This window comes from Pseudovibrio denitrificans JCM 12308, assembly GCF_001310815.1.
Classification (GTDB): Bacteria; Pseudomonadota; Alphaproteobacteria; order Rhizobiales; family Stappiaceae; genus Pseudovibrio; species Pseudovibrio denitrificans.
The window spans coordinates 226,884-283,288 of the sequence record NZ_BAZK01000006.1; the positions used below are offsets into that span (position 1 = coordinate 226,884).

The following is a 56,405-nucleotide window of genomic DNA, read 5'->3' on the forward strand; positions in this document are numbered from 1 at the left end:
ACAGTCGGTCATGTCTTTACGAGCTGCAACGCGGAGGCGGCGGTCGTTACAGAATGCGCCAGAGCCTTTTTCAGCGGTGTACAGCTCGTCCATGATCGGGTTGTAGATCACTGCTGCTACGATCTGACCTGCGCGTTCCAGAGCGATGGAAACGCCAAAGATCGGAATACCGTGCAGGAAGTTTGTTGTGCCGTCGAGTGGGTCAATGATCCAGCGGTGCTGGCCATCAGTGCCTTCCACTTCGCCGGATTCTTCCATCAGCAGGCCGTAGGTTGGGCGTGCTTTCTGAAGTTCCTCACGAACGATTTTTTCTGCTCTGTGATCTGCCTGGGAGACAAAGTCACCTGGGCCTTGCGGGATACTTGCAGGTTTTCAATTTCGCCGAAGTCCCGTGCCAGAGAGCGACCAGCTTTTGTCGCAGCCTGGACCATTACGTTGAGAAGGGCCGTACGTGCCATTTTATATTCACCGTTCCTGAATGGGTAATGAGGCAGCCGTATGCTGCCTCATCTTTATTGCTTTTAGATTATTTCTCTGCGCGACGAACGTATTCAACAGTGTCGGTGTCTACAACGATCTTCTCACCGGAGGTGATGAACGGAGGCACCATACAACGAACGCCGTTTTCCAGAACTGCTGGCTTGTAAGAGGAAGACTGGGTCTGGCCTTTTACAACTGCGTCAGCTTCAACGATTTCCAGAGTGACGTGGGTTGGGAGGGAAATGCCGATTGGCTTTTCTTCGTGCAGTTCAACAGTCACGGTCATGCCGTCCTGAAGGAATGCTGCGCGCTCACCAACGAACTCTTTCTGGAGTTCTAGCTGCTCGTAAGTTTCGTTATCCATGAATACCAGCATGTCGCCTTCTTCATAGAGGAACTGGTAGTCTTTCTGCTCAAGGCGAACACGCTCAACGGACTCAGTTGCGCGGAAGCGTTCGTTCAGCTTGCGACCGTCAAGCAGGTTTTTCATTTCTACCTGAGCAAATGCGCCGCCTTTACCTGGCTTCACGTGCTGAACTTTTACAACAGCCCAAAGTGTGTCCTGGTGCATAAGCACGTTGCCTGGCTTAATTTCGTTGCCATTGAGTTTCATAGAACTACCAATCAGTTTGATAATGTTACAGCCGGACGCGGATTGGCGCTGAGCTAGGGTCGCAGCCTGTCTGGAGGTCTGTGCAACATAATTTCACGTGATTTTCAAGGAAAAAGAGCGGATGCTCGCCGTGAACCTGCATTCCAGTGCATATCCACAAGGTGAGTGCGGAAAAGCTCAGGGCTTTCTGTCGCTTCTGCGTCTGGTGGTCTGTGCAACGAAAATGACAGCAAGAACGAAAGTTGCCACCTTGCCGAGTGCCGCAACCTGGGCGGGGACGCTATATCAAGCAGGCCAGTCGCGATCATTTCACCGAATGTCAGAAATGAAATGACACCAATGCCTAAGGCTAAAGCTAAGCGACTGATAAATACACTTATTTGCTTCATCTGATTTCTTTTCGATTAAAAGACCAGAGTAATTTAATCGACTGACGTTGCGCGAAGCTGAGTGTGTTTAAGTTGATGTTGTGTGGGTCAGAGTCTACTTGATTTTTATACTTTATATGATGATAATTTTACGCAAAAACTCATCGGTTTATCATCAAAAACACTATAGTCAGATGTTATTGAGCTGACTGAAGTACTGGTGAGGCCCCGATTTTAATCCCGATTTCGGCTGCGCGCTTGCTGGCTTGCTCCTGCTGCTCCAGAGAGAGTGAGTTGGAGAGAGCTTCCAGATCGCTGTCGAGGATACCCTGACGACCAGCGTGGAACTGCCATGCAGATGCTTCGATCAGATCCACTGGGCGTCCGCGGCCATTGGCGTAGATACGGGCGAGACGGTTCATAGCGATCGGATTGCCTTTGCTGGCAGCGCGTTCGAACCAATCTGCGGCTTCTGCCTCGTTTGGCACGACGCCATCGCCTTTAAACAGCAAGGTTGCGTAGTAGATCTGTGCTGGGACCAAGCCACGGCGGGCGGCGCGGCCCATCCAGAAGGCGGCGCGTAGTGGATCGCGGATCTCTTCCGGGCCGTCCTTCAGGTAGATGCCCAGCTCCAGCATTGCGTCTGCGTCACCGGTTTCAGAGGCGCGCTCCAGCAATGATTTGATTTGCTTGGGATCGTTTGGACGGACTTTGCCTTCCTGATGGAGGAGGGCGAGATTGTAGAGGGCTTCGGGGATGTTGGCAGCAGCAGCTTTTTCCAGCTGTTGGGCGGCCTTGTCCTTGTCAGCCTTGGTGCCAGCACCAGCCAGATAAAGCAGGCCGAGGCGCAGGGCAGCTTGTGGGTCACCATCGTTGGAGGCGAGCTCATACCAGCTGGCGGCCAATGGCAGGTCCTGCGGGATGCCTCTGCCGGATTCATAAAGAACGCCGAGCAGGGTTTTAGAGCTGGTGATTCCAGCTTCGGCCTGACGGGTCGCCAGAGCCAATGCTGTCAGATACCAACCGCGCTGGAAGGCACCGTAGGCCGGATCGCCCTGAATGGTTTCCGGCGTTGGGGTGACCTGCGGGATGTAAGGGGCTCTTGAAACTGGGGAAGGCAGCAGTGGTGATCCGTTTGGATTGTACGGATCAACCGTTCTTGCGCCTTGAGGTGTGGTTCCACCGCTCGGGGTTGTTTGCGCAACAGCCATGCCCTGCCAGCCAAGCAGGCCGGTCATAGCTGCGACAGTTACGAGTTTGATAGAACCAGACAACTTCAAAAGATCAGTCCTCAACTTCCGCCAGTGTGTGTGTTGAGAGGATAGCGTTTGCCTGCTCAACAGCTGCTTTTGGCCCTTCAGGGTGATTCCAGACAGCTTCACGTACTGCTACGAATTCAGCGCCAGTTTGGGCCACGGTGTCAACTGAGGAAACTGAGGTGCCAGCCAAGACAACGCATGGCGTTTCGAACACTTCAGACCACCAGCTGCCATAGTCCAGAGATTTACGGTGTGGCTCTTCTTCCTGTTTCAGAGAAAGCAGACCGAAGAACATGTAATCAACGCCCATGGATGCGATGACCATGGCGTCGTGACGCGTCTTAACACCTGCATGGCCGATGATGCGGTCTTCCGGGAAGGACTGCATAACGTCTTCCAGGTCTTTGTCAGTACCGGAGACGTGCAGGCCATCTGCGCCGGAGCGGCCCATGATCTGGGTGTTGTTTTCAATCAGAACAGCAACTTCGTTTGCCTGTGCCAGAGGAACAAGGCGCTTTGCAGCCGCCTGTAGTTCGCCTTCGTTTGCGTCCGGCATGGAGATCAGCAGGCTCGCAATGTCGCCACCTTCCAAAGCTTGCTTGAGTTGTCCTTCGAACTCGTCGAGGTCAAAGGTAGGTGGTGTGACAAGATACAGACGCGGATGCACTGAGTTTGCTCCTGATAAAATTCCGATAAATAGAGTTCTTGGTGGTAGTGTAGACTACGTCAAGCCTCTGGCCCATTCATTGGGATAAGTTCTAAACAGCGTCTTGCTCTCTTTTTCAAGAGGCTGTGTCAAATTCTAGGCAAAAGCGAGAATAAAACGAAAAGAGGGACCGAAAAGGCCCCTCAATCCAGAAAATTTCATCAATTTTCTTTGTTTTATGCTTCCAGCGCAACAACGCCTGGCAGTTCTTTGCCTTCCAGCCACTCAAGGAACGCGCCGCCAGCAGTGGAGATGTAAGAGAAATCTTCACTCGCTTTTGCGTGGTTCAGAGCTGCAACGGTGTCACCGCCACCAGCAACTGTTTTCAGCTTGCCTTCTTTGGTGCGTGCTGCTGCATGCTGAGCTGCTGCAACGGTTGCCTTGTCGAATGGCTCGATTTCGAACGCGCCGAGAGGGCCGTTCCAGACGAGGGTTTTGGCTTCGTCGATTTTTGCTCTCACAACTTCGATGGAAGCTGCGCCAACGTCGAGCATCATTGCGTCTGCTGGGATCGCGTCGAGAGCAACGGTCTCGTTCTTGGTGTTTGCTGCAAATTCCCATGCAACAACAGCGTCTGCTGGCAGAACGATTTCGCAGTTTGCTTTTTCAGCTGCTGCCATGATGCGGTTTGCTGTGTCAGCCAGATCGTGCTCGCACAGGGACTTACCAACGTTCACGCCTTTAGCCGCGAGGAAGGTGTTTGCCATGCCGCCGCCAATGACCAGGATGTCTACTTTAGACACGAGGTTTTCGAGCAGGTCGATCTTGGAGGAAACCTTTGCGCCGCCTACAACTGCCAGAACTGGACGCTCTGGAGTGGAAAGTGCGGAACCGAGGGCTTCCAGCTCAGCCTGCATGGTGCGGCCTGCGAATGCAGGAAGCAGCTTTGCGATGCCTTCGGTGGAGCCGTGTGCGCGGTGTGCTGCGGAGAATGCGTCGTTTACATAGAGGTCGCCGTTTGCAGCCAGTGCTTTTGCGAACTCTGGATCGTTCTTTTCTTCACCAGCGTAGAAGCGGGTGTTTTCCAGAAGCAGAACGTCGCCGTCAGCCATTGCGTCGACAGCAGCTTTAGCAACATCACCGGTGCAGTCAGCTGCGAAGGCAACTGGTTTGCCGAGCAGATCTGCAACAGGGCCAGCAACAGGAGCAAGGCTCATCTCTGCAACCACTTTGCCTTTTGGACGGCCGAAGTGTGCGAGAAGGATGACTTTGCCGCCAGCCTCGGAGATTTCGCGGATGGTTGGCAGTACACGCTCGATACGGGTGGTATCGGTTACTTTGCCATCCTTCATAGGGACGTTGAGGTCTACGCGGACCAGAACACGTTTGCCGGAAAGATCGGCATCATTGAGGGTTTTGAAAGACATGAAAATCTCCGGAATTTCTGTCTGTGACCTTATGCTGGTCGAAATTCTTACAGAAAGACTTTGCGGAGTTCGTGATCAAATCTATGGGAGACTTCGCACTGAATGGTGCGGCTCAGGGATTGGATCACTCCGCACTGGTATATGAGAAAAAGGGCCGCTTAAAAGCGGCCCCTTCCAAATTAGATGAGCTTTGCCATCGCAACAGCGGTGTCCGCCATGCGGTTGGAGAAGCCCCACTCGTTGTCGTACCAGGTGAGGATACGAACCATTGTGCCTTCCATGACCTTGGTCTGGTCCATGTGGAAGATGGAGGAGTGTGGGTCGTGGTTGAAGTCGATGGAAACGTTTGGCACGTCGGTGTAACCAAGAACGCCTTTCAGCTCGCCTTCAGCCGCTGCTTTGATTGCTGCGTTGATTTCTTCAACGGAAGTTTCTTTCTTCGCGATGAAGGTCAGGTCAACAACAGAAACGTTTGGAGTCGGTACGCGGATTGCAACGCCGTCCAGTTTACCAGCCAGCTCAGGCAGAACCAGGCCAACAGCCTTAGCAGCACCTGTGGAGGTTGGGATCATGGAAAGAGCTGCTGCGCGGCCGCGGTACAGATCCTTGTGCATTGTGTCGAGAGTTGGCTGATCACCGGTGTAAGAGTGAACGGTGGTCATGAAGCCTTTTTCGATGCCAACCAGTTTGTCCAGAACGTAAGCTACTGGAGACAGACAGTTGGTGGTGCAAGATGCGTTGGAAACAACCAGATCTTCAGAAGTCAGGGTGTCGTGGTTTACGCCGTAAACGATTGTTTTGTCAGCGCCTGCTGCAGGAGCAGAAACCAGAACGCGCTTTGCGCCTGCTTCCAGGTGCAGAGCTGCTTTTTCTTTTGCGGTGAAGATGCCGGTGCATTCCATCGCAATGTCCACACCCATTTCACCCCAAGGCAATTCTTTAGGATCACGGATAGCGGTTACTTTGATTGGACCACGGCCACAATCGATGGTGTCGCCATCAACTGTTACTTTAGCTGGGAACTTGCCGTGTACGGAGTCAAACTGCAGCAGGTGTGCGTTAGTTTCAACTGGGCCGAGGTCGTTGATTGCTACAACTTCAATGTCGGTACGACCGGATTCGATGATTGCACGGAGAACATTACGACCAATGCGACCAAAGCCATTGATGGCTACCTTGACTGCCATTTAAGAACCTCTTTCGGTAGGGCGCTCAATAACGCCCGCGTTTTATATATTCTGCCAGCTCTTGCCGGCCGTCTTCTGAGAGGCTTCTGGCTGAGAGGAGCCAGAAGCTTCACTTGTAGTTAGCTTTAGGCGTTATCGCTATCGCCAAGGCGCTTTTCTGCCTCTTGGACCACTGCTCCCGCGGTGATCCCGAAATGCTCATAGAGCTCCTGGTAAGGGGCGGAGGCACCGAAACCAGACATGCCTACAAATCCACCATCAGAACCGACAAAGCGATCCCAACCCATACGAACGCCCGCTTCCACAGCGATCTTCACCGGACTACCACCAATGATGGCATTCTTGTATGCGTCAGATTGTTGCTCAAAGAGTTCGAAGCTAGGAACGGAGACCACGCGGGTCGCAATACCCTTGCCGTCGAGCTCTTTTTTCGCTTCCACTGCGATCTCAACTTCGGAGCCGGTTGCGAACAGAGTAACGGTCGCTTCTTCTTCACAGTCAGCGATGATGTATGCGCCTTTGGCACACAGGTTTTCGCTTTCGTAGTGAGGACGAAGGGAAGGCAGGTTCTGACGGGTCAGAGCCAAAACGCTTGGGTTATCAGTGGCTTTCATTGCCAGCTGCCAGCATTCCAGAGTCTCTGTGATGTCCGCAGGGCGGAAGAACAGCAGATCTGGAATACAACGTAGAGCCGCAAAGTGTTCCACAGGCTGGTGGGTTGGACCATCTTCACCCAGGCCGATGGAATCGTGGGTCATTACGTGAATGACGCGCTGCTTCATCAGAGCTGCCAGACGCAGAGACGGACGGCAGTAATCGGAGAAGATCAGGAAGCCACCAGAGTAGGGGATAACTCCGCCGTGCAGTGCCATACCGTTCATAGCTGCGGCCATTCCGTGCTCACGGATACCCCAGTGGATGAAGCGACCGGAGAAATCGTCCGGCGTAATGGAAGGCGTATGCTCGGTGTTGGTGTTGTTGGAACCGGTCAGGTCAGCAGAGCCGCCGATGGTTTCCGGAACAGCACCAGTGATTACTTTCAGAACTGCCTGAGACGCCTTACGGGTCGCCATCTTTGGCTGGGTGTCTGCAAGTTCTTTCTTGTATGCGTCGATTGCTGCATCGAAGCCGGATGGCAGATCGCCACGGCAACGGCGCTCGAACTCGCCACGCTGCTCAGGATTTGCTTCGTTGAAGCGCTGTTCCCACTCTTTACGAGCGTTTGCGGAACGCAGACCTGCGATGCGCCATGCATCGAGAACGTCGCTTGGTACTTCAAACGGCTCAGCAGACCAGCCAAGTGCTTCGCGGGTTGCTGCGATTTCTTCAGCACCCAGAGGAGCACCGTGCACTTTGTTGGTGCCCGCGCGGTTTGGAGAACCGAAGCCGATTGTGGTCTTCGCAGCGATCATTGTTGGCTTGTCGCTGTTCTGAGCTTCTGTCAGAGCTGCTTCGATCGCCTCTGGATCGTGACCATCAATTGCGATGGTGTTCCAGCCGGATGCCTTGAAGCGTGCGATCTGGTCAGTGCTGTCAGCCAGGTCAACGGAACCATCAATGGTGATGCCGTTGTCGTCCCAGATGAGGATCAGCTTGTTCAGCTTGAGGTGACCCGCCAGAGAGATTGCTTCCTGGGAGATACCTTCCATCAGACAGCCATCACCTGCGAGAACATAGGTGAAGTGGTTGACGAGGTCTTTGCCGAAGCGCTCTTCCTGCAGGCGCTCAGCGATTGCCATGCCTACTGCGTTTGCAAGACCCTGGCCGAGAGGACCAGTTGTGGTCTCGATGCCTGCGCCATGACCGTATTCCGGGTGGCCGCATGTGCGTGCGCCAAGCTGGCGGAACTGCTGAAGCTGTTCAATAGAGAAGTCTTCGTATCCCAGCAGATAGAGAGTGGAATACAGGAGCATAGATCCGTGCCCTGCGGAGAGCACGAAACGATCTCGGTCTGCCCATTTTGGGGAGTTAGGGTCAAATTTCAGAAATTTGGAAAACAGGACCGTTGCGATGTCGGCTGCACCCATTGGAAGTCCAGGGTGGCCTGATTTTGCTTTTTCAACGGCGTCCATTGAAAGAAAGCGTATCGCATTCGCCATGCGAGAGTGCTTTTCGAGATCGGTCATCTTATTCCCGCTGTCGACCCGGCCGGGCAGCCGGTTCTTTACCATTAGCTAGTGTAAATTCGACGACAGTTGCCATAGTCTTTGCCCCAGACTAATGCGAATTGGCAGTTGTCTACGAACGAATAACGGAAGGAGACATAGCAGGTCAGAGAGTTGAGTCAATGAAACTGAGCTATTCGGGCGATGTTTATTGCGTAAGTTGAGCGCTTTTGAATTTTGAATAACATTTGTCAACATAAGTTATGTTGCCAAGGGCTCTTAAATGAGTGAATTTGCTTAGCGTAAAATACGCGTGCATTAGATTTTTATAGAGGCGAAGCTTGTATTTTGTTCACTAATGTTGCGCGGAGTAAATTTCCGAGTCGAAGGCGATTGCAAGTTCTGTAATCACTGATAAATGAGATGGTTCTCGCTTATTCCTCAGATATGATGTGAATAAAGCTCGACGATTCCCTCGAGCTAATGGATAATTGTCTTCCGCTTCCCTAGACGGGAAAGGGTCGAGGTGCCATTTCTCGGGTGATCGATGTTTGGTGAGTACGGATACAGGTAGATGTCAGAGGTGAAGATGGATAGTGGGCAAGATCTGGATCAGGCGCTGGATCGTATTTCTGCCTCCATCACGAAGCTAGAAGGCGCGCTTCATCGCAGGACGTCCCGTGACAAGACCCTTGATGCGTTAGAGAACGACCTGCAAAGAATTGGCGAGGATCGCACGCAGTTGGCTGCAAAGCTGGATCAGGCCGAAGCGCGTGGTTCGCGGCTTGAAGATGTCAACAAAGATGTTTCCCGTCGCCTTGTTGCTGCCATGGAATCCATACGTACTGTTCTCGAAGGACAGGAGAGCTAAGATCAATGGCGCAAATTACAGTAACAATCAATGATCGCAGCTTTCGCATGGCGTGTGATGACGGTGAGGAAGAGCGTCTGCTCGGTCTTGCTCAGCGTTTTGACGACAGCATCAGTGGCCTGAGAGAGAATTTCGGCGAGATTGGCGACCAGCGTCTGACCGTGATGGCAGGCATTATGGTGACTGACCATCTGGCTGAAGTGGAGCGCAAGCTGAAAGCTGCGGAAGCGCGGATTGAAGAGCTCGGCAAGGCAGAGGCGTCTGTCGAAGAGCGTCTGGCTGCGCAGGAGCAGCGTTATCTGAGCCGTATCGAGGCACTTGAAGCGGAACACCGCGAGAAAGAAGCCAAGGTTGTCGCACGCCTGCTGGAAAGCGCAGACAAGATTGAGGAGCTTGGTGCGGATCTGGACAATGAACTGCGCGAAGAAGAAAGCGCTGCGTAATCCGGGCTGTTGATCGGCTAAGGGTAGATTTCACTTACACAGGTTTGAGATGAGAAAGCAGTTCTTGGAAGCGCCCAGGTAAGGTTGGGTCGGGCTTCCATTGAATGTCTTGCCCATCTCCTTTGCTTCTCGGCACGATATGAAAGTGCAGGTGAAATGCGTCTTGCTGTGCCTCAGCACCGTTGCTGCTGATGATCTGGACATTGTTTATGCCAAGTTGCTCTTTGTAGACTAGGCATAACTTCCGAATGGCACGGGTCACCTCAACTAAATCATCTTCTTTGACATCAAAGATGTTGGTGGAGTGCCGTTTCGGCACCACTAAGGTGTGATAGGGCGCGATAGCCCCCCGATCAAAGAAAGCTATGACGCTTTCATTCTCAAAAACAGTTGCATCCGGCTTCAACCGGCCTTCTGCAATTTCGCAAAACGTACATTGTGTCATGATCTCAAGATAACCAATGCGTGCATGCTTATCTACTGGATCTAATTTAGAGCATGGTGTTAGGCTGAGTTTGTGGCCTTAAACCTCTGGTCATATCTGGAATAAATGTGAGAGCAGGGTTTGAAAGGCTGGTAATTCCGGTCGCTCTGGCCTATATGAGCCTTTGCGTTGCTGCGCGGTTCGTCAGGAGACACATATCCCCGGGGCCTTACGCATTCCTTAGGGAGCTGTTCCTTCCCTCGCTCGTGGGCTTGGGGACACGGCGCCCACCTACATTGTAGGTTCTCCGGGATTGCACATTCTCCAACGGCTGTTGTGGCACGCCCTTTCTCTTTTTTGCATTTTCCTCTCTACAGCGTGATAGGCTCTTGCTTTGCGATTTTGCGCGGGCTGCACCATAATGCACTCAAGTGGTTGTAAATGAGGTGCGTATTGACTTCCCAAGACATTGAGAATGATGAGCTCAAACTGGCCAAGCGTGCCGTGCGGAAAGCCGGACTTGCGGCGCGGGCCACCCTTTCTCCCGTTGAGCGGATTGAGCGGTCGCTGGCTCTTGTCGACTTTGTAGAAGAGCTTGGTGTAGAGCCGGGCTCGGTGATTTCTGGGTTCTGGCCTATTCGGGACGAGGTTGATCCGCGTCCATTGATGGATGCATTGGCCAAGGCTGGCAGTTCTCTTTGTCTTCCTGTCGTAACTGGTGATGATCTTGTCTTCCGCCGTCTTGAAAAGGGCGGGCCACTGGAGCCTGCCGGATTTGGTAGCATGGCGCCGGGACCAGAGGCGGAGGTTGTGCACCCGAATGTGGTGCTGGTTCCGCTGTCTGCCTTTGACCGGAACTGCAACCGGATCGGATATGGCAAAGGTTTTTACGACCGTGCATTGAGTGATTTGGAAAAACTTACCGATCTGACTGCGATTGGGGTTGCATTTGCTGTTCAAGAGGTAGAAGAGGTTCCGATGGAACCGCATGATCGTCAGCTGGATGGTATCTTGACAGATCGTGGGCTTCTTAAAGCAGGAGATTAAAGCAAGTTGCCTGTGGCTTCCGGCGTGTTCTTCTTAGGGCGCGCGTGGTGGCCATCAGATCTGCTTTGGTCCAAAAGATGTGCGCGTATTCTTTCATTACATTACCTTAGGTCGGGAATACGCTTGAAAGGGTGTATAGATGCAGCTGCTGTTTCTTGGGGATCTGGTTGGGCGTGCTGGCCGCAATGCCGTGATTGATGAACTGCCCCAACTCGTGGAAGACAACCAACTGGACTTCGTCGTCGTGAATGGCGAGAACTCCGCAGCAGGCTTTGGTATCACCGAAGAAATTCTCCAGAATGTGCTGGATGCGGGCGCTGATGTTGTAACAACCGGCAACCACATCTGGGATCAGCGCGACACGCTTGTTTATATTGAACGTCAAAACCAGTTGTTGCGCCCTGCGAACTATCCGGCAGGTACTCCAGGTAAAGGGGCCAACCTTTACCGCGCGAAGAATGGTGCTGATGTGCTGGTGGTGAACGTGATGGGCCGTGTTTACATGGACGCGCTGGACTGTCCGTTTGCTGCAATCGACAAAATTCTGGCTGACTGCCCGCTGGGCGCTGTGGCTGATGCGATCATCATTGATATGCACGCTGAAGCGACCTCCGAGAAGCAGGCGATGGGTCACTTCTGTGATGGTCGTGCTTCTCTGGTTGTTGGCACGCATACGCACGTTCCAACCGCTGACCATCAGGTTCTCGTTGGCGGTACAGCGTACATGTCTGATGCTGGTATGTGCGGTGATTATGATTCCGTGTTGGGCATGGATAAGGAAGAGCCGGTCAACCGCTTCCTGCGCAAGATGAACGGTGCTCGCTTTACGCCTGCGCTGGGTGAGGCAACTATTTGTGGTGTGGCGGTTGAGACGGATGACCGGACTGGCCTTGCTGTGAATGTTTCGCCGGTTCGTCTGGGTGGGCGTTTGTCGCAGATTATTCCGCCATTCTGGCCGAGTGCTGCAGACAGCTACGCTTAATCACAGGATGAGCTTACACGGTGAATGATGAGGAAGAGTAAGTACGCGGCAAATCTCGCTGTTTCTTGCTCTGGATTTTGTCGTGTAAGCGGCTTATAAGCTTTCATCAAATTTGCTCGACGTGACACGAATGCCGTGTCGGGGAGAGCGCTGTCCAAGCTATCAGCGGCTTGGTGAGCGCTCCTTTGAGCTAACAGTTTTATTCTAAACACAAGCCGGGAAGACCTATGGCCGGACATTCAAAATTCAAAAACATCATGCACCGCAAGGGACGTCAGGATGCTGTACGTTCCAAGCTTTTCTCTCGCCTTTCTAAAGAGATTACCGTTGCTGCGAAGATGGGTGATCCTGATCCGGACAAGAACCCGCGCCTGCGCCTTGCTGTGCAGAACGCGAAGGGTCAGTCCATGCCGAAGGACAACATTGCCCGCGCGATTGCAAAGTCTCAGGGTGGTGAAGGTGCTGATTACACCGAGATCCGTTATGAGGGTTATGGTCCAGGTGGCACCGCGATTATTGTTGAAGTGCTGACTGACAACAAAAACCGCTCTGCTGCAAACGTACGCTCTTATTTCACCAAATACGGTGGTTCCATGGGCGAGACAGGTTCTGTTTCCTTCATGTTCGACCGCGTTGGTGAGCTGGTTTACAAGCCAGAAGCTGGCGATGCGGACACTGTGATGGAAGCTGGTATCGAAGCTGGCGCTGATGACGTTGAGAGCGATGATGAAGCTCACACCATCATTTGCGCATTCGAAGACCTTTCCGAAGTTTCCAAAGCACTGGAAGCTGCGCTGGGCGAAGCTGAGTCTGTAAAGACCATCTGGAAGCCACAGAACCTGGTGGAAGTGAACGAAGAAAAAGCTGGTACCATCATGAAGCTGATGGACGCGCTGGAAGATGACGACGACGTACAGAACGTCTTCTCCAACTTCGACATTCCAGAGGATGTTCTGGCAAAGCTGGGCTAATCCCACTTTCCAATTGAGTTTTCTAAAGGCGGTGCGTTTTGCGTGCCGCCTTTTTTGTGTCTGCTACTGGCAGGCCCCCGATTTCAGTGGAGTTGGCTTCACTGTGCCACTGTGAAACCCTTTCAGGATCTGGGGTGGATTTGAGGCAGGGTGGTGAGTGAGGAAAGTGATAAGGTTCGTGTGATTGAGCATGCCATTGGGTCGGCGTGGCGGTTGCATTTGCTGGCGATTGGGTATGCAGCTCTGCTCGTGATTGGTGCGGTTCTGGAAACGCCCTCCGGTGTTTGGGAGGAGCGGGCGCCATTGGTGGCACGGGTCTATGAGTTCTGCGTTGTCAGCGCGCCTTATGTGCTGGCAGTTGCAGGGGTGCTCACAGCTCTTTATTTGCGGCAGGCGGTGAATATCGCGCGGGGAATGAAAGAGCGGTGCCTGATAGCGACGGCGGCTATCCTGACGATGCCGATCAATGGGTTTCACAAGGGGGAATGGTGGGTGTCGCTATGTTCGGTCACGGTGACCGTGTTCCCACCGTTGCTTTACATTTCCCTTGGTTTGCTCGGGCAGCCCCTTTCCATTCTTGGGCTGGGGCTTTGCATAGGTGCTTATGTGTTTTGTCTTGTCCAAAGGCAGATGCTGCTCATCGCTCAAAACAGCAACTTCCTTCAGGACAGAATTTCCGAGCTTGTCAGCATGGCGCAGATCGTGACCGGTTCCGGCAAAAACGAGGATGCGCCCTGACTGATCAATCGTTGTCGACGATGGATTCCAGATGCTGCAGTGGCAGTGCGCCGTTGGCCTTCAGCGTACGGATCGCGAAGTTGGAGCGCACATCCTCGACACCATCCAGTGACATCAGGAAGTCTGAGAGGAAGACATCGTAGGCTTCCAGTGTCGGGACAACGATTTCAGCAAGAATATCGGACTGACCGGAGACCAGATGGCAGGAGACGACTTCTGGCTGAGAGGTGACGCGCTCAATGATGGACATGATCTGCGCTTTGCTCTGCTTGCCGACACGCATCTCCACAAACACGGTCATGCCGAGGCCAACTGTTTTGCGGTTGACGGAGGCTGATAGCCGTTGATTACACCGCTGTCCTCAAGGTTTTTGACGCGGCGCAGGCACGGGGAGGGTGACAGAGCGACTTTGCCTGCCAGTTCTACGTTGGTCAGGCGTCCGTCTTCCTGAAGGTTTTTCAGGATTTCGAGGTCAATCTTGTCGAGCGATGATTTTGGCATAAATCTGTATTTTTCGTCTGTTTCTAGGGATATTATTGCGGAAACTACGGCCTTTTGCCAAGTTTCGCAAGCTGTGCTGTTTGTTTGACGCTTCTTGCGGCTCTTTTTCAGTGTATGTGAACTAGTGGGTCATCTGAGAATTCCATCCAAAATAGGCATGCTTGTGATGGCGGCTCCCAAGATGAGTGTGTAAGCGAGCAGGCGATAGGACTTGCCGCTGGATTTGGAGAAACCTTTGGCTCCCAGATAGATGCTCAGGCCATAGGCCGGGCAGATCAACAATGAGAGAAGCAGAAGTTCCTGTGTGATCAGGCCGTTCCACCAGAAGGCTGCAAAGGAGCCGAAGCTGGTGAAGAAGAAATAGGTGATCAGGTTGGCTCGTATGACACTGATGGGCAGGGGGCCTGACATCCAGTAGGTGATGACCGGAGGACCAGCCAGCTGTGTCATGCCGCCGAGAAGACCGGAGACAGCACCAACGCCGAATGAAGTGCGTTTGTTTGGTGCCTTGGTGTAGCGCCAGCCAGAGACTAGAACGGCGAGCAGAACAAGGACAACGCAGGACAGCACCCAGCGCAGAACGTAAGGGTCTGCATTGGTGAGCACCCATGCGCCGATGGAAACAGTGACGACGGCTCCGCCTGCTGCGGGTAGAACGGTTCTCCAATCGCAGATTTTGGTGGCGGAGACGACCATGGGCAAAGAGATGGTTGCATCGACCAGAAGGAGTGAAGCTGCGGCCAGTTTCGGGTCCATAATGGAGGAGGCGATGGGCATATAGATCATCGCTGCGCCGAAGCCTGCAAAGCCACGAGTCAACCCGGCGAGCGCTATGGTTGCGCACACCATCAAGAAGGCCGGGGATTCGAGTCCTGCGACGTCTGGGAGCATCTATGCCTCTGCTGAGAAGGTCGGTTTAAGGCTTCCTAGTTGTGCGGACTATAAATTACGAAGGCACCTTCCTCCAATCAGGACGAATGGCCGAATTGTCGAGAATTTCTCAATTACCTTTGTCTGGAGCCTCTTATTCTCGCTTAAGCCTTGGGAAACTGCGGAAAAATAGTTGAGGCGGTTACAGCTACAGATCGTGGAAGAATGGCAGTGAAACGACTGCTGCAAGGAAGATGATGCCCTTGGCTGCCCATTTGAAATAGGTTGGAGGGGCTTTGTTGAAGGCTTTCGCACCAAACATCAGGCAACCTAGATAGATGGGGCCAGTAATAAGCAGGACAGGTATGAGCTCTTTCGTGAACAAGCCGTTGTACGCGTAGGAGGCGTAGGCGGAGGCATCGGCAATCGCGATGAATACGATCATGTTGGCGCGGATGATGTTCTGCGGATGAGGGCCGGTTGCCCAGAGAGTGTAGATGGGAATGGAGGGCATCTGGCTGAAGCCGCCAAGCAGGCCCGACAGAGCCCCAACGCCGAGGTTTTGATTGCGGGTGGGTTCTTCAGAGTAAGTCCAGTTGGACATCAGTACAGCAAGAAGTGCGAAGACAACAATAGAGATGCCCCAATGCAAGACGATGGGCGGTGCGTTGGCGAGGATCCATGCACCGACGGAGACGGCGAGGATTGCACCGATTGCTGCAGGCAGGACGCTTTTCCATCGGCACAGCTTGGTTGCCGGGAAGATAAGAGGCAGGGCAATGAGGGTATCGAGAATGAGAAGTGTGGCTGCAGCGAGCTTTGGTCCGATGACCAGAGCGGCCAGAGGTATCCAGACCATGCCAGACCCAAAGCCTGCGAACCCGCGCATCAAACCTGCCAAAAGGATGGCCCCTGCGACCAGAGACAACTGTAAGGCTGAGTGTGCGTAGAGGGCTTCAATCATTGCGGGTCCTAAATAAGAACTCACGCAGGAACGCGTGGATTACTCCTGAAATTTTGCGGATTAAGCCTCTGGTTTTCGTTAGCGGCTAGCGTCTTCGGAGATTTTTCGTTACCGGTTTGTTCTATGGATCATTCAATTCGAATCATGGGTGTTGACCCTGGTCTCAGGAACACCGGTTGGGGCATTATTGATGCCAAAGGTAATCGCGTCAGCTTTATTGCCAGCGGCACGATACAATCCAACAACAAGTACTCTCTCGCAGAACGACTCAAGCAGTTGTACACTGGCTTGCAAGAAGTGATTGAACGTTATGATCCGGCAGAAGCTGCTGTTGAGAATACGTTCGTGAACAAAGATGCAGGGGCGACCCTAAAACTGGGACAGGCGAGGGGCATCGCTCTGCTCGTGCCATCTCTGCACAATCTCGTGGTTTCAGAATACGCTCCCAACCTGGTGAAAAAGACCGTGGTTGGAACAGGGCATGCAGAAAAAGAACAAATCCGTATGATGGTGAAGGTGTTGATGCCGAAGGCGACGTTTAATTCGGACGACGCGGCAGATGCACTGGCGATTGCGATCTGCCATAGTCATCACAGGGGTAGTGTAACGGGCCGTCTGGCCGCAGCGGAGGCGCTTTTGAAATGATCGGGAAACTCAAGGGTGTCGTCGACAGTTACGGCGATGATTTTGTGCTGCTGGATGTGCAGGGCGTTTGCTATCAGGTGCATTGCCCTTCTCGCGTGTTGCAGCAGTTGCCGCGTGTGGGCGAAGCTGCTGTGCTGGCCATTGAGACCATGGTGCGCGAAGACATGATCAAGCTGTTCGGCTTTGCCGAGGACAGCGAGCGTGAATGGTTCCGCATTCTCATGACCGTTCAGGGTGTTGGTGCCAAGGTTGCGCTGGGCATTTTGGGCATCATGAAAGCCTCTGAAGTGGCGAACGCGATTGCGCTGGGCGATAAGACTGCGATTACGCGCGCACCGGGTGTTGGCAAGCGTGTGGCTGAGCGTATTGTGACCGAGCTGAAGGATAAGGCACCGGCCTTTGCTTCTGTTGAGGATGATACGATTGCGGTCTCCCAAAGCGTTGCAGAGAATGTGGCTTCTCGCCCGGTGGCGGATGCGGTGTCTGCGCTCTCCAACCTTGGGTATCAGCCTGCTCAGGCATCTGCTGCTGTGGCAGCTGCTGTGAAAACAGCGGGTGAAGATGCGAGTGCTGAAAAACTTATTCGCCTTGGCCTTAAGGAACTTGCGTAATGATTGAGGGTGAGGATCGCCTTGTTACTCCGGAAATCCGGGGTGATGAAATTGATAGCGGAATGCGTCCCCAGACGCTGGATGACTTTACTGGTCAGGCGCAGGCACGTGAGAACCTGAAGGTTTTCATTGGTGCTGCCAAGGCTCGCAATGAAGCTTTGGATCACGTGCTGTTTGTTGGGCCTCCAGGGCTTGGTAAGACCACACTGGCGCAGATTATGGCACGTGAGCTTGGGGTGAACTTCCGCGCGACTTCCGGTCCTGTGATTGCGAAAGCCGGCGATCTTGCGGCTCTGTTGACCAATCTGGAAGATCGGGATGTTCTGTTCATCGATGAGATCCACCGCCTCAACCTGCGGTTGAAGAGGTGCTTTATCCAGCGATGGAAGACTATCAGCTCGATCTGATCATCGGTGAGGGGCCTGCAGCTCGCTCAGTGAAGATTGATCTGGCGAAGTTTACGCTTGTTGCTGCAACAACCCGTATCGGTTTGCTGACGACACCGCTGCGTGATCGCTTTGGCATTCCGGTTCGGTTGGAGTTTTATACGCCGCAAGAGCTGGAACTGATTGTGAAACGCGGTGCGCGCCTGCTCGGTATTGGCATGAGTGATGATGGTGCGACTGAGATCGCCAAGCGGTCTCGTGGAACACCACGTATTGCTGGCCGCTTGCTGCGCCGCGTGCGCGACTTTGCGATTGTGGCTGGTGATGCGGATATTGATGCGGGTCTTGCAGATCGTGCGTTGCGTCAGCTGGAAGTGGACAGCGCCGGCTTTGACAGTTTGGACCGTCGCTATCTGAAGCAGATCGCCATGAACTTCGGTGGTGGTCCGGTCGGTATCGAGACGATTGCAGCTGCGCTTTCTGAGCCGCGGGATGCGATTGAGGAGATTGTGGAACCCTATCTGATCCAGAATGGTTATCTTCAGCGTACGCCACGAGGTCGAATTTTGACGCCAATCGCGTTCAAGCACCTTGGTTTGGCGGTGCCGGATAACCCGAATGCACCTCAGATGGCCCTTTTTCAACATGATGAAGACTGACTTGCCGACATGAATGATAAAAAAACTGAGGCAAATTGGCCCGATCTGACAGGCCGTATTGAGGGCAATGAGCATATTTTGCCCGTGCGTGTGTATTACGAGGACACCGACTTTTCAGGGGTCGTCTATCATGCGGCTTATCTGAAATTCATGGAGCGTGGCCGTACTGAGCTGCTGCGCATGCGTGGTGTGCACCATCATGAGCTGGATTCAGGTATGCATGGTGAGCGTCTGGCCTTTGCTGTGCGTCATATGGACATTGATTTTCTCAAACCTGCACGAATCGATGATGTGCTTGAAGTTCATACGGATATCAGTGAGGTGAAGGGTGTCCGCATGTTTATCAGCCAACGGGTTATGCGTGGTGACGAAGTTTTGATCAAAGCCAGCGTGACTGCTGTGGCTATCTCTGCGGATGGCAAACCACGTAGATTGCCCAAGGATCTAGTTGCCCAGATGAACGGCGAATAAGCGCGACAATCATCGTAAAAAATCACCAATATTCATTCAAAGTAAACGGGACTGGAAACCTTTTAATCCTTCAGTAACCTTAAACAGGTCTTTTCAATAATGCCTTCAATGCTGGCTGTAGTCGAAGTTTCGCCAAATTCGACAGGCAGGAAGGCTGCTAAATGTTTAATAGACTGGTTGTGTTCATGGCAGGGGTTCTACCGTGGGCCGGTCGTTGGGTTATCAGGGCAAGAGGTCCTTACTACATGAACTCTAAGGTGATGAAACTCGTTGTGGCCATGAGCGCAGCGCTGGCAAGCACTATGCCATTGGCGGCAATGGCCCAGGACGTGCAATCTGTTGAGCTGGGTGCAGCTCCGGGTTCCGGCTTGTCCTACATTTCGCTCTTCATGGAAGCGGACATCGTCGTCAAGATTGTAATGATCGGTCTGATCGCTGCTTCTGTCTGGAGCTGGGCGATTATCTTTGACAAGGTTGTTCTGTATGGTCGTTCCCGCCGCCAGATGAACCGTTTTGAGAATGTGTTCTGGTCCGGCCAATCTCTCGAAGAGCTTTATAAGTCTCTGTCCTCCCGCGCGAATAACGGAATGTCTGCGTTGTTTGTGGCTGCTATGCGTGAATGGAAGCGCTCCCATGAAGGGGATAAGCCTGCCATTGCCAGCCTGCAACAGCGTATTGATCGCGTGATGGACCTGACGATTTCCCGCGAAGTTGAGCGCCTTGAAAAGCGCCTGTTGTTCCTTGCGACCATCGGCAGTGCGGCCCCGTTTGTGGGCCTGTTTGGCACGGTCTGGGGCATCATGAATGCGTTTACCTCCATCGCGGCTTCCAAGAACACCAACCTTGCTGTTGTGGCTCCGGGTATTGCGGAAGCGCTGTTTGCGACTGGCCTTGGCCTGATTGCAGCTATTCCGGCTGTTATTGCTTACAACAAGCTGCAGAGTGACAGCGGTAAGCTGGCTGCGCGCATGGAAGGTTTTGCAGACGAGTTTTCAGCCATTCTGTCCCGCCGTATTGATGAGCGAGCATAATCCATGGGTATGAGCACTGGAGCAGCTGGTGGTGGTGGACGCGCTGGCGGCAGACGTGGTCGCCGCAGGCATTCCCATGCACCAATGAGCGAGATCAACGTGACGCCGATGGTGGACGTGATGCTGGTGTTGCTGATCATCTTTATGGTGGCAGCTCCGCTGTTGACCGTTGGTGTGCCGATCGACCTGCCTGAAACGCGGGCGAAGGCGATGGAAGGTGATACTGAGCCGATAGCGATCTCCGTTAAGTCTGACGGATCCGTGTTCATTCAGGACACCGAGATCCCGGTTGATGAGCTGATCGCGAAACTCGGCGCGATTGCCGAGAATGGCTACAACGAGCGCATCTATGTGCGTGGAGATCAGGATGCCGATTACGGCGTCATCATGAAGGTTATGGGCCGTATCAATGCTGCTGGTTACAAGCGCATCGGGCTCGTTACTCTAGAGGAGCAGAGTTAACCGGGAATGCGTGCAGGGCTTATCGCATCGCTAGTTGTTCACGTGGTCGTGCTTGTTGCCGGAGCGGTTTCGCTTAACTTCGGCAAAGAGCTTTCGACTGCCCCGGTGGATTCACTGCCCGTGGATCTTGTGCCTGTGAGCGAGCTGACCAAGCTGCAGCTGGGTACAAAGGAAGCGAAGGAAATCAAAGAGGCTGCGTTGCAGCCGACCAAGAAGCCTGCTGAAAAGCCTGAGCCGGAGAAGAAGACCGGTGAGGCCAAGAAAGAGGTGAAGAAGGTTCAGGAAGCGAAGAGGGAAGTGCAGCAGGCTGAAACACCGCCGCCGCCACCGGAACCTGCTGAACCAGAGCCTGCTCCAAAGGAGGTGCCAAAAGAGAAGGCGCCTGCGGAGACTGCAGAACTTGGTCCTGAAATAGAAAAAACAGAAAAGCCGAAGCAGCTTGTAAAAGTCCGTCCACGTTCCAAGCCGAAGCCTCCTGTGCGTCCGAAAGCGCCGAAGAAGGAAAAGCCGAAGAAGAAGGAAGACTTCAACTCCAAGATGGCGGCTTTGCTGAACAAGACGAATGCGAAGTCGAGCGGGACTGCAAAGTCCGCAAAACCGGCTTCTCTTGGATCCGAACTGGGCCAGACCAATGTGAAGATGAGCCAGTCTGAGCTGGATGCGCTTCGCGGACAGGTTGCCCGGTGCTGGAACCCTCCTGTGGGTGCAGCTGGTGCTGAAGATCTGAACGTTCGCCTGCAATTCAACCTGAGCCGTACCGGTGAAGTTGAAGGGCAGATGCAGGTTCTGAATTCCAGCAATAACCCAACATTCAGAGCTGCTGCAAGCAGTGCAGAACGCGCGGTCTATCGCTGCGGTCCGTATTCTCTGCCAGCAGCTAAATATGATGCATGGAAAACCGTCATCTTGAATTTTGATCCTCGCGATATGCTTGGATACTAGGTATTGAGATTGAAAGGAGCTTAGGTCTATGTCCTTTGTGATGGGGCTTAACCCAATGCGTACAACAGGGATTAAGCAGCTGTGGCGTCGTGCATGCCGCTTTGTGGCTGCTGCTGTTGCTGTTGTTACCATCTCTCAACCTGCCTACGCCTTGATTGAACTGGATATTACTCAGGGCAACGTTGAACCTATGCCGATTGCAATTTCTCCCTTTGCAGGTTCCGGCTTGCAGGAAGACGTGGCAGGGCAGATTTCTCAAGTTGTTGCCGCTGACTTGCAGCGCTCGGGCTTGTTCCGCCCGATTGATCCGGCTGCCCATATTCAGCAGGAAATGAATGTAGGAACCATGCCGCGCTTTGGTGACTGGCGGACCATCGGGTCTCAGGCCTTGGTGACTGGTTCTATCGCGCAGCAGGCAAACGGTCAGATCCGTGCTGAGTTTCGTTTGTGGGATGTGTTTGCAGGTCAGCAGTTGATTGGCCAGCAGTTCTTCACCACACCTGAAAACTGGCGCCGTCTGGCGCACATCATCTCCGATGCGATCTACCAGCGTTTGACCGGTGAGAAAGGCTACTTCGATACCCGTGTTGTCTTCATTGACGAGAGCGGACCGAAAGATGCGCGCCGGAAGCGTCTGGCGATCATGGATCAGGATGGCGCGAATGTGCGCTATCTGACACGTGGTGATGATCTGGTTCTGACGCCGCGGTTCTCCCCTGTGTCTCAGGAAGTGACCTACATGTCTTATGTGGGTGGCAACCCACAGGTTTATCTGTTCAACATCGAGACCGGACAGCGTGAGGTTCTTGGTAACTTCCCAGGTATGACGTTTGCGCCGCGCTTTTCTCCTGATGGCCAGAAGGTCATCATGAGCTTGCAGCAGGGCAGCAATGCGAACCTTTATCTGATGGACTTGCGCACTCGTCGGACAACTCGTTTGACCAACACTGCAGCGATCGATACCAGCCCGTCCTTCTCTCCAGACGGACGCCAGGTGGTATTTGAGAGTGACCGTGGTGGTTCACAGCAGCTGTATGTGATGAACTCCAACGGCAGCGGTGCTGAGCGTATTTCCTTTGGTCCGGGTCAGTACTCTACGCCAGTGTGGTCTCCACGCGGTGATCTGATTGCCTTTACCAAGGTGCATCAAGGCCGCTTTATGATCGGTGTTATTCGTCCGGATGGTAAGGGTGAGCGGATCCTGACAGAGGGCTATCACAACGAAGGTCCGGCATGGTCACCAAACGGACGCGTGCTGACGTTCTTCCGAGATACTGTGGGCGAGCAGGGCGGTCCTCAGGTCTGGACTGTTGATCTGACTGGTTACAATGAACAGCTGGTTCAGACACCAAACTTTGCATCAGACCCGGCGTGGTCTCCGCTGCTCGACTAATCGTGAAGCTGAGACCCCAATTTCTTGCGGGAATTTGGGGTCATTAGCACTTCATTAACCAATAAATTCAAGTTACCCTTAACCAAGTTGGTCTAGGGCTTTTTTAACCCTCGGGGTTTGAGGGACAGGAGATTCTATAAATGTCAAAGACGCTGTTCGCGCGCGGAGCGCGTTTCGCCGCTGTGGTGGCTGTGTGTCTCGTCGCAGCAGCTTGTTCGCAGACACGCCCTGAATTGACCAGTGGCAATAGTTCTGTTGCAGCTGGTTCTGGTCAGGACTTTGTTGTGAATGTTGGGGATCGTGTATTCTTCCTCAACAACCAGAGCTCCCTTGATGGTGCAGCTCGCGGAGTTCTGGATAAGCAGGCTCAGTGGCTGCAGCACTACAAGAACTACTCTATTACCATTGAAGGTCACGCTGATGAGCGCGGCACCCGCCAGTACAACATTGCACTGGGTGCGCGTCGTGCGGCTGCGGTTCGAGAATACCTTGTTGCAAAAGGCATTAGCCCATCCCGCATCAAGACAATCTCTTACGGTAAAGAGCGTCCGGTTGCAGTGTGTAACGCGGCTTCTTGCTGGAGCCAGAACCGTCGTGCTGTGACTGTTCTGAATGGTCAGTAATTGAGTTTGACCTGCTGAAATCTAAAAAGGGCTTCCCTGATTTTGGGGAGCCTTTTTTGTTGAAACTCCTGCAAACTTGTAGGAGAACGGAAATTGGCCGGGGAGAAGCCGCAAATAGGGGTGAAACACTGAATGTGTGCCCTATTTTCGTCTTTTCCTCTTGCCAAGAGATGAGAAATTCCGACCCGACCCCTGAAGGGTGTCCCAGGAGATAATTGATGGCTCTTTACCGACGTATTGCAACAAGCTTTGTTGTTCTTGCGCTTGCAACCTCTGTTAGTTTACCTGCGAACGCGCAGCTTTTCGGTTCGTCCAAAAACGACGAAACCGCTCAGAACACTGCCCGCCTTGGTCAACTTGAGGAGCAGGTTCGTCTGCTGACGGGTAAGGTTGAAGAGCTCAATCATAAGCTACGTCTGACTGAAGATGCGCTCCGTCGTTCTCAAGAGGATGTTGAGTATCGTCTCCAACAGTTGGAAAATCCGGGCCAGACACCACGGGTTGTTCAGCCTCCTGTTGTACAGGCGCCAAGCACGACTGCACCGGCAAACCGTACTCAGCAGCTTTCTACACTGAACACTCCTGCTCAAGGCACAAACAGTGGTCCGCTGGATCTTTCTCAGATTGCGCGCGGTAACAATGCAGCACCGACTGGGTCTACGACTGCACCAAGCTCTGGTTCTCTGCAGTTTTCCGGTAGTGTGAATGAGTTGCTGACTGGTGAGCCTCAGTCCGATTACAACGCAATTTACGGCCTGATGGTTGGGGGCAACTACCCGGCTGCGACAGAAGGCTTTGATACGTTTCTTGGTATGTACCAGACCATGAGTTGACTGCGAATGCGCAGCACTGGTTGGGTGAAAGCCTGCTGGCACAGCGCCAGTATGAGAATGCGGCACAAGCCTTCCTGAAAAGCTATACTGATTTTCCAGAGAGTGAACTTGCTCCTGAGAGCTTGCTGAAGTTGGGTACTGCGCTTACAGGTATGGGTAACGCGCCCGCTGCTTGTGAGACCTACGAGCAGCTTCTCGCCAACTTCCAGTTTGCAGCACCAGCTGTTTTGGAGCAGGCCAAGGTTCAACAAAAACGTGACAACTGCCTCTAATCAAGTTGCTCTCTTTTCTACCGAAGAGCTGGATGAGCTTTTCGGAGAGTATAAGTCTTTCCGCCGGATCGCCATTGGTGTGTCCGGCGGTGCTGATTCTATGGCCCTGCTTTATCTTTTGAAGCAGTGGACACAGGAGCTGGGTTTTGCAGCTCCTGAGCTATATGCCTTCACAGTCAACCATGGTTTGCGAGCAGAAGCGGCAAGTGAAGCCGTTGGTGTTGCGCAGTACTGCACCCGTATTGAGGTGCCGCATGAAACACTGCTGTGGGAGGGAGATAAGCCATCTTCCAACATTCAGTCCGCAGCACGGGATGCGCGACACAGGTTGTTGCGGCAGGCTTCTGAGGATCATGGTTGTGATGCCCTGTTCCTTGCGCATCATCTGGAAGATCAGGCAGAAACGTTCCTGACGCGTCTTGCCCGGGGCAGTGGTGTTTATGGTCTTGCGTGCATTCGCAGGGATCGTGAGATGGATGGCTTTCATATCTGCCGTCCTTTGCTCAACATCAGTAAAGCCCGCCTGAAGGCTGTTTTACACTCAGCGCATGTGCCGTGGTTTGAAGATCCATCCAATGAAGATGAGCAGTTCACCCGGATAAAGTTCCGGCAGGCTCAAAGCGAGCTGGATGAGCTTGGGCTGACAGCGACAAAGCTGTTTGATACGGCACGACGTATGGCACGGGCTGCGGATGCGATTGATGTCTGGGTTGATGAAGTGGCCGAGAAGTCCTGCACGTTCCACAGTGCTGGTCCAGTGCGGTTTGACAGTTCCTGTCTTGAATACATTCCCGACGAGATTGGTCTGAGGTTGGTTGGGCGGCTTGTCCGCTATATCTCAGGAGCGCCATACATGCCGCGGCTTGCTAAGCTTGAAGGGCTTTATGAGACGCTGAAATCAGAGGAAGGTGCCAGAGCAGCTACGCTGGGAGGTGTTCGGTTTGCACTGGCTAAGCCTCATGAAGATGGTATTTGGTTTTGCTTCAGAGAAGCGGGTAGGGCGGGCTTGCCCGAGGTTGAGGTAAAACCGGGAGATGAAGGAATTTGGGATGAGCGATGGCGCTATAAGGCAGCGCATTCCTCAGAAGGCTTCAGAATCACTTATGTTCAAAAAGAGCTTTGTGGAGACTTTGAGCTGGAAATTCCCGCAAACTGGCTGAAAACAGCATTTCTGACAGCTCCGCTTATTGTTTTTGCTGACGGGGTATCCTACATGCCTTGGAAGAAGATTGGTCAAACTGCTGCTGATGCAGAGGTGAGATCAAGGACCTACGGGATTTCGATGGTCCCAGTGAGCAGAACATTTTGAATAAATCTTGGTTTTGCTGGCGTTCTGTTAAATCTATGCATTTATGCTTTAGAGGAATGCAACTAGGACGCCGAGGCTGGTAAAGTCGGAATTAACGGATCTTCAATCCTGAATTATCAGGGGTAACCGGTAAAATTCCGTTGGCCTTAAGAAAACTGAGAAAGAATCTGTGTCATTCTCAGGAAAACATAGAAAGCCTGTTAGGGCTCGCTATGATCTTGACAGAGACACGTGCGAGGATCGCCGCCACCTTGCGGTAAAGGGATCGAAATGAACACCAATTTCCGGAATTTTGCCCTCTGGGTGATTATCGGTCTGTTGCTGATAGCGCTGTTCCAGCTCTTTCAGAATCCGACCTCACGAAGCAACACAAATGAAATTGCCTACTCTCAGTTCATTAATCAGGCTGAGCAGGGTGATATCCGTGAGGTTACGATCCAAGAGCAACAGATCACCGGCAAATACAGCAATGGCGGTACATTCCAGACCTATGCGCCTAGCGATGCCAAATATGTTGAAGTGTTGCAGAACAAAGGCGTTCTGATCAACGCGAAGCCTCCTTCTGAAAATTTCTCTTTGCTGGGCGCCCTCATTTCCTGGCTGCCAATGCTGCTGATCCTCGGTATCTGGATCTTCGTGATGCGTCAGATGCAGGGTTCCGGCGGTAAAGCGATGGGCTTTGGTAAGTCTAAAGCCAAGCTGCTGAACGAAGCTTCTGGCCGTGTGACCTTTGAAGATGTTGCAGGCATTGATGAAGCGAAGGAAGACCTTCAGGAGATTGTTGAGTTCCTGCGTGATCCGCAGAAGTTCCAGCGTCTTGGTGGTCGTATTCCTCGCGGTGTGCTTCTCGTTGGCCCTCCAGGTACTGGTAAGACCCTTACCGCTCGCGCGGTGGCTGGTGAAGCGAACGTTCCGTTCTTCACCATTTCCGGTTCTGACTTCGTTGAAATGTTTGTTGGTGTTGGTGCTTCCCGTGTTCGTGACATGTTCGAGCAGGCTAAGAAGAACTCACCTTGCATCATCTTCATCGATGAGATCGACGCCGTTGGCCGTCACCGTGGTGCAGGCCTTGGCGGTGGTAACGATGAACGCGAACAGACCCTCAACCAGCTCCTCGTTGAGATGGATGGCTTTGAAGCCAACGAAGGTGTGATCATCATCGCGGCAACCAACCGTCCTGACGTTCTTGACCCTGCGTTGCTGCGTCCGGGCCGTTTTGACCGCCAGATCGTTGTGCCAAACCCAGATGTGATTGGTCGCGAAAAGATCCTCAAAGTGCACATGCGCAAAGTGCCTCTGGCTCCGGACGTTGATGTGCATACGCTCGCTCGTGGTACTCCGGGCTTCTCCGGTGCTGATCTGATGAACCTTGTGAACGAAGCTGCGCTTCTTGCAGCGCGCCGCTCCAAGCGTCTGGTCACCATGGCTGAGTTTGAAGACGCAAAAGACAAGGTGATGATGGGTGCGGAGCGCCGTACGCTGGTCATGACCGAAGAAGAGAAGAAGCTGACTGCATACCACGAAGCTGGTCACGCGCTGGTCGCGATGCATATGCCTGCTTCTGATCCGGTCCACAAAGCAACGATCATTCCTCGTGGCCGTGCGCTGGGTATGGTGATGCGTCTGCCTGAGAAAGATCAGGTTTCTCTGACCCGTGCGAAGTGTAAAGCTGACCTTGCTGTTGCTATGGGTGGCCGTGTGGCTGAAGAAATGATCTTCGGTTATGAGAAGGTGACCTCCGGTGCTTCTGGCGATATCCAGATGGCAACTAAGCTTGCAAAAGCAATGGCTACCCAGTTTGGTATGTCCGACAAGCTTGGTCCGCTGCTTTACGGCGAGAACCAGGAAGAGGTCTTCCTTGGTCACTCCGTAGCGAAGAACCAGAGCGTTTCTGATGAAACCCAGAAGCTGGTTGATGCGGAAGTGAAGAGCTTTGTTAATCAGGGCTACGAGACCGCAAACAAGCTTCTGCGTGAGCACGAAGATCAGCTTCACCTGATCGCTCAGGGCTTGCTGGAGTATGAAACTCTCTCCGGTGATGAAATCCGCAAGATGCTCGATGGTGAGCAGCCTGTGCGTGATACCGGTGATGACACTCCATCCACTCCTCGCTCTACCGGTGTTCCAACCGCGGGTGCGAAGAAGCATGGTGGTGGTGAGTCTCCAGACGGACTTAACCCACAGCCTCAGAGCTAATACTCCGCCTTACTAAAGGTGTTTAATAAAGTTGAAATGCCCGGCTATTAGGTCGGGCATTTGTTATTCAAGCTCAAGTGCTTGGTCTTGAGTGCGGTGATTATTCTGTGTTGCAGCTGCGTCATTTTGCAAGTGAGCCGTAACAATTGGACATATCATTTGACAGGACCGCACAAGGGCAAGCGTGTATCACCGTTTCAACTAATTTTATCGAAAGCGGTGTGCTCCGCGTTGTGAGTTCAGGGAAACATTAAATGTCGCGAAAATACTTTGGCACTGATGGAATGCGCGGTACAGCGAACAAGTGGCCAATGACCGCCGAAGTTGCGCTGAAGGTTGGTATGGCTGCGGGCGAAGTGTTCCGCCGTGGCAAGTATCGCCATCGCGTGGTTATCGGCAAGGATACGCGTCTTTCCGGTTATATGTTTGAGAATGCTCTTGTCGCAGGTTTCACTGCGATGGGAATGGATGTGTTTGTGCTTGGCCCGATGCCAACACCAGCGGTGGCAATGTTGACGCGCTCTTTGCGTGCAGATATCGGCGTAATGATCTCTGCTAGCCACAATCCGTTTGAAGACAACGGCATCAAGTTCTTTGGTCCAGATGGTTTCAAGCTTTCTGACGAGGTGGAACTGCAGATCGAGCGGCTGATTGACAGTGATATGAGCAGGAACCTGCCAGCGCCAGAAACACTCGGTCGCGCAACTCGTATCGACAGCATGAAAGACCGTTACATCGAGTTCGCAAAGCGCACGTTGCCACGTGACCTCAACCTGAACGGCATGCGCATTGTGATTGATTGCGCGAATGGTGCCGCTTACAAGGTTGCTCCAGAGATTCTATGGGAGTTGGGTGCGGAAGTGTTCCCTCTGGGTGTTGACCCGGATGGCTTCAACATCAACAAAGACTGCGGTTCAACTGCTCCGGAAGCGCTTGCCAAGAAAGTGCATGAGGTTCGTGCGGATATCGGTATCGCGCTGGATGGTGATGCAGACCGCGTGATCATCGTGGATGAGAACAGCAAAGTGGTTGATGGTGATCAGCTGATGGCTGTGATCGCTGAATCTTGGAAAGCTGCTGGCCGTCTTTCTGCACCAGGTATTGTGGCGACCGTGATGTCCAACCTTGGTCTGGAGCGTTACCTGAAAGGTATTGGCCTTTCTCTGGAACGTACCAAAGTTGGCGACCGCTATGTTGTTGAGCGGATGCGTGAAGGCGGCTTTAACGTCGGCGGTGAGCAGTCCGGTCATATCGTCATGTCTGACTTTGGTACGACAGGTGATGGTCTTGTTGCTGCGCTTCAGATTCTTGCTTGCGTGAAGAAGATGAACAAGCCGGTTTCAGAGGTCTGTAACCGATTCGTTCCTGTGCCTCAGATCCTTAAGAATGTACGCTATGGAAGTGGCAAGCCGCTTGAAGACAAGGCTGTGAAAGCGGTTATCAAGGCGGGTGAGGAGAAGCTTGGTAAACAGGGCCGCCTTGTTATCCGTGCTTCCGGTACTGAGCCACTGATCCGTGTGATGGGCGAAGCGGATGATGCCAAGCTGCTGAATGAGGTGGTTGATAGCATTGTCGATGCTGTTAAAAAGGCCGCTGCTAGTTAACTGAAATAATTTAGTTTATCGGATTTCAAAGGCGAGTGCTGTGAGGTGCTCGCCTTTTTCGTTCTCATGTTTGCGTTTTGCATAAGTAAATGGAAGTTAACGAATTGAGATTTGCTTGGTGATGTTCTGTTAGTTGTTTGTTAACGATAAATATTAGGGTTAAGAATACTGGTTAATTTATAGGTAATTCTTTCTCTGTAGAAAGTGCTTAGGTTTTATTCAAGGGCCATCGTCTTGCGTGACGGGTGCCGTTTGAGAGGACATAAGCATGAAGTATTTTAGTAATTTGCTGTCTCTGACCGCAGCTGCAATGGTGTCAACTACAGTTGCTTATGCGGCCGATCTTCCAGCACCTGTTTTCGTGGAAGAGCCAGAGCTCCCGCAAGTTGAGATCGGTGGTGGTTGGTATCTGCGTGGCGACATCGGCTACAAGGTTTATCAGGATCCCAAGGCCAAGTTCTCCCACATCAAGTTTAAGGATGAAGAGCTTGAGCCAACCGGTGTGGTTGGAGTGGGTGTTGGTTACCGCGTAAACGACTACCTTCGTACAGATGTGACATTGGATTACGAATGGGACGCGGATTTCACTGCAAAAGCTGATTGTATCGGTACTTGTGGCTCTGTCAGCGACTCTGATGAGTTTGCGACCCTGGATGTCTGGACTGTTCTTTGGAATGTCTATGCAGATCTAGGCTACTATAACGGCTTCACACCATATGTTGGTGCGGGTATTGGCGCCTCTTATGTGAATGCGAAAAATGTACGCGCAATCAATGCTGATGGCACCCGAGTTAAGTATCCTAAAGGTCATTGGTGGAACTTCTCCTGGGCGCTAATGGCCGGTACTTCCTATGAAATCGATGAGAACTGGAAGATCGATGCTGGCTACCGCTATCTGAACATTGGTGCTGTGAAGACCAAGTCATTCTCCAGCAATGGTAAGACCTCTGGCATCAAGTACGACAACCTGGCCGCACACGAAGTGCGTGTTGGTCTGCGCTATGAGTTTGGTGGTGGATCTGAAGGTGGTTATGACGAGCCGATTGTTACGAAATTCTAGGTCGCAGGCTGGAGCGCCTCCAGCTTGATTGTTGACTGTAGTACTCAGGAGCCTGTCATATGACAGGCTCTTTTTTGTCTAAAATTTAGGAAATGAGCGTTCTTGAAATATTGGTTATCCACTGGGGTGCTGATCAAAATATATCTAATCGTACGCTGCGTTTAGTCGATTGAATGTTGCTCTGCAAAAAAACATTTGTTGACGAGATAAGTCGTTTCGCATAGACCCGTCGGTGGGACACCCCTCCCCAACGAGGGGCGCCTATCTGAAAGGGTAGTCAAAATGACGAATACGACAATGCCGGTCACAAAGCCGGCAAACCCGAACTTTTCTTCGGGTCCATGTGCCAAGCGTCCGGCTGGACACCTGCTGTATTGACAGGTGCGCCTCTTGGCAGATCTCACCGTGCAAAAATTGGTAAGGCGAAGCTGAAAGAAGCTATCGAGCTGACTCGTGAAGTCCTCGAAGTGCCGGCTGATTACAAAATCGGAATTGTTCCTGCTTCTGATACTGGTGCCGTTGAAATGGCACTTTGGTCGCTGCTTGGTGCGCGCCCAGTAGACATGGTTGCCTGGGAAAGCTTTGGTTCCGGTTGGGTTTCCGATGTTATGAAGCAGCTCAAGCTTGCAGATGCGCGCAAGATTGAAGCTGGCTATGGCGAACTGCCAGATCTCACAGAGATTAACTTTGACCACGACGTGGTCTTCACTTGGAACGGCACCACCTCTGGTGTGCGTGTGCCGAATGGTGATTTTATTCCGGCTGACCGCAAGGGTCTGACCATCTGCGATGCGACCTCCGCTGCATTTGCGCAGGAGCTTGAGTTCGACAAGCTGGATGTTGTGACCTACTCTTGGCAGAAGGTTCTGGGTGGTGAAGCAGCTCACGGCATTCTGATCCTGTCACCTCGTGCTGTAGAGCGCCTTGAGAGCTATACGCCTGCATGGCCGATGCCTAAGATCTTCCGCCTGACCAAAGGTGGGAAACTGATCGACGGTATCTTTGAAGGAGCGACCATCAACACGCCGAGCATGCTTTGCGTTGAAGATTATCTGGATGCTTTGGGTTGGGCCAAAGAACTGGGTGGTCTGAAGGCTCTGGTTGCTCGTGCTGATGCGAACACCGCTGCGATCACCAACTGGGCTGAAAAAACCGATTGGGTTGATTTCCTTGCAGTTGAACCGGCAACCCGCTCCAACACTTCTGTTTGCCTGAAGATTGTTGATCCGGAAATCACAAAGCTTGATGACAAAGCACAAGCTGCATTTGCGAAAGCGATTGTGAACCTGCTCGACAAGGAAGAAGTGGCATTTGACATTGGTGCTTACCGTGATGCGCCTTCCGGTCTTCGGATCTGGTGTGGTGCAACGGTTGAAACTGCCAATGTGGAAGCACTGCTGCCATGGTTGGACTACGCCTTCGCTGCTGAAAAAGCGAAGCTGGTTTCCGCTTAAAATCCTAATTTCTGAACGAGATAGTTCCGGTCGCTGATGGTGACCGGTTAACCTGACGCAAGAAGTGTATCTGTTTCCCGAAAAGAAGAGATGGGAAGGTACCTTCGTTGACTTGAAAGGTTAGCCCGATGGCTCCTAAGGTCCTGATTTCCGACAAGCTCTCTGAAAAAGCAGTCCAGATTTTTAAAGATCGTGGTTGTGACGTTGATTTCCTGCCCGACGTTGGCAAGGACAAAGAAAAGCTCGCTGAGATTATCGGTCAATACGATGGTTTGGCGATCCGTTCCGCAACCAAAGCCACCGAGAAGATCATCAAAGCGGCAACTAACCTGAAGGTGATTGGTCGAGCTGGTATCGGTGTCGATAACGTTGATATTCCGGCAGCGACTGCCAAGGGTATCGTTGTCATGAACACCCCGTTCGGCAACGCGATTACGACTGCTGAACACGCTATTGCGATGATGTTTGCGGTAACCCGTCAGATCCCTGCTGCGGATGTTTCCACGCAGGCTGGCAAGTGGGAGAAGTCCCGCTTTATGGGTAACGAAGTCACCTCCAAGACGCTTGGTCTGGTTGGCTGTGGTAACATCGGTTCCATCGTTGCAGACCGTGCTATCGGTTTGAAAATGAAGGTGATTGCGTTCGATCCGTTCCTTTCTCATGAGCGTGCAATTGATCTCGGTGTAGAGAAAGTTGAGCTGGAAGACCTCTTCAAGCGTGCAGACTTCATCACACTGCATACGCCTCTGACTGACCGTACCCGCAACATCATTGATGCGGATGCGATCGACATGATGAAAGAGGGTGTTTACCTCATCAACTGTGCTCGTGGTGGTCTGGTTGATGAAGTTGCTCTGCGTGCTGCGCTGGATAGCGGTAAAGTTGCTGGTGCTGCGGTTGATGTGTTCACAGAAGAACCAGCAAAAGAGAACGTTCTGTTTGGTGCGCCAAATCTGGTTTGTACACCTCACCTTGGTGCATCCACTTCTGAAGCACAGGAAAATGTAGCGCTTCAGGTGGCTGAACAGATGTCTGACTATCTGGTCAATGGTGCTGTTTCCAACGCACTGAACATGCCATCCATCACTGCTGAAGAAGCTCCGCGTCTGGCGCCATTTGTTAAGCTAGCAGAACAACTTGGTTCCTTTGCTGGTCAGGCAACCGAGACAGGCATCAAGGCGGTTCGTATTGAATACGAAGGTGACGTTGCCGAGATGAACGTGAAGGCGATGACCGCTGCAGCGCTCACCGGTGTTCTTCGCCCACTGCTGCAGACCGTGAACATGGTTTCTGCGCCAGAAGTTGCGAAAGAGCGCGGCATCGTAATTGAAGATGTTCGTCGTGAGCAGCATGGTGCTTATGAAAACTACATCCGCCTGACTGTTATCACAGAGCGTCAGGAGCGTTCTGTTGCTGGGACTGTCTTCGGTGATCAGAAGCCACGTATCATCCAGATCAAAGGCATCAACATGGAAGCAGAGCTTGGCGAGAACATGCTCTACGTGACCAACCAGGATAAGCCTGGCTTCATTGGTCAGCTGGGTTCCATCCTTGGTGATGCGAAGATCAACATCGCGACGTTTAACCTTGGCCGTAAGGTTGAGGGTGAGGAAGCGATCTGTCTGGTTGAGATTGATGGTGAAATTGCTGAGGCGACTGTAAATGAGATTGCAGCGATTGAGCAGGTGAACCAAGCGAAGCTGTTGCACTTCCCTCAGCAGGGCTAAGCTATTTAGCTGAAATTGATTAGCAAAAGGCGGTTTTCGGGCCGCCTTTTCTTTTTCCGGTGGTCAGAGGCTCCGTGGAATTGCTTATCTGAGCACTTAGGCTCATGATGCGGGCTGGTTCCATTGTTGAGTTGAAAGCTACCATGAATATTGATCTACTGCGCCGCCTCTGCGAAACCCCGGGTGTTCCTGGGCATGAGCATCGAGTGCGCGACCTTATCCTGAAGGAAATTGAGGGCCTGTTTGATGATGTTCAAACGGATGCAATGGGCTCTCTGATCTGCCGACGTGATGCGCGTAAGCCTGCAAAAAAAGGCGAGAAGCCGAAGAAGGTCATGCTGCTCTGTCATATGGATGAGATCGGCTTCCTTGTTTCTCATATCACGGACAAAGGCTTTATCTATGTGCATCCGGTTGGCGGCTTTGATGCGCGTAACTTGTTCTCGCGCCGTGTGCTGGTTTCAACGGATGAAGGTGATCTGAAAGGGGTGATGAATGCGGCTGGCCGGCCTATTCATATTGCCTCTCCTGAGGAGCGCAAAAAGACACCGGAAGTAACTGACTTTGTTATTGATCTTGGTCTTGGAGAAAAGACTAAAGAGGTGGTCAAAGTGGGTGATATGGTGACCCTCGATGAGCCGCTGATTGAGATTGGTGAGAAGGTGGTTTCCAAGGCGCTGGATAACCGTGTGGCGTGCTGGCTTGGCATTGAAGCTTTGCGTGCGCTCGGCGATGCGAAGCATGCCTGTGAAATCTATGTTGCGTTCACCTGTCAGGAAGAAGTTGGTCTGCGTGGTGCGAAGACAGCTGCTTATGCGATCCAGCCTGATATCGGGCTTGGTGTTGATATTACGCTGGCTTGTGACACACCGGGTGTTTCTGAACAGGATCGGACAACTGTGCAGGGCGCGGGCTTTGGTCTTCATGTGAAAGACAGCTCCTTCATTGCTGATTTGCAGCTTGTGAAGGACATTGAGGAGCTGGCAAAAGAAGAAGAGATCCCATATCAGCGCACTATGTTGAGGATTGGTGGTCAGGATGGAGCAGCTGCTCAGCAAGCTGCAGCTGGTGCGAAAGCTGTCGGTATTGTGGTTGGAACGCGGTATGTACACACTGTTACGGAGATGATCCATAAGAGTGATTTGCTGGCAGCGCGAGATATTCTGGCAGCTTATCTGAAGTGCAACTGATCTACCGCGCTTCGCTATAAAGAGACATTGCCTCCGGTTCGTCAGAGCCGGAGGCGTTTTGTTAGGCGGTGGCTTGTTGTTTGTTGGTCCAGCGGCTGGTGAGGCGGCCATCGATGAGCAGGAGCGCAATGAAGATTGCGGCCATGCCGAGCCAGTGGTTTGGTTCCAGGCGTTCATTCAGGAAGATTGCGCCGAGGATGATCGCGCTGACCGGGATCAGAAGTGTGACGGATGCTGCGTTGGTGGCGCCGGCCAGTTTGAAGAGCTGGAAGTACAGGATGTAAGCGAAGGCTGTGCATGCCAGAGCGAGAACCAGAACGCTTGACCATGTGAGAGCGGAAGCTGCCATAAGCTGCTGTGTTGGGGCCATATAGATGAGGGCCGGGATAAGCAGGATGGTTGAGGCGGTTAACTGGCCTGTTGCCAAGGCTGCCGGGGGCAGCTTTTTAAGGCGCATGATTATAAAAGCGCCGAAGGCATAGGAGAGTGCGGCGCCCAACACTGCGAGCTGCGGTAGAACCTGATTGCTGGCTCCGCTCAACGCATCGCTGCCCACCATGATTGCCACACCGATGATGCCGATGATTGCAGCGATCAGCTTGGTGACGGTCAGCTTCTCCTCATTGCTGAGTATCTGCATGACGATCATCGTGAAGATGGGCGTGAATGCGTTGAGGACAGAGGCCAGTCCAGAGGCAATGTATTGCTGGCCCCAGAAGATGAGAGAGAAGGGGACCACGTTGTTCATGAAGCCGAGCAGAAGGAAGCTGCCGATCCATTTTGCCGTGAGAGGAATAGATTGACGGGTAACAAGAAGAAAGCACCACATGGCGGTCGCTGCGATGGCTACTCTCAGGAAAACCAGTGTAACGGGATCCAGCGCAGCCACTGCGATCTTGGCGAAAAAGAAAGCGCCGCCCCACAAGGTGCCCAATAAGAGATGAATAGACCAGGCGAGCCAGTCAAGTTTTTGTGCGTTCATAAAGCGTATTCAACTTGGTGAAATTTCTTGCAGGAATTGCAAAAAATGTGGAATTGGAATTAGGACTAGTAATATCACTCGGTCTTACGGCTGTACCACCCGATTTGCGAGTAAAACAATCAACAGAGGTTCACTCTGATCGCAAAAATTACAGTCTTCAGCCTCATTTTGAAGGAAAAGGGCTCGTATTTAAGTGAGTGACAGATTATAAGGCGCTGTAACTGCGCCCCGGCTTTTACGCCGGGGTTTCTTATGTTGTCTCTCATGATTTGCATTCTGAGGTGACAAACCACTTTATACAGACAAGCAAATCATATGACGGCGTCTTTGAGACAAGACGCTGGCAGCCGCAGGAGGGCTGAAAAACCATGGCCAACGTTGTCGTAGTTGGGTCACAATGGGGTGACGAAGGTAAGGGTAAACTTGTCGACTGGCTCTCTGAGCAAGCCGATGTTGTTGTACGCTTCCAAGGCGGACACAATGCAGGTCATACGCTTGTTATTGACGGCACGAGCTACAAGCTGGCACTGCTGCCATCTGGTGTTGTTCGTGGCAAACTTTCCGTCATCGGCAATGGCGTTGTGATTGACCCTCATGCACTGGTCGCTGAAATTGAGCGCCTTGAAGCTCAGGGTGTGAAAATCTCTCCGGAAATCCTGCGTGTTGCTGACAATGCTACTCTTATTCTGAGCCTGCACCGCGAGCTTGATGCTCTGCGTGAAGATGCAAGCCCAGCAGGCACCAAAATCGGCACCACCAAACGTGGTATCGGCCCTGCTTATGAAGATAAAGTCGGTCGTCGCGCAATCCGCGTGATGGATCTGGCAAACATGAGCACGCTGCCAGCGAAGATTGACCGTCTGCTGACACACCACAATGCAATTCTGCGTGGTCTGGGTCGCGATGAAATCTCTCCTGAAACCATCTATCAGGAGCTGGAAAGCGTTGCAGACAAGATCCTGCCTTACATGGATAAAGCATGGTACATGCTGGATAAAGCGCGCCGTGAAGGTAAGCGTTTGTTGTTTGAAGGTGCGCAGGGCGCGCTGCTGGACAACGACCACGGCACTTATCCGTTTGTAACTTCATCCAATACAGTTGCAGGTCAGGCTGCTGCTGGTAGTGGTCTTGGTCCAAACTCCATCGATTACGTGCTTGGCATCACCAAAGCTTACACCACCCGCGTTGGTGAAGGTCCGTTCCCGACAGAACAGCAGAACGAAGTTGGTGAGTTCCTCGGTACTCGTGGTCATGAGTTCGGAACAAACACCGGTCGTCGTCGTCGCTGTGGCTGGTTTGATGCAGTGATTGTCCGTCAAACCGTTTGCACCAGCGGAATCAATGGGATTGCATTGACAAAGCTTGACGTTTTGGACGGACTGGATGAAATTAAGATTTGTGTTGGTTATGAGCTAGATGGTGAGCGAATCGATTACCTTCCGGCATCTCAAGGTGCTCAGGCGCGGGTTGTTCCCATTTATGAGACCCTGCCTGGTTGGAAGGAATCAACCAAAGGCGCGCGCACCTGGGCTGAATTACCTGCACAAGCTGTGAAATACGTTCGGCATGTTGAAGAGCTGATTGGTGCTCCGGTCGCTCTGTTATCAACAAGCCCAGAACGTGATGACACAATCCTGGTTCAGAATCCATTCCAGGATTAAGTCGTGAAGTGAAGCTCTGGGGGCAATGGGCAGTTAAATGGCGGACTATAATTCCGTTCTGAAAAAAGCGGTAGCTGGTTTACAAGAGAACACTGGTTCGGCACGGCGGGCAGTTTATCAACGCGCGCGAAATGCAATTGTAAAGCAACTTAAAAGTTACGACCCACCACTGTCTCCCTCCCAGATCACTGAGGAGCAGCTGAAGCTTGAAGAGGCCATTCGTAAGGTCGAGGCGGAAGCTGCTCGCGAGTCTCTCGGGTTGGGGCGGTCCAAAACCACCCCAGCTCCAAGTGCTCCGCAGCCGACAGCTCCTCCTGTTTCTGCGACACCAACACCTCCACCAGCTGACGACAAGCCAAAGGCTGACGCAAAGCCTGAAGAGCCTGCACGCGAAGAGCCAAAAGCTCCTGCTGCCAAAGCGGATGTGTTTAAAGAAGCTGTTCGCGCCGCGCAGGACCTTGGCAATGCTGCTCACCAAGCCAATCAGATGGCGCGTGACCAGCTGCCTGAAGCTTCTAAAGAGCGCAAAGAGCCTGATCTTGGTTCTATGGGCGAGAGCGAGCCGAAAGAGCCTGCTGCTTCCCTGCCAACCAAAGGGGCTGTTGAGACCAGCGCTGAAGAGCGTGCATGGGTTCCGGGTGAAGCTCGTCGCTCCAAGCTGGAGACCAAAGACAAAACCGCTCGCCGCGAGATTGACGAGCCTGCAAAGGTTAAGCCAAAGACAAGCCGTAAACCTGCTTCCTCCCGCAAGCCTGTGGTTGCACAGCGCGTAGGGGACGCGATTGAGCAGGAGGAAGGTCTGAAGCCTTCCAATACATCCGGCATTGTCGGCATGATTGTTATCATCCTGATCATTCTGGGTGTGACTGCAGGCGTTTACAGCCAGCGTGAAGCCATTCTCTCTCTGATCCTGCCAGCTGAAACCAGCGAGACTGGAGAGCCAGAGAGCGCACCAACGGGTGAAGATGAACCACTTCGGGTTCAGCCAGAGCGTGCACCTAAGAAGAACACTGACCGTCTGTTGCCATCTGATGAAGGAGCTAAAGTTTCTCCAGATGCAACACCGGTGACGACAACACGGATTACCCGGAACTCTTCCAGCGCGGCACCAGCAGAAAGTGCACCTGCACCAACTGTTGTTCGCAGTGTTGATCCGGCTCCTTCCGCATCCGCTGATGATAGTGCTGCACCTCAGGTGTTGCCGGCCAAGGAGCCTGAGCAGCAGGCAGCGGGTGTAGAGACAAACTCAGTTCCACCTGCAGAGACCATCGGCACCGAGTCTGAGATTTCTCCAGTGGCACAGCAGAGCATTCTTTATGAAGAGGCTTTGACACCAGGTGCGGCTGGTTCTGCTTCTCGCGGTAATGTGGTCTGGACGCTGGATGAGGTTAATGGAACCTCTGTCATCAAAGCTGTTGCGACGCTTCCATCCCGTAATCTCTCTGTTGAGATGACGCTGAAGCCGAACAGTGACCAGTCTCTGCCTGCAAGCCACCTGCTGGAGCTGAACTTCATCTTCCCGGAAGGGTTTGACGGCAAGGGCGTTGAGAAAGTACCTGGCCTGATCCTGAAGAAGACTGAATCCGAAGCTGGTGATCCGCTTGATGGGGCTGCCGTGAAGGTTTCTGACACGCTGTTCTGGATTGCTCTTTCTGACAGCAATGAAGAGAAGGCAAAGAACCTGCAGCGTCTCGCTGAGCGCGAATGGATTGATGTTCCGCTGCTGTATAACAGCGGTCGCCGCGCAATGTTGACCTTTGAAAAAGGGACAACTGGCAACAAGGTTGTCGCACAGGCAATCAAGAGCTGGAAGTAATCTGATTTCAGCAAGTTAGATTGATTTTATAAGCCTTGGCTCTGTTAGAGCTGAGGCTTTTTTTCATGGCGTTGTCCCCCGGCCTTCGAAAATCTGCTTGCAAACTCCCGTAGAAACGCGCATGGTCCTTGCCATTCCGAGGGGTGCTTTTCTTGACGAAAAGCTGAGATTGCCACGAGCTAAACCCTTTGAACCTGATCCGGGTAATGCCGGCGAAGGGACGGGACCTGAGCCATTCTTCCCGGATCTCCATCTCTGCAGTTTGTAGTTGGAGGTCCTGTGTCGAAAATTCCCAGAGAGCCAATCTGAGCTCCGTTCTTCCGCCTGTTTGTGATGCCCAATACCATTGTTGGGAAATGACATGCTGAAGCGAGCTTTTATACGAATTCTGCGAAGTCTTTTCGGGATTTTGCTGTTTGTCGCCATTTGGGAAATTGTGGTTCGGATTGGAGAGTTTCCTCCGTTTCTATTGCCAGGTCCGGCGGCGGTGTTTACCGCTTTTCTCAATCAGGGTGCCTTCCTGCTGCATCATGCAGGCATTACCGCCTATGAGACCGTTCTCGGCTTTCTCTTTGGCGTGAGTGCCGGGGCCTCGCTTGCAATACTGCTGTCGATGTCTCGCCGGGTGCGCCTATTTCTGCTGCCTCCAATTGCAGCAACTCAATCTCTTCCTGTATTTGCGATTGCGCCGCTTTTGGTGCTGTGGTTCGGCTTTGGGCTTGCTTCCAAGGTGGTGATGGCTGTGATTGTGATCTTCTTTTCCGTGACCTCAACGTTTTTTGACGGGTTACGGAGGACGGATCAGTCGCTGCTCGACCTAGGCAAGCTGCATGGCCTCAACCGCTGGCAAATGCTTCGCTACATCCGCATTCCTGCTGCGCTGCCGTCTTTGGCTTCAGGCATGCGGATTGCTGCAGTGTTCGCTCCAATTGGTGCGGTGGTTGGAGAATGGGTTGGTGCAAAGGGAGGGCTGGCTTTCATCATGTTGCAATCCAACGCACGCATGCAAACGGCGACCATGTTTGCAGCGCTGATCTTGCTTGCGGTGATGGTGTTGAGCCTGAGAGCAGTTGTTGAGTTCGCCACTTCTCGGATGATCTATTGGCAGAAAGAGATCTAGATCTCAGAGTATGAGGACGTAACCTTATGAAAAAACTAGGTATGCTGTTTGGTGCAGCGATGCTTGCAAGCACTCTTCAGGTGCAGGCTGCGGATAAGCTGACTGTGCTGCTCGATTGGTTTGCGAACCCGGACCATGCTCCGATTGTGGTTGCGAAGGCGCGGGGCTTCTTCGAGAAGGAAGGGCTTGATGTTGAGCTGATTGAGCCGGCTGATCCTTCCATGCCGCCAAAGCTGGTTGCAGCCGGGCAGGGGGATATTGCGATCTCCTATCAGCAGACACTGCATCCGCAGATCGATGAGGGCATGCCGCTGATGCGTATCGGCACGCTGGTTTCTACACCGCTGAACACGCTGATTGTGCTGGAAGACGGGCCAATCAAGAAGATTGCAGACCTCAAGGGCAAACGCATCGGCTACTCCACGTCCGGCTTTGAAAGCGCGATGCTGGGTAAGATGCTCTCTAATGCCGGTTTGAGTTCTGATGATGTTGAGCTGATCAATGTGAACTTCTCGCTGTCTCCTTCCTTGATGGCGGGACAGGTTGATGCGGTGATTGGTGGTTACCGTAACTTTGAGCTGAACCAGATGGAAATTGAAGGTGCGAAAGGTCGTGCGTTCTATCCGGAAGAGAATGGTGTGCCGGTTTATGATGAGCTGATCTATGTTGCTCACAAAGACAAGCTGGATGATCCACGCCTGAAGAAGTTCATCAGCGCGATTGAGGCGGCAACTGTTTATCTGCTGAACAATCCTCAGGACTCCTGGAAGAGCTTCCTTGAGGTCTATCCGAACCTTGATGATGAGCTGAACAAGCGCGCCTGGGCAGACACCCTGCCACGCTTTGCGAGCCGTCCAGCTGCTTTGGATATTGGCCGCTACGAGCGCTTTGCGAACTTTCTGATTGAGCAGGGGCTCATTAAAACAGCGCCTCCAGTGGAAACCTACGCGGTTGAACTGCGCTAACCGTTATAGGTCTAAACCAATTATTGAGCCTCCGAGTTTCGGGGGCTCTTTTTATTTGTAGGCCAAATGCTGTTATTGCGCTGCATCCTTCACCGCTTCGTGCTGCGCCAGATCGCTGAGGATGTACTTCTCGAAAGCCGCATAGATGGCGTTGTATTCGCCGTCAGAGAGGGCCTTGCATTCGTCCAGCAGAGTGAGTGCTTTTTTCTTGTCGTTCTCCTCAAAGAGCGCGAAGACCATGTTGCAGTGGGTGTTCTTGAGTTTGAGGAAGTTTTCTGAAAAAGCGAGGGATGGATCACCGAGTAACGCAAACGAACGCATTAAATAACGGCTGGTTTTGACAGGGACCGTCTCCAGCGTTGCCAGCTCTTGCATCTGACCGCGGGTGGTTTCGCAGATGAGGAGACTGTGACCTGCCTCCTTGCAATGGCGGGCCAAATCATCAGCTAAATCAACGGGTTTTCCGAGTGGGGCATATCGGAAGTGGCGTCTGGTGCCGGTCTCTCCCAGCGTTGCCAGGCCCGTTGAGATGCCGATATCGAGCGTGACCGCGTGGTCCGTCATGTTTTTCTGGTTGAAGTTGAAGCGATCTTTGACATTAAAACGCTTCATCTGCTTCTGCATTTCAATCGCCGTCCGACACGCATGTGCTGCATGGAAGGGATCATCCAAAGGGGCGTTCCAGTAGGCACTTAGGCCAGATGTATTCAGCGTATTTAGTGTTCCATCGTGGATATGGACTTCATCCAAATGAGCGGTTTGGAAGCTGTTGGAGAAGCTTGCGAGATCCTGAGGGGAAAGACCCTCATAATATCGATGAAAGTGCCTCAGGCGGGTTGAGAGGCTCGTGATCTCACGTTGTTGACCCTCCAATGGCAGTTGCTCTGATTTTGTGAGCAACTTTTGCATCTGTTTGGGTGCGAGAATATCTGCAAATCGCTCAGTTGTTTTGCTGCGGTGGCTTTTGAAGGTCACTCTTCTGATTGTGCAGGAGATAGCAAAAATCAGCAGAATGATGAGCGATGGGAAGAATGGTTCCAGCGCTATGTTGTTAAGAGCGAACTGGTGAAATGCAACACCATTCATTGCCAGTACGGCGATGACTGCTATGGTCAGGCTAAGCCAGAAGCCTTGTGTTGCTGAAGCGAGTACGACAGCGCTACCGAAAATGATTAGTGCAGTAATCTCAGTGTATTGGCTCCACGTGGGAGTGGTGATGAAATTTTCAGATTGCAGCGTTTGGAGTGCCTGTGCGTGCCGTTCTGACACTCTTGTTTGTGTGCCCAAAACAAAAGTGCTGTTTGGTGCTGGTGGCCAGAGTTTAGAGGAGACCTGGTCACGTAGGATGTCGTTTGCAGCAAAAATATAGGCACCGGATGAACTGGTGTTGTAAATCAGCATCTCACCCTTTGAGGTGACGGGAACTTGGAGTTCTGCACTTTCTAACGAGGTGCCTCGCTCCGTTTGGATCAACCGAAAATCTTCGGTTTTAGCTGAATTTAAGAGCTTCCAAGCTTGCAGTGCGAGTGAGGGCGCCGGGTTGGCTTTGCTTTCAAACTGCAGCTTGTAGAGTAGGGCAGGTGAGCCTTTTGCATAGTGTGCATCGCCTTGGAAACCAACAGCTTCGGAGAACCTTATGTAATTGGAAAGTGGAGGTTTTTCTGCTGTTGCTTGGGTCAAAGGACTGTTGAGCAACACAGGGTAATGGGAGATGATGGTTTGCAGCAGAAGGTCATGGTTTGGGTAGGTGGCCCGCAAGGATGGCTGCAAGGTATCATAGGTTCTACTTCTCAGCGTTGGTGAAGCAGGATCAGCCTTTCTGAAGTCGGCATCGATGATCAGTAACTCAGGATTATACTCCCCCAGCTTTTGAAGGATTTGCGCCAGCTCGAGACGCTGATACACCGGCTCCTGCGTTTGCTGGGCTGATTCTGGTGTCAAATGGATTGTGTAGACTGGCGGCGCCGATGCTGTGTTTGGCCAAGCCAATTGCAGCGCGTTCTGGCTGAGATATCCGACGTTTTCCAATACCTGCGGGTATAGGATGCGGAGCAGTATAGCTATAGCTATGATTAAGCAGGATACAACCGCAGCGAGTGCGCGGTTGGTTTGCGACAGCCAGCCAGAGCCGAACATTGTATTTCCCCCCAAGAGGGGAAGCGACCCAACTCACATAAAATCCCCTCATCATTAACCTTAGGAGAGCACCTGAGGGACGACAAGCTTGGCTGTTTATTTAAAAGGATGTTCCTACAGATGATTTGTATTTTAAGTTAATTCAGCTCAAATTGTGTGCATGTAAGCGTTACAATGCAGACAACATCCATCGTGGCTGTGTAATCAGCGTCCATTTTCATCTGGCTGGGAAACGTACCCCCTGAGCGGGAGTACGTGTTATGCACTTGCGTGTTGGGCAGCCATTGCCATTGCGCTTTCCTGAACGGCCTTCTGGACCTTTTCAAAAGCACGCACTTCAATCTGGCGAACACGTTCGCGGCTGACACCAAACTCGGTGGAAAGCTCTTCCAGAGTGATTGGGTTCTCTGACAGACGGCGTGCTTCGAAAATGCGGGTTTCACGTTCATTGAGAACGCTCATCGCATTTTTCAGCATATCGCGGCGTACGTCATACTCTTCCTGCTCAGCAAGCACAGCTTCCTGGCTTTCAGAGTCGTCAACGAGCCAATCCTGCCATTCGCTGGATTCACCTTCGCTGGAGCGCAGTGGTGCGTTTAGAGAAGAGTCGCCACCCAAACGGCGGTTCATGGAAACAACTTCGTTTTCCGTTACGCCGAGCGTCGTTGCAATCTGCTGAACCTGTTCTGGACGCAGATCACCGTCCTCAAATGCCTGAATTTTGCCTTTGACGCGACGCAGGTTGAAGAACAGGCGTTTCTGGTTTGCGGTGGTGCCCATTTTTACCAGCGACCAAGTGCGCAGGATGTATTCCTGAATGGAGGCTTTGATCCACCACATCGCATAGGTTGCCAGTCGGAAGCCTTTGTCTGGCTCAAAACGTTTTACAGCCTGCATCAGGCCTACGTTACCTTCGGAGATGACTTCGCCCAGTGGCAAGCCATAGCCGCGGTAACCCATTGCAATTTTTGCAACGAGGCGCAGGTGAGAATTTACAAGTTTTTCGGCAGCTTTAGGTTCGTCGTGTTCCCGGTAGCGCTTGGCGAGCATGTACTCTTCCTGCGGCTGAAGCATCGGGAATTTTCTAATCTCATCTAAATAGCGGCTTAAACCGCCTTCGCCACCCGTGAGGGCTGGTAGGTTACGGGCCATAAAGCACCCCTCCTTGCTTAGTGTTCCCGCCTGATCGAGGGATCAGGCTTTTCGGCAAACACACATTGGTGCCTCCAGATGAAGCGCACCTGAAGTTTCTATATGGGAACATTGTGGCCAAAACGCTACCAGATCGGCAATTTTTTTGGCCTAAATTTTTCGTAATGATTGAAGAATACCAGCAAAATCAGCAGGTAACTCCGATTCAAACTTCATGAATTCCTGCGTTCTTGGGTGCGCAAACGCCAAAAGTCCTGCATGAAGAGCTTGTCGTTTGAACTCCGCCAACTGGGTTTTCAGTGGTTCGTGGAATTTATTGTATTTAGTTCTAAAGCCAGAACCGTAATCCATATCACCTATTAGCGGATTTCCGATGTGGGACATGTGTACGCGGATCTGGTGGGTTCGGCCTGTTTCCAGACGACATTCAATGAGACTTGCGACGGCAGCTTCATCCTGCGGGCCAAAACGCTCCTGAACCTGCCAATGGGTAATTGCATGGCGACCACCGGTTTTCAGCACCGAGATCTTCTGGCGGTTGGCGGTAGAGCGGGCGAGATTGGCGTCTACAGTTCCCTTTGCTGCTGTGGGAGCACCCCACACAAGAGCTTTATAGGCTCGTTCCAGTGGACCGGTTCTGCCGTGGTCGGCAAACTGAGCTGCAAGGCCTTGGTGTGCCATGTCGTTTTTAGCGACGACGAGCAGGCCTGTGGTGTCTTTATCAATACGATGAACGATGCCAGGGCGTTTGACGCCGCCGATGCCGGACAGGGAAGAGCCGCAATGGTGGATGAGCGCGTTGACCAGTGTGCCGGTAGGATTGCCAGCGCCCGGATGCACGACAAGGCCTGCTGGTTTATCGATGACGATCAGGTCTTCGTCCTCATAAACGATCGTCAGAGGGATATCTTCCGGCTGTGGTTCAGCTGCTTCTGGTTCCGGGACAATAAGAGTGATTGTATCTCCGGCACAGACTCTATATTTAGGCTCCAACACCGTGCGTTGGCCAATTTGAACCTGACCAGCCCGGATCAAGGCTTGAAGTCGGTTGCGACTGAAGTCATCTATATGCGCAGCGAGCACAGCATCCAGACGGCGACCGGCGTCTTCCGGTTCTGGCGTGATGACTGTTGGTTGCTGCTCATTGGCAATTACAGAGTTTGTGAGTGGCTGGGTGCCCTCAGGAGATTTATCGTTCATGCGTGATCCTAATACTGACAGCGACGAGACTGTACAGGACGAACTTGATCCAGCAGCTTTGAGGCTTCAAGCGAAGCTCCGCCGCCTCTTGATGGGGTCAAGCCTTGTCATGGTGCTCGGCTTATTAGCTGTCTTTGCGGCCATCTTCTATAAGATTAACGCCAATAATTCCAATGTTAGCGCAGATAATGTTGCTGCAACAATTGCTATTGGCGCTGAAGCACAGGTTATCTCCGTGACCCAAATGGATGGAAATCTGGTTGTGCTGGTGAAAGAAGGTGCGTCACAAGCACTTGTCTATATCGACCTGTAACGGGCCGAAAAATTGCACGTACTGATTTTGTTGCGAGATAGGTGGATAAACCCCCTTTTCTTTTGAGGAGGGGGCTTGCCAAGCGGGGAATTAGCCAATATACCCCCGTCCATCGCGAGAGCGAAGCTTAGGCGCCCATCGTCTAGCGGTTAGGACGCCGCCCTTTCACGGCGGAAACAGGGGTTCGATTCCCCTTGGGCGTACCAAAAGCTTTCTCAGCGATACCAAGCAGTTATCTGCTTGAAGACAGAGCTTTGTAAAAGTCTCTCACTATGTGAGCGCCCATCGTCTAGCGGTTAGGACGCCGCCCTTTCACGGCGGAAACAGGGGTTCGATTCCCCTTGGGCGTACCACTCCTTTTCTTCCCAATACATCGTGACTGAGATAGTAAGCAGCACTGAGCTCGCGTGCATCTTTCGCTCAAGGCAAAGCGCATGTCAGCCATGGTATGTGGTGTTTGCTTGGATGTTGTTTGAGGATGGTTCCCCTAGATGGGGGATGCAGCACTTCAAGGATAGACGTGTTTGCAGCAGGAAAGCCCAAAGGTGCGGTTTAGAACCAGCGACCGTTTAATCCTGCGCCGAGGTGGTGGTCTTCTTTATCTCCGTCAACATCATTCCAGAGCTTTTCGTCACTCTGAGTTTCGTTGCTGACGGTTTTTGCCAGACTTTCACTGAGCTGAGCATTCATTTCTTTCAAGTCATCGATGTTGTCGAGAACTTCGATGCGGGCCTCAGCAGTCTGGAGTTTGCTTTTCAGTGCAGCTGGTTTCTTTGCAGAATACCGATTGGCACTGTATTGCCGTTCCATTACGCGGGTCACAGTTCGTCCCTCTTAGATTTTCTAGCTGAACTTTGATAAGACAGTGTATTGATCCGCGTGAGCTTTAACGGACTTCTTTGGGCGGTATCATGACAAAGATGGAAAAAGTTGCAGCTTGTCCCCTTTTTGTGACGTATTAATACTAAGAGTAGGGGAGCAGAGGCAAGAGGACTTTTGTTTTGAACTCATCTAATAGTCGTCTGGATGCTTCTGTGCTTTTGGCTATAGTACTGTGAAACATCGCAGATTATAGACTGGTGGCAATGTACAAAAAAATTATCGGACTTGATTCATGATGCTGGTTTCGCGCCACAACTCTATTCTTGATATTGCCCGAGAGACCGGGAAGGTGGAAGTTGACGAACTCGCCACGCGCTTTTCTGTGTCTCCTCAGACAATCCGCAAAGACCTGAAAGAGTTGAGCGACCAAGGGCTGCTGACCCGCGTACATGGTGGGGCGCTGCTGGCGTTTGGCGTTGAGAACCTGGGCTATTCCGCACGTAAAGATCTGGCAGGCAAAGAGAAGGAAGCCATCGGGCAAGCCGCTGCTGACCTGATCCCAGATCGTGCATCGCTCTTTGTGAACATCGGGACGACCACTGAGGCAGTAGCGCGGGCTTTGATCCAGCGTACAGGCCTTATGATCATCACCAACAACCTCAATGTGGCGAGCACGTTACGACCATTCTCAGAGAATGAAGTGATCATCTCTGGCGGATTGGTGCGTGCAACAGATGGAGGCATTGTGGGTGAGGCTGCTGCGGACTTCATCAGGCAGTTTAAGGTTGACTACGCTGTGATTGGTGTGTCTGCGCTGGATCGTGATGGAGCGCTGTTGGACTACGATTACCGCGAAGTGCGGGTTGCTCAGGCGATTATTGAGAATGCGCGGCATGTTATTCTGGTCGCTGACCAGACCAAGTTCGAGCGGTCTGCTCCTGTACGGATTGGTCATATTGCGCAAGTGGATACGTTTGTGACGGATACGCTGGTCTCGCAGGATTACCGTCAATTGCTGGCGGATAATGAAGTGCGACTGGTGGAAGTGGCCGGTAAATCGCAACAGGATGCAAGTGGAGGCTCTAAGAGCCCGACAGAAGCCTGAACTGGCTAACGCAGCATTCTGATAGTGGATACGAAAAAGGCGCCGTTTGAGGCGCCTTTTGTTTGAGATGTGTGAAGCCGAAGGTTAGCCGCGGGAGCTGCTGGTCTTTCTTGCGTCTGCGATGCGTTCAGCAAGGTTCTTGTCTGGCTCTGGTGCAGGCGTTGCTTTGTCAGCTTTTGCCGCTGGAGCGCTCTTTGCTGCTGCAGGCTTACGGGTGCGTGGCTTTGTGGTTTTAGCCGGAGCACGTCTGGTGCGCGTGGTTTTGGGCTTTGTTGCCTCAGCCTTCGGTGTGCTTGCTGCGATTGTGCTGAGGTCTTTCAGGACCTCATCGTACTTTTCTGCAAGCGGAGGATTTTCTGCAATTGCCTTTGCTGTGATCTGGGCAGCAAGATCTTTCAGTTCATTGCGCAGATCAACGGCTTCCTCGATCTTGGAGGTGCTGTTAGCGCGTTCTTCGAGTTGCTTCGTCAGCTTCTCGATTGTTTTCTTTGCTTCTTCCAGATCGGTTTCGAGAGTTTTCATATGCTCAGGCGTTTTGATATTCGGATTTCTGGTGGTGCGCTTGGCAGCTTTTTCTTTGGCTGCCTTCTCTTGCTGAAGGGCGTGTTTCAGGTCATCACGCTCGCGTTCCAGTGAGCTGTAGCGGCTTTTGAGTTTGGTGAAAGACTGTGAGGCCAGTTCCGCTGCCTCTGCCGGAGAGGTTGGCTGATGCTTGGTTTCGGCTTCCGCCGTCATCTCTGAAACCTGCTGAGAGATCTGAGTTGCCAGTTCTGCAAGCGGGTTGTCCATATCCTGAAGTTCTGAAGTGTCGATTGGACCAACTGGCTTGGTCGCACCTTCTTCGTCCTTCAGTTCAGCATCAAGCTCGCGGGTCTTTTCTGCGGCGGCCTGTTTGTTGAGCTGGATAATCTCAGCGGATGCCTTCTGGTCGGCTGTCTGTTCCGCACCTGCAGTTTCCAGCTCTGCTTCTGGCTCGGTCGTGATGCGGTCATCAGCGGAGAAGGGAATTGGTTCAGATGGATTTCTACGACGCAGGAAGCGTGTTGCCTTCTGTGCCATGTTTTTGCGCTCGCGGGCAGACTTGAGTTGCACGACGCTCAGCTCTTCCTTCAGCTCAGCGAGTTGTGCCTCGGCAGTTGCACGGGCGGACGCATTTTCAGCGAGCTTTTCCGTCATGCCTTCCAGGCGAACTTCCATCTGACGGATCGCGATGGCATGCTGCGCGCGCAGCGCATCTTTTGCCATGGTGGCACGGGCATAGCTTATCGGGTTGGACGTCTCAATCGCTTTGCGCGTGAGGCGTACAGCACGGCCCCAAATAAAGGGGAGGGCAGCGAGCGCTAGAATGCTCGCGAGGAAGAAACCCAGTGCAATGTATAGTGCAATTTCAATCACAAACTATGCCTGATCTGTTTAACGGGTGTGAGGGTCTGCAGCAGACTTAAGCGCATTCTCTCACACACTAACTTGCCAAAATATAACTAACGCAGGGTTAGTTATATCAGAAAGGATTCCATGTTGGCTTCCTAGTAAATTTCAAATAGCCCATGTTGAGGCCAAGGCGGGCACCAACGCCTGCACGAACCGGTACAACGAAGATGTCGTTGTTGGACAGAACCTGCATGCCGAAGCCGCCTACGAGGTAAGCAGAACCCTTTGCACCAACATAGCGGCGATAGATGGCATCGACACTTGGCAGATCGTAGACCAGCATCATTACGCGTGCGCCATCGCCGCCAACGTCAAAGCCCAGAGATGGACCCTGCCAGAAAATCTGGTGGTTGCCTGCGTTGCGGGTGTAGAGCGTGCCTTCACCATACGCAGCGCCTGCGAAGAAGGCAGCAGAGCCTTCCTGGCCCAGAATATAGCCGTTTGGCTCACCGTATTGCTGAACTGCACGTTCCACGACCTGTGCCAGACCGGTGGAGATGGAGCCAAAGAAGTCATGACCTGCGGAGAGGATGTCTTGCTCGTGGTAGCGTGACTGATCAACAGCCGCTTGTGCATATGAATGTGTGTTGAGCGCCAGCAGAGCGAAAATGGCGCAAAGGACGATTGCAGCTTTGTTGCGCAGATTGGCGAACAGGCTCGTCATCATGCCAACGTCTCCTTCCAAGAAACCCGAGAATTTGGATTGTTCAGAGCAAATCCAATGTTAAGGCATAGTGCAACTTTTAGGTACAACAAGTTATAGTGCCTTACATCTACCTAGTGGTTAATCACGGTATAGCTGGGTAAATGATGTGCATCCCGTTGGCCAGGCGTCGCGAATTTTGTATCTCTGTCAAACTTGCTGGTTTAGTTAATGCAGGTGATTCGGACTCTGGATGGACATTCTCATGATTTCTGATGTTTTCTACAGAAAATTTGTGCGTACAGGCCGAATTGCGTGGTGTTCTCTCCTTTTTTTGTGTGCTGCCTCAGCATTCGCCTATGCGCAGGAACGGTTCACCTACACGCTGTCCATGTGCGATCCAGTGTCCTATCAGGTCTCGGAAACTCCGGAAAAGGGGCGTGAAGACCTGTCGCTCTCATGGGGCGGTCGGGTTTGGGCGTTTGCCAATGAAGGTAACCGGGAAGCGTTCAAGCACGATCCAGAGGTCTATGCCCCATTATTTCAGGGATGCGATGCCCTCTCACTTGCGCAAGGCTACCGAGCTGAGGGATTGGCGAAAATCTATCTTGTCTATAACCAGCGGTTATTGCTGTTTCAGAGCCGTGAACACCGCGCTTTGTTTCTGACGGCGCCGGACATTTTGCTTGCAAAGGCACAAAGTCGTGCACGCGATGTAAAATGCGGTCCATATCAATGATGTCCAGCTTGGAATTAAACCAGCAGGCTTGTACCTTTTTCGCCACATCACGAATCAATCATAGGGCCAGTTGGCCAAAGTTCTGGAGCGGTTATGTCAGTATTTAAGGAATTGTCTTCTCTTGATCTTGCCGCACTCGTCGCAAGCCGTGTGTGCCACGACATTATCTCACCTGTCGGGGCAATCACAAACGGTCTGGAAGTGTTGGATGAAGAAGGCAATGAGGACATGGCAGACTTTGCGATGGACCTTATTCGTAAATCAGCCCGCCAAGCTTCTGCGAAACTTCAGTTTGCGCGCCTCGCATTTGGTGCTGCCGGATCTTCCGGCGCTTCCATTGATCTGGGTGATGCGCAGGAAGTTGCTGTTGGATACATGAGCAATGAGAAGGCAAATCTTGAGTGGACCATGCCGCGTCTGCTGCTGCCTAAGAATCAGGTGAAGCTGATCCTGAACCTGCTTTTGCTCATGAATCAGTGTGTTCCACGGGGTGGTACCATTACCATCAGTATGGAAGGGGATGAGAGCGCTCCGAACTTTCTCCTTAAAGCTGAAGGAACGAATGCGCGAATCCCTCAGGTTGTAAGTGAGATTCTTTCCGGTCAGGAGCCGGAACGGGTAGATGCCCACACTGTTCAACCGATCTATGCGGTTTTGTTGGCAGGTGAAGCTGGCTTAAATATTGAGCTGGAGAAAGACGGTGACGCCGTCATATGCAAGGCAAATACTCAGGTTTCTGAGTCTGCCTGATCAACTGTCAAAAACAACCATTTATTGTAGGTTGGATGAATCTTACAATCTTTCAACCTATGTTAACCGTTTGGCTTAACACTCAACCTTAGTGAAATTTAGGAGTCTCGTTTTGAGGCTCCCCTAAGCATTGAGTGGGTGCGGGCCATGGACGATCTTCTCAGAGAGTTTCTCACTGAGACCAATGAAAGCCTGGATGTTGTAGACGTTGAGTTGGTGAAGTTTGAGCAAGAGCCAAACAACGCCACCATTCTGGATAACATTTTCAGGTTAGTGCATACAATCAAAGGCACTTGTGGGTTCTTGGGCCTGCCGCGTCTGGAAGCGATTGCTCATGCTGCTGAAACTCTTATGGGCAAGTTCCGCGATGGTGTTCCTGTAACACACGAAGCGGTTACGCTTGTTCTTGCTTCAATCGATCGCATTAAAGATATTCTTGCTGATCTTGAAGCTGCAAACGGTACTGAGCCTGAAGGTGCAGACCGTGATCTCATTGATGAGTTGGAACGACTTTCCCTAAGTGCTGACAACGATGACATGGCTGACGAAATGGCGGCAGCTATGGCAGAGGAAAAAGCTGCTGAGGAAGAAGTTGGCACCGATATCTATCAGGTTCTGGAGCGGCCATTGCGCCCTGGCGAAGTATCGCTGGATGAGTTGGAGCGCGCCTTCCAGGAAGCTGAAGTCGAAATCGAAATGCCTGATCCTGCGGAAGATGCAGAGGACGAAGCGGAAGCAATGGATGCTGCTCCTGAAGCTGCGCCTCAAGCAGAAGCTCCGGTTGCGAAGAAGGCTGAAGCTAAGCCGAAAAACCCAAGTGCAAAAGGTAAGGCTTCCAGTCAGGGTGTTTCCAATCAGTCCATTCGTGTGAATGTTGAAACGCTTGAACACCTGATGACCATGGTGTCCGAGCTGGTGCTGACACGTAACCAGCTGCTGGAGATCGTTCGTCGTCATGAAGACAGCGAGTTCAAGGTTCCATTACAGCGTCTGTCCAATGTAACCGGTGAGTTGCAGGAAGGGGTCATGAAGACCCGCATGCAGCCAATCGGCAACGCATGGCAGAAGCTTCCACGTATTGTTCGCGATCTTTCTCAGGAACTTGATAAGCCAATCGGCCTTGAGATGATTGGTGCGGAGACAGAACTTGATCGTCAGGTTCTGGAGCTCATCAAAGATCCGCTGACCCACATGATCCGCAACTCTGCAGACCACGGTCTGGAAGAGCCTGCTGACCGTGTTGCTGCTGGTAAGCCAGAGAAGGGCAACATCACCCTTTCCGCTTATCACGAAGGCGGTCACATCATCATCGAAGTGAAGGATGATGGTCGTGGTCTGAACCTTGAGAAGATCAAGGAAAAAGCGCTTAAGAACGGTGTGACCACCGAAGCCGAACTGGAAAAGATGGCAGATCAGCAGATCTACAAGTTCATCTTTGCAGCAGGCTTCTCGACAGCGACCAACGTGACCAGTGTTTCTGGTCGTGGTGTTGGTATGGACGTTGTGCGCAACAACGTTGAGCTGATTGGTGGTTCTATCGACCTTCGCTCTACTCCGGGCAAAGGTTCCAGCTTCATCATCAAGATCCCACTGACGCTGGCGATTGTGTCTACACTGATCGTCGAAGCTGGTGGTGATCGCTACGCTATTCCGCAACTCTCTGTTGTTGAGCTGGTGCGTGTTCAGTCCAACTCAGAGCACCGCATTGAGCGTCTGAAGGATCGCCCGGTTCTGCGTTTGCGTAACAAGTTGCTGCCTCTGGTTCATATGTCTCAGCTGCTTGGTCAGACTGAGGAAGCTGATTTGGATGAAGATAACGGCTTCATTGTTGTTATGCAGGTTGGCAGCCAGACCTTCGGTGTTGTGGTGGACGGCGTGTTCCATACCGAAGAGATTGTTGTGAAGCCAATGTCTTCCATGCTGCGCAACATCAACATGTTCTCTGGCAACACCATTCTGGGTGATGGCTCTGTGATCATGATCATCGATCCGAACGGTGTTGCAAGCGCGATGGCTAGCCATGCTTCCGGTACGCTGACTGATACCTTCGAAGATGAGCAGGACAACGAGGAAGCTCGTGTGATTGATGCGGATGCTCCAATTTCACTGCTGCTGTTCCGTGCCGGTTCTGAAGAGCCGAAGGCTGTTCCGCTGTCACTGGTGACACGTCTTGAAGAGTTTGATGTCTCCAAGATCGAGCATTCCAATGGCCGTGATTTGGTTCAGTACCGTGGCTCTCTGATGCCGCTGGTTTATGTAAACGAAGGTGATCGTCATAAGCCTGAGGGTACTCAGCCAATGCTGGTGTTCTCTGACAACGGTCGTTCCATGGGTCTGGTTGTTGATCAGATTGTCGACATTGTTGAAGACCGGATGACCATTGAAGTGGTGTCTGAGCGTCAGGGTGTTCTTGGTTCTGCGATCATTCGTGAGCGTGCAACTGAAGTTATTGACCTTGGTTATTATCTGCCTCTGGCATTTGATGACTGGTTCATGCGCAAAGAGATCGACACAACCACCAAGGTGAGAAAGCTTCTCTTCCTTGATGATAGTGCGTTCTTCCGCAATATGCTGACACCGGTTCTGAAAGCGGCTGGTTACGATGTCACCGTTTGCTCGAGCGCTCAGAGTGCATACGAGCTGATGGAAAAAGGCACCGACTTTGCTGCGATCGTGACTGACATCGAAATGCCAGATATCAGCGGATACGAGTTCTGTGAGAGCCTGCGTCGTGATACGCGCTTCCGCCATCTGCCGATCATCGCACTGTCTGCTGTTGTGACACCAGCTTCTATCGAAAAAGGCCGTCAGGCTGGCTTTGATGACTATGTCGCCAAGTTTGACCGTCCAGGTCTGCTGGCAGCGCTCAAAGATGTTTTGACCAGTGAAATGGGAGTTGCAGCATGACAACTCATAAACTCTCCGCCGTCGAAGACGAAGACAACCGTCAGGGCAGTGCCGATCACATCCAGTATGTGACTGTGGTGATTGGCAGCCAGCTGTTTGGTCTGCCTATCTCTCAGGTTCATGACGTGTTTGTTCCTGAAAAAGTTACACAGGTTCCGCTGGCACCGCCTGAAGTGGAAGGCGTGCTGAACCTGCGCGGACGCATCGTGACTGCCATCAATATGCGTCGCAAGCTTCATCTCAAGCCAAATGATGCTGATCAGGGCATGATGCTGTTGGTATTGAGTACAAAGGGGAGTCCTATGGCCTTGTTATTGATGCCGTAGGAGAGGTACTCAACTTGCCGAGAAATGAGATGGAAGCAAACCCATCCAACCTTGATTTCCGTTGGGCTGAGATTTCCGGCGGGGTTCATCGTCTGGACGGGCGACTGATGGTGGTACTGGATGTAGACCGTCTGTTGAGCTCCCTTATTGAACCTAAAGCTGCGTAAGCGCACCTTCGAAGCGAGAGAGCCGATTTAATGAAAAAGTGTCTGGTTGTTGACGATTCCAGCGTAATCCGCAAAGTGGCCCGCCGCATTCTGGAGGACATTGGATTTGAGATCACCGAGGCTGAGGACGGACAGAAGGCACTGGATGCTTGTAAAGCTTCAATGCCGGATGCGGTTCTGTTGGACTGGAATATGCCTGTGATGGACGGGCTGGAGTTTTTGGCCAAGCTGCGTGAGGAAGATGGCGGTGAGGAGCCGGTTGTTGTGTTCTGTACAACAGAAAACGACGTGGCTCACATCACAAAAGCGATCCGCGCTGGTGCGAACGAATACATCATGAAACCGTTTGATCGGGAGATTCTTTCAGCGAAATTTCAGGAAGTTGGATTGGTCTAAGTAATGGATATGGGCCGGCTGGGCATGTATGCAAAAGTTGAGGAGCCAAAGACGGAGAGATCCGGTCATGCGGCACCTATCCGGGTCATGGTCGTAGACGATTCCGTTGTCATTCGTGGGTTGTTCAGCAGATGGATTGAGGCAGATCCTGAGCTGGAAGTTGTTGCAACTCACAGAAATGGTGAGCTGGCAGTAAAAGACATTGAACGCAGCAACCCGGACGTTGTTGTGCTCGACGTTGAAATGCCTGTGATGGATGGCCTGACAGCTCTTCCGAAGCTTCTAGAAAAGAAACGCGATCTTATCATCGTGATGGCTTCCACGCTGACGCGCCGGAACGCCGAAGTAAGTTTAAAGGCTCTTTCTCTTGGTGCCACTGATTATGTCGCCAAGCCGGAAACAACTGGCCAGACAGCCAGTGCTACCGAGTTTCAGAGAGAGCTGCTGGAGAAACTGCGCTTGCTTGGACGTGGGGGAAAACGTCTTAAGCGCACGACCATTAAGCCAGCAGCTGAGCCTGTACGCAGAATGCGTGCGGAGATTGTCAATGACCCGCACAAACGACGGACTGAAACCTCTGTTGACCGGGCAGAGACGCGTGCAGCATTGCGCCGTCCACGGACAATGGGGCTTCAATCAGCTGCAAAGCAAGAGATTACGCTACGGCCATATTCTTCGGTCGTGCCGAGAGCTCTTGTGATTGGTAGCTCCACGGGAGGGCCGCAGGCACTTCAGCGTGTGCTGACTGATGCACGCGATGGTTTGCTCAAGGTTCCTGTTGTGATCACGCAGCATATGCCACGGACGTTCACGACAATTCTTGCGGAGCATTTGCATAAGCAACTTCAGCTTCCTTCAAAAGAAGCTGAGCACATGGATGTATTGAAACCTGGGCACGTGTACATCGCGCCAGGCGGAATTCATTTGAAAATCGGCAAGCAGAACGGGCAGGCGGTTTCGCTGCTTGAAGACGGAGCTCCCGTCAACTTCTGTAAGCCATCTGTGGATCC

Annotated in this window: 50 protein-coding genes, 2 tRNA genes, 1 other RNA gene, 5 pseudogenes and 1 riboswitch (2 of these 59 cut by a window edge); of the genes and pseudogenes, 40 read left to right on the plus strand and 18 right to left on the minus strand. The window is 52.3% G+C overall.

What is annotated here, in order from left to right:
* Together JCM12308_RS09705 and efp are read right to left on the minus strand one after the other, a co-directional pair.
* Positions 1–458, minus strand: a pseudogene (locus JCM12308_RS09705) (inositol monophosphatase family protein); it reaches 336 nt to the left of the window's first position.
* A 68-nt stretch (positions 459–526) separates the two neighbouring features.
* A complete protein-coding gene (gene efp, locus JCM12308_RS09710) occupies positions 527–1,093 on the minus strand; it encodes an elongation factor P (protein ID WP_008551541.1) in 567 nt (188 codons plus the stop codon).
* A gap of 97 nt (positions 1,094–1,190) precedes the next feature.
* On the opposite strand from efp, the gene JCM12308_RS28510 reads away from it, so the two are divergent.
* Positions 1,191–1,427, plus strand: coding sequence for a hypothetical protein (locus tag JCM12308_RS28510; RefSeq protein ID WP_174519188.1), 237 nt, complete (start codon positions 1,191–1,193; stop codon positions 1,425–1,427).
* Between the two features lie 231 nt (positions 1,428–1,658).
* Here the strand turns inward: JCM12308_RS28510 and JCM12308_RS09715 are convergent, their stop codons facing one another.
* From JCM12308_RS09715 to tkt, 5 genes are all read right to left on the minus strand, one after another.
* On the minus strand, positions 1,659–2,741 hold the full coding sequence (locus JCM12308_RS09715) for a tetratricopeptide repeat protein (protein ID WP_208609227.1): 1,083 nt from the start codon (positions 2,739–2,741) through the stop codon (positions 1,659–1,661).
* Between the two features lie 4 nt (positions 2,742–2,745).
* Complete coding sequence (locus tag JCM12308_RS09720) at positions 2,746–3,387, minus strand: thiamine phosphate synthase (protein ID WP_014286953.1); 642 nt, start codon at positions 3,385–3,387, stop codon at positions 2,746–2,748.
* A gap of 215 nt (positions 3,388–3,602) precedes the next feature.
* Positions 3,603–4,793, minus strand: coding sequence for a phosphoglycerate kinase (locus JCM12308_RS09725; RefSeq protein WP_054783579.1), 1,191 nt, complete (start codon positions 4,791–4,793; stop codon positions 3,603–3,605).
* Positions 4,794–4,972: 179 nt separating this feature from the next.
* A complete protein-coding gene (gap, locus tag JCM12308_RS09730) occupies positions 4,973–5,980 on the minus strand; it encodes a type I glyceraldehyde-3-phosphate dehydrogenase (protein ID WP_008551525.1) in 1,008 nt (335 codons plus the stop codon).
* Positions 5,981–6,105: 125 nt separating this feature from the next.
* A complete protein-coding gene (gene tkt / locus JCM12308_RS09735; RefSeq protein WP_054783580.1) occupies positions 6,106–8,106 on the minus strand; it encodes a transketolase in 2,001 nt (666 codons plus the stop codon).
* A gap of 553 nt (positions 8,107–8,659) precedes the next feature.
* Here tkt and JCM12308_RS09740 point away from each other — a divergent pair.
* Positions 8,660–8,956 carry a DUF4164 domain-containing protein gene (locus tag JCM12308_RS09740; RefSeq protein ID WP_014286950.1) on the plus strand — a complete coding sequence of 99 codons (297 nt, stop codon included), beginning with the start codon at positions 8,660–8,662 and terminating at the stop codon, positions 8,954–8,956.
* A gap of 5 nt (positions 8,957–8,961) precedes the next feature.
* Positions 8,962–9,399, plus strand: a complete 438-nt coding sequence (locus JCM12308_RS09745) for a cell division protein ZapA (protein ID WP_054783581.1) — start codon at positions 8,962–8,964, stop codon at positions 9,397–9,399.
* A 34-nt stretch (positions 9,400–9,433) separates the two neighbouring features.
* Here the strand turns inward: JCM12308_RS09745 and JCM12308_RS09750 are convergent, their stop codons facing one another.
* Positions 9,434–9,844 carry an HIT family protein gene (locus JCM12308_RS09750; RefSeq protein WP_054783582.1) on the minus strand — a complete coding sequence of 137 codons (411 nt, stop codon included), beginning with the start codon at positions 9,842–9,844 and terminating at the stop codon, positions 9,434–9,436.
* A 165-nt stretch (positions 9,845–10,009) separates the two neighbouring features.
* Here JCM12308_RS09750 and ssrS point away from each other — a divergent pair.
* The 5 genes from ssrS (at position 10,010) to JCM12308_RS09770 (ending at position 13,561) form a co-directional block, all read left to right on the plus strand.
* Positions 10,010–10,169, plus strand: a non-coding RNA gene (gene ssrS, locus JCM12308_RS27775) — 6S RNA.
* 107 nt (positions 10,170–10,276) lie between these two features.
* Positions 10,277–10,870 carry a 5-formyltetrahydrofolate cyclo-ligase gene (locus JCM12308_RS09755; RefSeq protein ID WP_054783583.1) on the plus strand — a complete coding sequence of 198 codons (594 nt, stop codon included), beginning with the start codon at positions 10,277–10,279 and terminating at the stop codon, positions 10,868–10,870.
* A 139-nt stretch (positions 10,871–11,009) separates the two neighbouring features.
* Positions 11,010–11,852 (plus strand): TIGR00282 family metallophosphoesterase, encoded by an 843-nt coding sequence (locus tag JCM12308_RS09760; protein WP_014286947.1) that lies wholly within the window; start codon positions 11,010–11,012, stop codon positions 11,850–11,852.
* Between the two features lie 227 nt (positions 11,853–12,079).
* Positions 12,080–12,823, plus strand: a complete 744-nt coding sequence (locus tag JCM12308_RS09765; protein ID WP_008551665.1) for a YebC/PmpR family DNA-binding transcriptional regulator — start codon at positions 12,080–12,082, stop codon at positions 12,821–12,823.
* Between the two features lie 153 nt (positions 12,824–12,976).
* On the plus strand, positions 12,977–13,561 hold the full coding sequence (locus tag JCM12308_RS09770) for a hypothetical protein (protein ID WP_008551580.1): 585 nt from the start codon (positions 12,977–12,979) through the stop codon (positions 13,559–13,561).
* Between the two features lie 4 nt (positions 13,562–13,565).
* Here the strand turns inward: JCM12308_RS09770 and JCM12308_RS09775 are convergent.
* The 3 genes and pseudogenes from JCM12308_RS09775 to JCM12308_RS09785 all read right to left on the minus strand — a co-directional run bounded on the left by JCM12308_RS09775 (position 13,566) and on the right by JCM12308_RS09785 (position 15,896).
* Positions 13,566–14,062 (minus strand): annotated as a pseudogene (locus tag JCM12308_RS09775) (Lrp/AsnC family transcriptional regulator).
* 129 nt (positions 14,063–14,191) lie between these two features.
* Entirely contained in the window at positions 14,192–14,953 is a 762-nt protein-coding gene (locus JCM12308_RS09780) for a sulfite exporter TauE/SafE family protein (RefSeq protein ID WP_208609224.1), read from the minus strand.
* A gap of 187 nt (positions 14,954–15,140) precedes the next feature.
* Entirely contained in the window at positions 15,141–15,896 is a 756-nt protein-coding gene (locus tag JCM12308_RS09785) for a sulfite exporter TauE/SafE family protein (protein WP_014286945.1), read from the minus strand.
* 144 nt (positions 15,897–16,040) lie between these two features.
* Here JCM12308_RS09785 and ruvC point away from each other — a divergent pair, with 144 nt between their 5' ends.
* From ruvC to JCM12308_RS09875, 18 genes and pseudogenes are all read left to right on the plus strand, one after another.
* Complete coding sequence (gene ruvC, locus JCM12308_RS09790; RefSeq protein ID WP_014286944.1) at positions 16,041–16,541, plus strand: crossover junction endodeoxyribonuclease RuvC; 501 nt, start codon at positions 16,041–16,043, stop codon at positions 16,539–16,541.
* A complete protein-coding gene (gene ruvA, locus JCM12308_RS09795) occupies positions 16,538–17,152 on the plus strand; it encodes a Holliday junction branch migration protein RuvA (protein WP_008551589.1) in 615 nt (204 codons plus the stop codon). The genes ruvC and ruvA overlap by 4 nt, the downstream gene beginning before the upstream one ends.
* Positions 17,152–18,197 (plus strand): annotated as a pseudogene (ruvB, locus tag JCM12308_RS09800) (Holliday junction branch migration DNA helicase RuvB). Before ruvA ends, ruvB begins: the two are co-directional and overlap by 1 nt.
* A 9-nt stretch (positions 18,198–18,206) precedes the next feature.
* A complete protein-coding gene (gene ybgC / locus JCM12308_RS09805) occupies positions 18,207–18,668 on the plus strand; it encodes a tol-pal system-associated acyl-CoA thioesterase (RefSeq protein WP_014286943.1) in 462 nt (153 codons plus the stop codon).
* A gap of 302 nt (positions 18,669–18,970) precedes the next feature.
* On the plus strand, positions 18,971–19,699 hold the full coding sequence (tolQ, locus tag JCM12308_RS09810; RefSeq protein ID WP_164845287.1) for a protein TolQ: 729 nt from the start codon (positions 18,971–18,973) through the stop codon (positions 19,697–19,699).
* Between the two features lie 3 nt (positions 19,700–19,702).
* Positions 19,703–20,161 carry a protein TolR gene (gene tolR, locus JCM12308_RS09815; RefSeq protein ID WP_054783584.1) on the plus strand — a complete coding sequence of 153 codons (459 nt, stop codon included), beginning with the start codon at positions 19,703–19,705 and terminating at the stop codon, positions 20,159–20,161.
* Positions 20,162–20,167: 6 nt separating this feature from the next.
* Complete coding sequence (gene tolA, locus JCM12308_RS09820) at positions 20,168–21,103, plus strand: cell envelope integrity protein TolA (RefSeq protein ID WP_054783585.1); 936 nt, start codon at positions 20,168–20,170, stop codon at positions 21,101–21,103.
* A 28-nt stretch (positions 21,104–21,131) separates the two neighbouring features.
* Complete coding sequence (tolB, locus tag JCM12308_RS09825) at positions 21,132–22,496, plus strand: Tol-Pal system beta propeller repeat protein TolB (RefSeq protein WP_014286940.1); 1,365 nt, start codon at positions 21,132–21,134, stop codon at positions 22,494–22,496.
* A gap of 140 nt (positions 22,497–22,636) precedes the next feature.
* Positions 22,637–23,119, plus strand: coding sequence for a peptidoglycan-associated lipoprotein Pal (gene pal / locus JCM12308_RS09830; RefSeq protein WP_008551510.1), 483 nt, complete (start codon positions 22,637–22,639; stop codon positions 23,117–23,119).
* A gap of 218 nt (positions 23,120–23,337) precedes the next feature.
* Positions 23,338–23,952, plus strand: a complete 615-nt coding sequence (locus tag JCM12308_RS09835) for a tol-pal system YbgF family protein (RefSeq protein ID WP_054783586.1) — start codon at positions 23,338–23,340, stop codon at positions 23,950–23,952.
* Positions 23,949–24,224, plus strand: coding sequence for a tetratricopeptide repeat protein (locus tag JCM12308_RS29520; protein ID WP_208978421.1), 276 nt, complete (start codon positions 23,949–23,951; stop codon positions 24,222–24,224). Before JCM12308_RS09835 ends, JCM12308_RS29520 begins: the two co-directional genes overlap by 4 nt.
* The gene (gene tilS, locus JCM12308_RS09845) at positions 24,208–25,533 is read left to right on the plus strand and encodes a tRNA lysidine(34) synthetase TilS (protein ID WP_054783588.1); all 1,326 of its coding nucleotides are present in this window, start codon (positions 24,208–24,210) and stop codon (positions 25,531–25,533) included. The genes JCM12308_RS29520 and tilS overlap by 17 nt, the downstream gene beginning before the upstream one ends.
* Before the next feature lie 270 nt (positions 25,534–25,803).
* A complete protein-coding gene (gene ftsH / locus JCM12308_RS09850) occupies positions 25,804–27,729 on the plus strand; it encodes an ATP-dependent zinc metalloprotease FtsH (protein ID WP_014286937.1) in 1,926 nt (641 codons plus the stop codon).
* A gap of 254 nt (positions 27,730–27,983) precedes the next feature.
* A complete protein-coding gene (gene glmM, locus JCM12308_RS09855; protein ID WP_008551501.1) occupies positions 27,984–29,333 on the plus strand; it encodes a phosphoglucosamine mutase in 1,350 nt (449 codons plus the stop codon).
* Positions 29,334–29,601: 268 nt separating this feature from the next.
* The gene (locus JCM12308_RS09860; RefSeq protein WP_054783589.1) at positions 29,602–30,393 is read left to right on the plus strand and encodes an outer membrane protein; all 792 of its coding nucleotides are present in this window, start codon (positions 29,602–29,604) and stop codon (positions 30,391–30,393) included.
* Between the two features lie 282 nt (positions 30,394–30,675).
* Positions 30,676–31,847, plus strand: a pseudogene (locus JCM12308_RS09865) (phosphoserine transaminase).
* Between the two features lie 128 nt (positions 31,848–31,975).
* Positions 31,976–33,574: a phosphoglycerate dehydrogenase gene (gene serA / locus JCM12308_RS09870; protein WP_014286934.1), complete on the plus strand. Its 1,599-nt coding sequence runs from the start codon at positions 31,976–31,978 to the stop codon at positions 33,572–33,574.
* A gap of 143 nt (positions 33,575–33,717) precedes the next feature.
* Complete coding sequence (locus JCM12308_RS09875; protein ID WP_054783631.1) at positions 33,718–34,764, plus strand: M42 family metallopeptidase; 1,047 nt, start codon at positions 33,718–33,720, stop codon at positions 34,762–34,764.
* 61 nt (positions 34,765–34,825) lie between these two features.
* On the opposite strand, the gene JCM12308_RS09880 is transcribed toward JCM12308_RS09875, so the two are convergent.
* Positions 34,826–35,746 carry a DMT family transporter gene (locus tag JCM12308_RS09880; protein WP_054783590.1) on the minus strand — a complete coding sequence of 307 codons (921 nt, stop codon included), beginning with the start codon at positions 35,744–35,746 and terminating at the stop codon, positions 34,826–34,828.
* A gap of 368 nt (positions 35,747–36,114) precedes the next feature.
* Here JCM12308_RS09880 and JCM12308_RS09885 point away from each other — a divergent pair, with 368 nt between their 5' ends.
* From JCM12308_RS09885 to JCM12308_RS09905, 4 genes are all read left to right on the plus strand, one after another.
* Positions 36,115–37,407 (plus strand): adenylosuccinate synthase, encoded by a 1,293-nt coding sequence (locus JCM12308_RS09885; RefSeq protein ID WP_008551258.1) that lies wholly within the window; start codon positions 36,115–36,117, stop codon positions 37,405–37,407.
* Positions 37,408–37,444: 37 nt separating this feature from the next.
* Positions 37,445–39,223, plus strand: a complete 1,779-nt coding sequence (locus tag JCM12308_RS09890; RefSeq protein ID WP_054783591.1) for a hypothetical protein — start codon at positions 37,445–37,447, stop codon at positions 39,221–39,223.
* A gap of 129 nt (positions 39,224–39,352) precedes the next feature.
* A riboswitch (TPP riboswitch) is annotated at positions 39,353–39,461 on the plus strand.
* Between the two features lie 171 nt (positions 39,462–39,632).
* Positions 39,633–40,343, plus strand: a complete 711-nt coding sequence (locus JCM12308_RS09900; protein WP_054783632.1) for an ABC transporter permease — start codon at positions 39,633–39,635, stop codon at positions 40,341–40,343.
* A gap of 26 nt (positions 40,344–40,369) precedes the next feature.
* The gene (locus JCM12308_RS09905; RefSeq protein WP_054783593.1) at positions 40,370–41,308 is read left to right on the plus strand and encodes an ABC transporter substrate-binding protein; all 939 of its coding nucleotides are present in this window, start codon (positions 40,370–40,372) and stop codon (positions 41,306–41,308) included.
* 72 nt (positions 41,309–41,380) lie between these two features.
* On the opposite strand, the gene JCM12308_RS09910 is transcribed toward JCM12308_RS09905, so the two are convergent.
* The 3 genes from JCM12308_RS09910 to JCM12308_RS09920 all read right to left on the minus strand — a co-directional run bounded on the left by JCM12308_RS09910 (position 41,381) and on the right by JCM12308_RS09920 (position 45,796).
* On the minus strand, positions 41,381–43,444 hold the full coding sequence (locus JCM12308_RS09910; protein ID WP_054783594.1) for an adenylate/guanylate cyclase domain-containing protein: 2,064 nt from the start codon (positions 43,442–43,444) through the stop codon (positions 41,381–41,383).
* Positions 43,445–43,702: 258 nt separating this feature from the next.
* Positions 43,703–44,596: an RNA polymerase sigma factor RpoH gene (rpoH, locus tag JCM12308_RS09915; protein WP_008551469.1), complete on the minus strand. Its 894-nt coding sequence runs from the start codon at positions 44,594–44,596 to the stop codon at positions 43,703–43,705.
* Between the two features lie 150 nt (positions 44,597–44,746).
* Positions 44,747–45,796: an RluA family pseudouridine synthase gene (locus tag JCM12308_RS09920; protein WP_054783595.1), complete on the minus strand. Its 1,050-nt coding sequence runs from the start codon at positions 45,794–45,796 to the stop codon at positions 44,747–44,749.
* On the opposite strand from JCM12308_RS09920, the gene JCM12308_RS09925 reads away from it, so the two are divergent.
* The 3 genes from JCM12308_RS09925 to JCM12308_RS09935 all read left to right on the plus strand — a co-directional run bounded on the left by JCM12308_RS09925 (position 45,795) and on the right by JCM12308_RS09935 (position 46,462).
* Positions 45,795–46,109 (plus strand): DUF6476 family protein, encoded by a 315-nt coding sequence (locus JCM12308_RS09925; RefSeq protein WP_208978422.1) that lies wholly within the window; start codon positions 45,795–45,797, stop codon positions 46,107–46,109. The two genes, JCM12308_RS09920 and JCM12308_RS09925, sit on opposite strands and share 2 nt — an antisense overlap.
* 131 nt (positions 46,110–46,240) lie before the next feature.
* Positions 46,241–46,315 (plus strand) — tRNA-Glu (locus tag JCM12308_RS09930).
* Positions 46,316–46,387: 72 nt separating this feature from the next.
* Positions 46,388–46,462: transfer RNA gene (locus tag JCM12308_RS09935), tRNA-Glu, on the plus strand.
* A 199-nt stretch (positions 46,463–46,661) separates the two neighbouring features.
* Here the strand turns inward: JCM12308_RS09935 and JCM12308_RS09940 are convergent.
* Positions 46,662–46,919 (minus strand): hypothetical protein, encoded by a 258-nt coding sequence (locus JCM12308_RS09940; RefSeq protein WP_014286926.1) that lies wholly within the window; start codon positions 46,917–46,919, stop codon positions 46,662–46,664.
* 304 nt (positions 46,920–47,223) lie between these two features.
* Between JCM12308_RS09940 and JCM12308_RS09945 the strand changes: the two genes are divergently transcribed.
* The gene (locus JCM12308_RS09945; RefSeq protein ID WP_014286925.1) at positions 47,224–48,036 is read left to right on the plus strand and encodes a DeoR/GlpR family DNA-binding transcription regulator; all 813 of its coding nucleotides are present in this window, start codon (positions 47,224–47,226) and stop codon (positions 48,034–48,036) included.
* Positions 48,037–48,120: 84 nt separating this feature from the next.
* Here JCM12308_RS09945 and JCM12308_RS09950 read toward each other — a convergent pair whose 3' ends face one another.
* The gene (locus JCM12308_RS09950) at positions 48,121–49,431 is read right to left on the minus strand and encodes a coiled-coil domain-containing protein (RefSeq protein WP_054783596.1); all 1,311 of its coding nucleotides are present in this window, start codon (positions 49,429–49,431) and stop codon (positions 48,121–48,123) included.
* 106 nt (positions 49,432–49,537) lie between these two features.
* Entirely contained in the window at positions 49,538–50,131 is a 594-nt protein-coding gene (locus tag JCM12308_RS09955) for a DUF1134 domain-containing protein (protein WP_037037827.1), read from the minus strand.
* Positions 50,132–50,375: 244 nt separating this feature from the next.
* On the opposite strand from JCM12308_RS09955, the gene JCM12308_RS09960 reads away from it, so the two are divergent.
* From JCM12308_RS09960 to JCM12308_RS09985, 6 genes and pseudogenes are all read left to right on the plus strand, one after another.
* Complete coding sequence (locus JCM12308_RS09960) at positions 50,376–50,849, plus strand: YHS domain-containing (seleno)protein (RefSeq protein WP_008551722.1); 474 nt, start codon at positions 50,376–50,378, stop codon at positions 50,847–50,849.
* Positions 50,850–50,942: 93 nt separating this feature from the next.
* Positions 50,943–51,599: a histidine phosphotransferase ChpT gene (gene chpT / locus JCM12308_RS09965; protein ID WP_054783597.1), complete on the plus strand. Its 657-nt coding sequence runs from the start codon at positions 50,943–50,945 to the stop codon at positions 51,597–51,599.
* Between the two features lie 147 nt (positions 51,600–51,746).
* Positions 51,747–54,506, plus strand: a complete 2,760-nt coding sequence (locus tag JCM12308_RS09970; RefSeq protein ID WP_008551308.1) for a hybrid sensor histidine kinase/response regulator — start codon at positions 51,747–51,749, stop codon at positions 54,504–54,506.
* Positions 54,503–54,999: pseudogene (locus JCM12308_RS09975) on the plus strand (chemotaxis protein CheW). The gene JCM12308_RS09970 and the pseudogene JCM12308_RS09975 overlap by 4 nt, the downstream one beginning before the upstream one ends.
* 30 nt (positions 55,000–55,029) lie before the next feature.
* Positions 55,030–55,395 carry a response regulator gene (locus JCM12308_RS09980; protein WP_008551604.1) on the plus strand — a complete coding sequence of 122 codons (366 nt, stop codon included), beginning with the start codon at positions 55,030–55,032 and terminating at the stop codon, positions 55,393–55,395.
* A gap of 3 nt (positions 55,396–55,398) precedes the next feature.
* Positions 55,399–56,405, plus strand: the 5' portion of a protein-coding gene (locus JCM12308_RS09985; protein WP_008551507.1) for a protein-glutamate methylesterase/protein-glutamine glutaminase. Its footprint extends 256 nt past the window's final position; only the first 1,007 of its 1,263 coding nucleotides appear in the window; the start codon lies at positions 55,399–55,401; its stop codon lies off the right edge, out of view.

What these genes read in the sequence shown, in the direction of transcription:
- efp (WP_008551541.1), bottom strand. Translation starts at nt 1,093, where the DNA reads ATGAAACTCAATGGCAACGAAATTAAGCCAGGCAACGTGCTTATGCAC.
- JCM12308_RS09725 (WP_054783579.1), bottom strand. Translation starts at nt 4,793, where the DNA reads ATGTCTTTCAAAACCCTCAATGATGCCGATCTTTCCGGCAAACGTGTT.
- gap (WP_008551525.1), bottom strand. Translation starts at nt 5,980, where the DNA reads ATGGCAGTCAAGGTAGCCATCAATGGCTTTGGTCGCATTGGTCGTAAT.
- tkt (WP_054783580.1), bottom strand. Translation starts at nt 8,106, where the DNA reads ATGACCGATCTCGAAAAGCACTCTCGCATGGCGAATGCGATACGCTTT.
- JCM12308_RS09740 (WP_014286950.1), top strand. Translation starts at nt 8,660, where the DNA reads ATGTCAGAGGTGAAGATGGATAGTGGGCAAGATCTGGATCAGGCGCTG.
- JCM12308_RS09745 (WP_054783581.1), top strand. Translation starts at nt 8,962, where the DNA reads ATGGCGCAAATTACAGTAACAATCAATGATCGCAGCTTTCGCATGGCG.
- JCM12308_RS09750 (WP_054783582.1), bottom strand. Translation starts at nt 9,844, where the DNA reads ATGACACAATGTACGTTTTGCGAAATTGCAGAAGGCCGGTTGAAGCCG.
- JCM12308_RS09760 (WP_014286947.1), top strand. Translation starts at nt 11,010, where the DNA reads ATGCAGCTGCTGTTTCTTGGGGATCTGGTTGGGCGTGCTGGCCGCAAT.
- JCM12308_RS09765 (WP_008551665.1), top strand. Translation starts at nt 12,080, where the DNA reads ATGGCCGGACATTCAAAATTCAAAAACATCATGCACCGCAAGGGACGT.
- JCM12308_RS09780 (WP_208609224.1), bottom strand. Translation starts at nt 14,953, where the DNA reads ATGCTCCCAGACGTCGCAGGACTCGAATCCCCGGCCTTCTTGATGGTG.
- JCM12308_RS09785 (WP_014286945.1), bottom strand. Translation starts at nt 15,896, where the DNA reads ATGATTGAAGCCCTCTACGCACACTCAGCCTTACAGTTGTCTCTGGTC.
- ruvC (WP_014286944.1), top strand. Translation starts at nt 16,041, where the DNA reads ATGGGTGTTGACCCTGGTCTCAGGAACACCGGTTGGGGCATTATTGAT.
- ruvA (WP_008551589.1), top strand. Translation starts at nt 16,538, where the DNA reads ATGATCGGGAAACTCAAGGGTGTCGTCGACAGTTACGGCGATGATTTT.
- ybgC (WP_014286943.1), top strand. Translation starts at nt 18,207, where the DNA reads ATGAATGATAAAAAAACTGAGGCAAATTGGCCCGATCTGACAGGCCGT.
- tolQ (WP_164845287.1), top strand. Translation starts at nt 18,971, where the DNA reads ATGCCATTGGCGGCAATGGCCCAGGACGTGCAATCTGTTGAGCTGGGT.
- tolR (WP_054783584.1), top strand. Translation starts at nt 19,703, where the DNA reads ATGGGTATGAGCACTGGAGCAGCTGGTGGTGGTGGACGCGCTGGCGGC.
- tolA (WP_054783585.1), top strand. Translation starts at nt 20,168, where the DNA reads ATGCGTGCAGGGCTTATCGCATCGCTAGTTGTTCACGTGGTCGTGCTT.
- tolB (WP_014286940.1), top strand. Translation starts at nt 21,132, where the DNA reads ATGTCCTTTGTGATGGGGCTTAACCCAATGCGTACAACAGGGATTAAG.
- pal (WP_008551510.1), top strand. Translation starts at nt 22,637, where the DNA reads ATGTCAAAGACGCTGTTCGCGCGCGGAGCGCGTTTCGCCGCTGTGGTG.
- JCM12308_RS09835 (WP_054783586.1), top strand. Translation starts at nt 23,338, where the DNA reads ATGGCTCTTTACCGACGTATTGCAACAAGCTTTGTTGTTCTTGCGCTT.
- ftsH (WP_014286937.1), top strand. Translation starts at nt 25,804, where the DNA reads ATGAACACCAATTTCCGGAATTTTGCCCTCTGGGTGATTATCGGTCTG.
- glmM (WP_008551501.1), top strand. Translation starts at nt 27,984, where the DNA reads ATGTCGCGAAAATACTTTGGCACTGATGGAATGCGCGGTACAGCGAAC.
- JCM12308_RS09860 (WP_054783589.1), top strand. Translation starts at nt 29,602, where the DNA reads ATGAAGTATTTTAGTAATTTGCTGTCTCTGACCGCAGCTGCAATGGTG.
- serA (WP_014286934.1), top strand. Translation starts at nt 31,976, where the DNA reads ATGGCTCCTAAGGTCCTGATTTCCGACAAGCTCTCTGAAAAAGCAGTC.
- JCM12308_RS09875 (WP_054783631.1), top strand. Translation starts at nt 33,718, where the DNA reads ATGAATATTGATCTACTGCGCCGCCTCTGCGAAACCCCGGGTGTTCCT.
- JCM12308_RS09880 (WP_054783590.1), bottom strand. Translation starts at nt 35,746, where the DNA reads ATGAACGCACAAAAACTTGACTGGCTCGCCTGGTCTATTCATCTCTTA.
- JCM12308_RS09885 (WP_008551258.1), top strand. Translation starts at nt 36,115, where the DNA reads ATGGCCAACGTTGTCGTAGTTGGGTCACAATGGGGTGACGAAGGTAAG.
- JCM12308_RS09890 (WP_054783591.1), top strand. Translation starts at nt 37,445, where the DNA reads ATGGCGGACTATAATTCCGTTCTGAAAAAAGCGGTAGCTGGTTTACAA.
- JCM12308_RS09905 (WP_054783593.1), top strand. Translation starts at nt 40,370, where the DNA reads ATGAAAAAACTAGGTATGCTGTTTGGTGCAGCGATGCTTGCAAGCACT.
- JCM12308_RS09910 (WP_054783594.1), bottom strand. Translation starts at nt 43,444, where the DNA reads ATGTTCGGCTCTGGCTGGCTGTCGCAAACCAACCGCGCACTCGCTGCG.
- rpoH (WP_008551469.1), bottom strand. Translation starts at nt 44,596, where the DNA reads ATGGCCCGTAACCTACCAGCCCTCACGGGTGGCGAAGGCGGTTTAAGC.
- JCM12308_RS09925 (WP_208978422.1), top strand. Translation starts at nt 45,795, where the DNA reads ATGCGTGATCCTAATACTGACAGCGACGAGACTGTACAGGACGAACTT.
- JCM12308_RS09920 (WP_054783595.1), bottom strand. Translation starts at nt 45,796, where the DNA reads ATGAACGATAAATCTCCTGAGGGCACCCAGCCACTCACAAACTCTGTA.
- JCM12308_RS09940 (WP_014286926.1), bottom strand. Translation starts at nt 46,919, where the DNA reads ATGGAACGGCAATACAGTGCCAATCGGTATTCTGCAAAGAAACCAGCT.
- JCM12308_RS09945 (WP_014286925.1), top strand. Translation starts at nt 47,224, where the DNA reads ATGATGCTGGTTTCGCGCCACAACTCTATTCTTGATATTGCCCGAGAG.
- JCM12308_RS09955 (WP_037037827.1), bottom strand. Translation starts at nt 50,131, where the DNA reads ATGACGAGCCTGTTCGCCAATCTGCGCAACAAAGCTGCAATCGTCCTT.
- JCM12308_RS09960 (WP_008551722.1), top strand. Translation starts at nt 50,376, where the DNA reads ATGATTTCTGATGTTTTCTACAGAAAATTTGTGCGTACAGGCCGAATT.
- chpT (WP_054783597.1), top strand. Translation starts at nt 50,943, where the DNA reads ATGTCAGTATTTAAGGAATTGTCTTCTCTTGATCTTGCCGCACTCGTC.
- JCM12308_RS09970 (WP_008551308.1), top strand. Translation starts at nt 51,747, where the DNA reads ATGGACGATCTTCTCAGAGAGTTTCTCACTGAGACCAATGAAAGCCTG.
- JCM12308_RS09980 (WP_008551604.1), top strand. Translation starts at nt 55,030, where the DNA reads ATGAAAAAGTGTCTGGTTGTTGACGATTCCAGCGTAATCCGCAAAGTG.